This is a genomic window from Rhizobium phaseoli (assembly GCF_010668805.1).
In the GTDB taxonomy this organism is placed as follows: Bacteria; Pseudomonadota; Alphaproteobacteria; order Rhizobiales; family Rhizobiaceae; genus Rhizobium; species Rhizobium phaseoli_A.
In genome coordinates, this window is sequence record NZ_WUFT01000009.1 from 1 (window position 1) to 55,414 (window position 55,414).

The 55,414-nt window shown below is 61.9% G+C and carries 56 protein-coding genes (1 of these 56 cut by a window edge); 27 read left to right on the forward strand and 29 right to left on the reverse strand.

All coding sequences use genetic code 11. The features are described 5' to 3' along the window. The first annotated feature begins 529 nt into the window (after window positions 1-529). Together GR197_RS15140 and GR197_RS15145 are read left to right on the forward strand one after the other, a co-directional pair. Window positions 530-1,147 carry an outer membrane protein gene (locus GR197_RS15140; RefSeq protein WP_164010885.1) on the forward strand — a complete coding sequence of 206 codons (618 nt, stop codon included), beginning with the start codon at window positions 530-532 and terminating at the stop codon, window positions 1,145-1,147. A gap of 179 nt (window positions 1,148-1,326) precedes the next feature. Next, window positions 1,327-2,238, forward strand: a complete 912-nt coding sequence (locus tag GR197_RS15145; RefSeq protein WP_164010886.1) for an acetamidase/formamidase family protein — start codon at window positions 1,327-1,329, stop codon at window positions 2,236-2,238. Between the two features lie 47 nt (window positions 2,239-2,285). On the opposite strand, the gene GR197_RS15150 is transcribed toward GR197_RS15145, so the two are convergent. Continuing rightward, on the reverse strand, window positions 2,286-3,188 hold the full coding sequence (locus tag GR197_RS15150) for a proline iminopeptidase-family hydrolase (protein ID WP_164010888.1): 903 nt from the start codon (window positions 3,186-3,188) through the stop codon (window positions 2,286-2,288). A 64-nt stretch (window positions 3,189-3,252) separates the two neighbouring features. After that, the gene (locus tag GR197_RS15155; protein WP_164010890.1) at window positions 3,253-4,050 is read right to left on the reverse strand and encodes a helix-turn-helix transcriptional regulator; all 798 of its coding nucleotides are present in this window, start codon (window positions 4,048-4,050) and stop codon (window positions 3,253-3,255) included. A 128-nt stretch (window positions 4,051-4,178) separates the two neighbouring features. On the opposite strand from GR197_RS15155, the gene GR197_RS15160 reads away from it, so the two are divergent. The 5 genes from GR197_RS15160 to GR197_RS15180 are packed head-to-tail and all read left to right on the forward strand — an operon-like array spanning window position 4,179 to window position 10,147. Beyond that, the gene (locus GR197_RS15160) at window positions 4,179-5,069 is read left to right on the forward strand and encodes a proline iminopeptidase-family hydrolase (RefSeq protein WP_164010892.1); all 891 of its coding nucleotides are present in this window, start codon (window positions 4,179-4,181) and stop codon (window positions 5,067-5,069) included. Between the two features lie 51 nt (window positions 5,070-5,120). Beyond that, window positions 5,121-6,059 (forward strand): ABC transporter permease, encoded by a 939-nt coding sequence (locus GR197_RS15165; RefSeq protein WP_164010894.1) that lies wholly within the window; start codon window positions 5,121-5,123, stop codon window positions 6,057-6,059. Then, on the forward strand, window positions 6,056-6,907 hold the full coding sequence (locus GR197_RS15170) for an ABC transporter permease (protein ID WP_164010896.1): 852 nt from the start codon (window positions 6,056-6,058) through the stop codon (window positions 6,905-6,907). The genes GR197_RS15165 and GR197_RS15170 overlap by 4 nt, the downstream gene beginning before the upstream one ends. Continuing rightward, on the forward strand, window positions 6,904-8,613 hold the full coding sequence (locus tag GR197_RS15175) for a dipeptide ABC transporter ATP-binding protein (RefSeq protein ID WP_164010899.1): 1,710 nt from the start codon (window positions 6,904-6,906) through the stop codon (window positions 8,611-8,613). Before GR197_RS15170 ends, GR197_RS15175 begins: the two co-directional genes overlap by 4 nt. Window positions 8,614-8,632: 19 nt before the next feature. Continuing rightward, complete coding sequence (locus tag GR197_RS15180; RefSeq protein WP_164010901.1) at window positions 8,633-10,147, forward strand: ABC transporter substrate-binding protein; 1,515 nt, start codon at window positions 8,633-8,635, stop codon at window positions 10,145-10,147. Between the two features lie 84 nt (window positions 10,148-10,231). Here GR197_RS15180 and yghU read toward each other — a convergent pair whose 3' ends face one another. Further along, window positions 10,232-11,107: a glutathione-dependent disulfide-bond oxidoreductase gene (gene yghU, locus GR197_RS15185; RefSeq protein WP_164010903.1), complete on the reverse strand. Its 876-nt coding sequence runs from the start codon at window positions 11,105-11,107 to the stop codon at window positions 10,232-10,234. Between the two features lie 214 nt (window positions 11,108-11,321). Between yghU and GR197_RS15190 the strand changes: the two genes are divergently transcribed. Together GR197_RS15190 and GR197_RS15195 are read left to right on the forward strand one after the other, a co-directional pair. Continuing rightward, complete coding sequence (locus tag GR197_RS15190; protein WP_164010904.1) at window positions 11,322-11,570, forward strand: type II toxin-antitoxin system ParD family antitoxin; 249 nt, start codon at window positions 11,322-11,324, stop codon at window positions 11,568-11,570. After that, entirely contained in the window at window positions 11,567-11,857 is a 291-nt protein-coding gene (locus tag GR197_RS15195) for a type II toxin-antitoxin system RelE/ParE family toxin (RefSeq protein WP_164010906.1), read from the forward strand. The genes GR197_RS15190 and GR197_RS15195 overlap by 4 nt, the downstream gene beginning before the upstream one ends. Before the next feature lie 31 nt (window positions 11,858-11,888). Here GR197_RS15195 and GR197_RS15200 read toward each other — a convergent pair whose 3' ends face one another. Next, entirely contained in the window at window positions 11,889-12,740 is an 852-nt protein-coding gene (locus GR197_RS15200; protein WP_164010908.1) for an NAD(P)-dependent oxidoreductase, read from the reverse strand. A 211-nt stretch (window positions 12,741-12,951) separates the two neighbouring features. Between GR197_RS15200 and GR197_RS15205 the strand changes: the two genes are divergently transcribed. The 3 genes from GR197_RS15205 (at window position 12,952) to GR197_RS15215 (ending at window position 14,756) form a co-directional block, all read left to right on the forward strand. Beyond that, window positions 12,952-13,419 (forward strand): universal stress protein, encoded by a 468-nt coding sequence (locus tag GR197_RS15205; protein ID WP_164010910.1) that lies wholly within the window; start codon window positions 12,952-12,954, stop codon window positions 13,417-13,419. 93 nt (window positions 13,420-13,512) lie between these two features. Continuing rightward, complete coding sequence (locus GR197_RS15210; protein ID WP_164010912.1) at window positions 13,513-14,427, forward strand: DnaJ C-terminal domain-containing protein; 915 nt, start codon at window positions 13,513-13,515, stop codon at window positions 14,425-14,427. Between the two features lie 2 nt (window positions 14,428-14,429). Further along, a complete protein-coding gene (locus tag GR197_RS15215; protein WP_164010914.1) occupies window positions 14,430-14,756 on the forward strand; it encodes a chaperone modulator CbpM in 327 nt (108 codons plus the stop codon). 27 nt (window positions 14,757-14,783) lie between these two features. On the opposite strand, the gene GR197_RS15220 is transcribed toward GR197_RS15215, so the two are convergent. From GR197_RS15220 to GR197_RS15230, 3 genes are read right to left on the reverse strand one after another with little or no spacing between them, the layout of a single operon-like run. After that, a complete protein-coding gene (locus GR197_RS15220) occupies window positions 14,784-15,713 on the reverse strand; it encodes a phosphatidate cytidylyltransferase (protein ID WP_164010916.1) in 930 nt (309 codons plus the stop codon). Further along, complete coding sequence (locus tag GR197_RS15225) at window positions 15,710-16,330, reverse strand: lysophospholipid acyltransferase family protein (protein ID WP_164010918.1); 621 nt, start codon at window positions 16,328-16,330, stop codon at window positions 15,710-15,712. The genes GR197_RS15220 and GR197_RS15225 overlap by 4 nt, the downstream gene beginning before the upstream one ends. Continuing rightward, on the reverse strand, window positions 16,327-16,956 hold the full coding sequence (locus GR197_RS15230) for a CDP-alcohol phosphatidyltransferase family protein (RefSeq protein ID WP_164010928.1): 630 nt from the start codon (window positions 16,954-16,956) through the stop codon (window positions 16,327-16,329). Before GR197_RS15230 ends, GR197_RS15225 begins: the two co-directional genes overlap by 4 nt. A 254-nt stretch (window positions 16,957-17,210) precedes the next feature. On the opposite strand from GR197_RS15230, the gene GR197_RS15235 reads away from it, so the two are divergent. The 6 genes from GR197_RS15235 to GR197_RS15260 are packed head-to-tail and all read left to right on the forward strand — an operon-like array spanning window position 17,211 to window position 24,446. Then, entirely contained in the window at window positions 17,211-18,197 is a 987-nt protein-coding gene (locus GR197_RS15235) for a BMP family protein (protein ID WP_164010930.1), read from the forward strand. A gap of 8 nt (window positions 18,198-18,205) precedes the next feature. Continuing rightward, on the forward strand, window positions 18,206-19,621 hold the full coding sequence (locus tag GR197_RS15240) for an amidase (protein WP_164010932.1): 1,416 nt from the start codon (window positions 18,206-18,208) through the stop codon (window positions 19,619-19,621). After that, window positions 19,618-21,150, forward strand: coding sequence for an ABC transporter ATP-binding protein (locus GR197_RS15245; protein ID WP_164010934.1), 1,533 nt, complete (start codon window positions 19,618-19,620; stop codon window positions 21,148-21,150). Before GR197_RS15240 ends, GR197_RS15245 begins: the two co-directional genes overlap by 4 nt. Beyond that, window positions 21,140-22,189 (forward strand): ABC transporter permease, encoded by a 1,050-nt coding sequence (locus GR197_RS15250; protein ID WP_164010936.1) that lies wholly within the window; start codon window positions 21,140-21,142, stop codon window positions 22,187-22,189. The genes GR197_RS15245 and GR197_RS15250 overlap by 11 nt, the downstream gene beginning before the upstream one ends. After that, entirely contained in the window at window positions 22,186-23,130 is a 945-nt protein-coding gene (locus GR197_RS15255; RefSeq protein ID WP_164010938.1) for an ABC transporter permease, read from the forward strand. Before GR197_RS15250 ends, GR197_RS15255 begins: the two co-directional genes overlap by 4 nt. Window positions 23,131-23,156: 26 nt before the next feature. Further along, on the forward strand, window positions 23,157-24,446 hold the full coding sequence (locus GR197_RS15260) for an amidohydrolase family protein (RefSeq protein ID WP_164010940.1): 1,290 nt from the start codon (window positions 23,157-23,159) through the stop codon (window positions 24,444-24,446). Window positions 24,447-24,493: 47 nt separating this feature from the next. On the opposite strand, the gene GR197_RS15265 is transcribed toward GR197_RS15260, so the two are convergent. Further along, window positions 24,494-25,273, reverse strand: a complete 780-nt coding sequence (locus tag GR197_RS15265; RefSeq protein ID WP_164010942.1) for a class I SAM-dependent methyltransferase — start codon at window positions 25,271-25,273, stop codon at window positions 24,494-24,496. 242 nt (window positions 25,274-25,515) lie between these two features. Continuing rightward, complete coding sequence (msrA, locus tag GR197_RS15270; RefSeq protein ID WP_164010944.1) at window positions 25,516-26,025, reverse strand: peptide-methionine (S)-S-oxide reductase MsrA; 510 nt, start codon at window positions 26,023-26,025, stop codon at window positions 25,516-25,518. A 187-nt stretch (window positions 26,026-26,212) separates the two neighbouring features. Between msrA and GR197_RS15275 the strand changes: the two genes are divergently transcribed. Genes GR197_RS15275 through GR197_RS15290 form a run of 4 tightly spaced genes read left to right on the forward strand, consistent with a single transcriptional unit; the run spans window position 26,213 to window position 30,180 of the window. Next, on the forward strand, window positions 26,213-27,358 hold the full coding sequence (locus tag GR197_RS15275) for an extracellular solute-binding protein (protein WP_164010946.1): 1,146 nt from the start codon (window positions 26,213-26,215) through the stop codon (window positions 27,356-27,358). Further along, window positions 27,358-28,248, forward strand: coding sequence for an ABC transporter permease (locus GR197_RS15280; RefSeq protein ID WP_164010948.1), 891 nt, complete (start codon window positions 27,358-27,360; stop codon window positions 28,246-28,248). The genes GR197_RS15275 and GR197_RS15280 overlap by 1 nt, the downstream gene beginning before the upstream one ends. Beyond that, the gene (locus GR197_RS15285; protein WP_164010950.1) at window positions 28,245-29,072 is read left to right on the forward strand and encodes an ABC transporter permease; all 828 of its coding nucleotides are present in this window, start codon (window positions 28,245-28,247) and stop codon (window positions 29,070-29,072) included. The genes GR197_RS15280 and GR197_RS15285 overlap by 4 nt, the downstream gene beginning before the upstream one ends. A gap of 28 nt (window positions 29,073-29,100) precedes the next feature. After that, the gene (locus GR197_RS15290) at window positions 29,101-30,180 is read left to right on the forward strand and encodes an ABC transporter ATP-binding protein (protein ID WP_164010952.1); all 1,080 of its coding nucleotides are present in this window, start codon (window positions 29,101-29,103) and stop codon (window positions 30,178-30,180) included. A gap of 1 nt (window position 30,181) precedes the next feature. On the opposite strand, the gene GR197_RS15295 is transcribed toward GR197_RS15290, so the two are convergent. The 16 genes from GR197_RS15295 to GR197_RS15370 all read right to left on the reverse strand — a co-directional run bounded on the left by GR197_RS15295 (window position 30,182) and on the right by GR197_RS15370 (window position 45,843). Next, window positions 30,182-31,015: an inositol monophosphatase family protein gene (locus tag GR197_RS15295; RefSeq protein WP_164010953.1), complete on the reverse strand. Its 834-nt coding sequence runs from the start codon at window positions 31,013-31,015 to the stop codon at window positions 30,182-30,184. 177 nt (window positions 31,016-31,192) lie between these two features. After that, window positions 31,193-32,086 (reverse strand): ribokinase, encoded by an 894-nt coding sequence (locus GR197_RS15300; RefSeq protein ID WP_164010956.1) that lies wholly within the window; start codon window positions 32,084-32,086, stop codon window positions 31,193-31,195. A gap of 24 nt (window positions 32,087-32,110) precedes the next feature. Next, on the reverse strand, window positions 32,111-32,758 hold the full coding sequence (locus tag GR197_RS15305; protein WP_164010959.1) for a TenA family protein: 648 nt from the start codon (window positions 32,756-32,758) through the stop codon (window positions 32,111-32,113). A gap of 2 nt (window positions 32,759-32,760) precedes the next feature. Further along, window positions 32,761-33,603, reverse strand: a complete 843-nt coding sequence (locus GR197_RS15310; RefSeq protein WP_164010961.1) for a BtpA/SgcQ family protein — start codon at window positions 33,601-33,603, stop codon at window positions 32,761-32,763. A 33-nt stretch (window positions 33,604-33,636) separates the two neighbouring features. Then, window positions 33,637-34,410 carry a glutamine amidotransferase gene (locus tag GR197_RS15315; RefSeq protein ID WP_164010963.1) on the reverse strand — a complete coding sequence of 258 codons (774 nt, stop codon included), beginning with the start codon at window positions 34,408-34,410 and terminating at the stop codon, window positions 33,637-33,639. A gap of 32 nt (window positions 34,411-34,442) precedes the next feature. Next, entirely contained in the window at window positions 34,443-35,522 is a 1,080-nt protein-coding gene (locus GR197_RS15320) for a phosphotriesterase family protein (RefSeq protein WP_164010965.1), read from the reverse strand. A gap of 4 nt (window positions 35,523-35,526) precedes the next feature. After that, window positions 35,527-36,531 carry an ABC transporter permease gene (locus GR197_RS15325; RefSeq protein WP_164010967.1) on the reverse strand — a complete coding sequence of 335 codons (1,005 nt, stop codon included), beginning with the start codon at window positions 36,529-36,531 and terminating at the stop codon, window positions 35,527-35,529. Next, a complete protein-coding gene (locus tag GR197_RS15330; RefSeq protein ID WP_164010969.1) occupies window positions 36,528-37,349 on the reverse strand; it encodes an ATP-binding cassette domain-containing protein in 822 nt (273 codons plus the stop codon). Before GR197_RS15330 ends, GR197_RS15325 begins: the two co-directional genes overlap by 4 nt. Next, window positions 37,346-38,299, reverse strand: a complete 954-nt coding sequence (locus tag GR197_RS15335) for an ABC transporter substrate-binding protein (protein ID WP_164010972.1) — start codon at window positions 38,297-38,299, stop codon at window positions 37,346-37,348. The genes GR197_RS15330 and GR197_RS15335 overlap by 4 nt, the downstream gene beginning before the upstream one ends. A gap of 38 nt (window positions 38,300-38,337) precedes the next feature. Then, the gene (locus GR197_RS15340; RefSeq protein ID WP_164010974.1) at window positions 38,338-39,360 is read right to left on the reverse strand and encodes a LacI family DNA-binding transcriptional regulator; all 1,023 of its coding nucleotides are present in this window, start codon (window positions 39,358-39,360) and stop codon (window positions 38,338-38,340) included. A gap of 254 nt (window positions 39,361-39,614) precedes the next feature. After that, entirely contained in the window at window positions 39,615-40,685 is a 1,071-nt protein-coding gene (locus tag GR197_RS15345) for an ABC transporter ATP-binding protein (RefSeq protein ID WP_164010976.1), read from the reverse strand. Further along, window positions 40,682-41,509 (reverse strand): carbohydrate ABC transporter permease, encoded by an 828-nt coding sequence (locus tag GR197_RS15350; protein ID WP_164010978.1) that lies wholly within the window; start codon window positions 41,507-41,509, stop codon window positions 40,682-40,684. Before GR197_RS15350 ends, GR197_RS15345 begins: the two co-directional genes overlap by 4 nt. Then, window positions 41,506-42,408, reverse strand: coding sequence for a carbohydrate ABC transporter permease (locus GR197_RS15355; RefSeq protein ID WP_164010980.1), 903 nt, complete (start codon window positions 42,406-42,408; stop codon window positions 41,506-41,508). The genes GR197_RS15350 and GR197_RS15355 overlap by 4 nt, the downstream gene beginning before the upstream one ends. 191 nt (window positions 42,409-42,599) lie before the next feature. Next, on the reverse strand, window positions 42,600-43,832 hold the full coding sequence (locus tag GR197_RS15360) for an ABC transporter substrate-binding protein (protein WP_164010982.1): 1,233 nt from the start codon (window positions 43,830-43,832) through the stop codon (window positions 42,600-42,602). Between the two features lie 62 nt (window positions 43,833-43,894). After that, window positions 43,895-44,797 (reverse strand): TIM barrel protein, encoded by a 903-nt coding sequence (locus GR197_RS15365; RefSeq protein ID WP_164010984.1) that lies wholly within the window; start codon window positions 44,795-44,797, stop codon window positions 43,895-43,897. A gap of 11 nt (window positions 44,798-44,808) precedes the next feature. Continuing rightward, a complete protein-coding gene (locus tag GR197_RS15370; protein ID WP_164010986.1) occupies window positions 44,809-45,843 on the reverse strand; it encodes a Gfo/Idh/MocA family oxidoreductase in 1,035 nt (344 codons plus the stop codon). Window positions 45,844-46,057: 214 nt separating this feature from the next. On the opposite strand from GR197_RS15370, the gene GR197_RS15375 reads away from it, so the two are divergent. Further along, complete coding sequence (locus tag GR197_RS15375; RefSeq protein WP_164010988.1) at window positions 46,058-47,152, forward strand: substrate-binding domain-containing protein; 1,095 nt, start codon at window positions 46,058-46,060, stop codon at window positions 47,150-47,152. Window positions 47,153-47,215: 63 nt separating this feature from the next. Here the strand turns inward: GR197_RS15375 and GR197_RS15380 are convergent, their stop codons facing one another. Continuing rightward, window positions 47,216-48,553, reverse strand: a complete 1,338-nt coding sequence (locus GR197_RS15380; RefSeq protein WP_164010989.1) for an LLM class flavin-dependent oxidoreductase — start codon at window positions 48,551-48,553, stop codon at window positions 47,216-47,218. A gap of 8 nt (window positions 48,554-48,561) precedes the next feature. Further along, window positions 48,562-48,846: a hypothetical protein gene (locus GR197_RS15385; protein WP_164010881.1), complete on the reverse strand. Its 285-nt coding sequence runs from the start codon at window positions 48,844-48,846 to the stop codon at window positions 48,562-48,564. 29 nt (window positions 48,847-48,875) lie between these two features. On the opposite strand from GR197_RS15385, the gene GR197_RS15390 reads away from it, so the two are divergent. Further along, the gene (locus tag GR197_RS15390) at window positions 48,876-50,093 is read left to right on the forward strand and encodes an SfnB family sulfur acquisition oxidoreductase (RefSeq protein WP_164010991.1); all 1,218 of its coding nucleotides are present in this window, start codon (window positions 48,876-48,878) and stop codon (window positions 50,091-50,093) included. A gap of 80 nt (window positions 50,094-50,173) precedes the next feature. Here GR197_RS15390 and GR197_RS15395 read toward each other — a convergent pair whose 3' ends face one another. Both GR197_RS15395 and GR197_RS15400 read right to left on the reverse strand, forming a co-directional pair. After that, a complete protein-coding gene (locus GR197_RS15395) occupies window positions 50,174-51,382 on the reverse strand; it encodes an acyl-CoA dehydrogenase family protein (RefSeq protein ID WP_164010993.1) in 1,209 nt (402 codons plus the stop codon). 78 nt (window positions 51,383-51,460) lie between these two features. Continuing rightward, the gene (locus tag GR197_RS15400; protein WP_164010995.1) at window positions 51,461-52,507 is read right to left on the reverse strand and encodes a substrate-binding domain-containing protein; all 1,047 of its coding nucleotides are present in this window, start codon (window positions 52,505-52,507) and stop codon (window positions 51,461-51,463) included. Window positions 52,508-52,737: 230 nt separating this feature from the next. On the opposite strand from GR197_RS15400, the gene GR197_RS15405 reads away from it, so the two are divergent. The 3 genes in view from GR197_RS15405 to GR197_RS15415 are tightly spaced (each overlapping or abutting the next) and all read left to right on the forward strand, a layout consistent with a single transcriptional unit that may run on beyond the window. Beyond that, a complete protein-coding gene (locus tag GR197_RS15405; protein ID WP_164010997.1) occupies window positions 52,738-54,222 on the forward strand; it encodes a sugar ABC transporter ATP-binding protein in 1,485 nt (494 codons plus the stop codon). Continuing rightward, entirely contained in the window at window positions 54,219-55,298 is a 1,080-nt protein-coding gene (locus GR197_RS15410; protein ID WP_164011000.1) for an ABC transporter permease, read from the forward strand. The genes GR197_RS15405 and GR197_RS15410 overlap by 4 nt, the downstream gene beginning before the upstream one ends. Then, on the forward strand, window positions 55,295-55,414 hold the 5' end (the start) of the coding sequence (locus GR197_RS15415) for an LLM class flavin-dependent oxidoreductase (RefSeq protein ID WP_164011002.1). It continues 1,278 nt past the right edge of the window; only the first 120 of its 1,398 coding nucleotides appear in the window; it begins with the start codon at window positions 55,295-55,297; its stop codon lies beyond the right edge, outside the window. Before GR197_RS15410 ends, GR197_RS15415 begins: the two co-directional genes overlap by 4 nt.

Genomic DNA, 55,414 nt, shown 5'->3' on the forward strand with positions numbered 1-55,414 from the left:
TGATCCAACATCCTGGAAATCGATCGGCGTTCGTCAAAACTCAAATGCGAAAAGGTACGGATCAAACCACGGCTCCCGAAAAGCAGGCAGCTTAGCGCCTTTGTTGCAGTTCGAGATAGAATGTACCCCGGCTACACACAAGTGTGGCGTAACGCATGTTATGGAACATAAATAACGATTTGATTACAATGACTTAGTCTCAGTTTTGTATTTCTGCGGCCGCACGCTTGTGGTCGAAGTGTCGTGTTCTGCGAGTTGGAATTTTACACCTCTCGCGTTGGATTCTGCGGCCGACGATCGAACAATTTGATCGGGCGGCATCCCGAATATGCGCTGGCGCGCGTCTGGTATCGACACGCCCGGAGCGTCTTTGATGCGCGCATTCGGCGCCCGCGCCGTGTCCGAGTGCACAACATATCTCAACAATAAAGTGCAAACCGCAACTTCGAACCGCTGCATAATGCCTCGGTCCCAGCCGACTTGCCAGTTTGCTGAGCTTTCTCCAATAATCGAATGACGAGGCACCTTAATGTATTCAAAGATAATCGCGTTGGCCGCCGTGGCTTTATCGGCTGTGCCGGCTTTTGCCGCCGATCTCGTGGTTCCAGATCCCGCGTATGCTCAACAGGAACAGACACAGTCGGCCTTCGACTGGTCGGGATTCTATCTTGGACTTCAAGGCGGATATACTGCGACGCATGCAAGCTACCTCAACGGTTCCGAGCAGGATCTCGATGGCGGGTCCACGGGTATCTATGGCGGATATAATTTCCAGCACGGTCCTTTCATCTTCGGTATCGAGAATGACTTCAACTACAACTGGAAGGATGGGAGTGACGTTTCCCTAAAATGGGACGGCTCGGCGCGTGGCCGCGTTGGATATGCCTTGGACCGTACGTTGATCTACGGAACCGGGGGTTTGGCCGCAGCCGGTGGAGAAGTCGACGTCCCGGGCGTTGGCAAGAAGGACGACATTCTGATTGGCTGGACCGCCGGCGCAGGTGTGGAGCACGCCCTGGCCGACAATATATTGGTGCGCGCTGAATATCGCTATGACGATTTCGGGAGCAAGGATTTCGGTTCGGCGCTCGGCGATTTCGAGGTCAATCAGCAAAAGGTAACGATCGGCACCAGCTTCAAATTCTGACCCTGGATGTGATCGCGCCTCGACGTCCATCGAGGCGCGGAATTACGGCCGAACCGTATTTCGGGTGGTGCTGCGGATATTGGCATTGCAGGCAATCTCTGATCTAGTCTGCAACTCTCTCCGCCGGGCAGTTCCGCTGCAGGCTCACGACATTCCAGACGAGCGAGAGCTTTATTGCAATGACCACTCACCGCTTCATTCCGACGATCTTTCATAATGTTATCGGCTCATTTTCCCCGGCGCTCCATATCGCCAGCGGCGACACAGTGATCACTGAGACGCTTGATGCCGCCGGACATGACAAGGACGGCGTCAAGCGGGCACCTGGCGGCAATCCGATGAACGGCCCGATCTTCGTGGAAGGTGCCGAGCCCGGAGATGCGCTGAAGGTCGAGATCATCAGCATGGTCCCGACCAGGGACACGGGTTTTACCCGCAGCATCGTCGCCGCCAACGTGGTCGATCCCGAGACGGTTCGTGACCTGCCGCCGCGCGATATGGCCATCTGGGCCATCGACCGAGAGGCCTTGACCGTCCGGCTTTCCGAGCCGGTCGGCGGCCTCGAGAATTTCGTTCTGCCGCTCGCCCCGATGATCGGCTGTTTCGGCGTGGCGCCCAGCCTCGGCCAGGCGATATCGACGGCGACCAGCGGCGAATATGGCGGCAACATGGACTATCGGCTGTTCGGTCCCGGCACGACGGTTCGCTTTCCGGTATCGGCTCCCGGCGCCTTGTTCTTTCTCGGCGATTGCCATGCCGTGCAGGGAGATGGCGAGATCGTCGGCACCGGCATCGAAACGACGTTCGACGTCACGGTGCGGCTGACAGTGGAAAAGAAAGCCGGACTGGTCTGGCCGCGCGGGGAAACCGCCGAAGATATCTTCACCATCGGCAATGCTCGGCCTCTTGATCAGGCTCTCCAGCATGCAACCAGCGAAATGTTGACCTGGCTGGCGTCGGATTATGGCCTGGACCGGACAGCGGCCAGCCACCTGCTCGGCCAGGTGGTGCGCTACGACGTCGGCAACGTCTTTGATCCGGCCTATACGATGGCTTGCCGCGTCGCCAAGAAATGGCTGGTTCGTCGGTAGGCGCTCGCCGGCTTGTCGCGGGCTATCCTGGACCGGCAGCGTGTTTCTCAATCGTGCCGTGACAGGAAGCTGGAAACGGTCGCCAGGCAAAGCTGTTTTTCCTCGACATGCGGCATGTGGCTGGAGTTTTCGAAGAGCACCCATTCGCAGCCCGGGACATGTTCGAGATAGGGCCTGACCACCAGGGGCGTCGCCTCGTCGTATTTTCCCGAAATCAGCAGCGTCGGGGCTTCGATGCGGTCAAGCCTGTTCTCGATCGTCCAGTCCTTCATCGTGCCGATGACGTGAAATTCGGTTGGGCCGTTCATGTTGCGGTAGACGGTGTTGTCCTCGTCCATGATCGCGAAGGTGCGCGCCACTTCGGGCGGCCACGGCGCCACGCGGCAGACATGGCGGTCATAAAAGACGCGCGAGGCGACGATATAGTCCGGATCGGTGAGGCTTCCCGCCAGTTCATGCTTCAGCAGCGTGTCCTGCACTTCCCTCGGCAGTTCCTGCCGCAGCCGGTTCGCTTCCGAAACCCAGGTGTGCATGTTGGCCGGCGAGTTGGCGATGACAAGCGCCTTCAGGCCTTGCGGCCGGCGCACTGCATGTTCGGCGCCGAGCATCCCGCCCCAGGACTGGCCGAGGAAGGCATAACGATGCTGAATGCCGAGATGGGCAAGCAGCGCGTCCAGCTCTTCGAGGAACAGGCCAACCGTCCAGAAATCCGGGCCGTTATCCGGGAGCCGGGTGGAATTGCCATTGCCGAGCTGATCGTAATGGATGACCGGGCGGCCGTCGAGGGCGGCGATATCTTTGAAGGAATCGACGTAATCATGCGTGCAGCCAGGCCCGCCATGGGCGACGACGAGGGGCAATTTGCCGCTCTCGAGCGAGCCAGTGACGCGATACCAAGTGCGATAGTCGCGAAAGGGCAAATAGGCTTCGGTGGTCGTGACTTCGCCCACGGGCGTCTCCATCATTCAGCGCTGATGAAAAAGCATAACGTGGCGGCAACGGTGAAGGCAGCTATCACAAGTTATAGGGTGACCAGGTATGGGTCGGCCGGTCTTCGAGCAGGCGGTAATGGGTGGCGCGCACCACGGCCTGGGTGCGGTTGCGGGCGCCGAGTTTCTTTGTTGCGGCGTTCAGATGCATGACGACGGTCGGCACCGAACGGTCGATGATGCGGGAAATTTCCTTGGCGGAATATCCTTCCGCCGAATGACGCAGGCATTCACGTTCGCGTTCGGTCAAGCGGATCGTGCCGACGCTCTTCGCCCGCGTGTCGAACAGCGAATAGGCGGTCTCATGGAAGACGTGGGCCAGCAGGTTGAAGTCGGCGATATAGCGCAGGGCGTGCCGTTCGAAATCGCTATTGCGGCCGAAGCGGATACCGGTGACCGTCGCATAGTCGCCACGCGGCATATGAACCGGCACGGTGACTCCGGTCGACATGTCGCGTTCACTCAAATAGCGCGTCACCGGCGCGGTGGCCTCGCTCATGAAACGCCTGATCAACGTATCGGCGTCCGGGTCGTAGTTCCAGAAGAAGGGTGCGGAGGTGCGCAGCGCCACCTGCTGCACCGGATCGATACGGAAATAGCCGCGATCGAACCAGTAGTCGTGCATGTCGTCTGAGATATTCCGCAGCTTCAGCAGCGAGGGTATCATGATCGCGCCGTCGAGATCATAGGGCACCGGCGTATAGTCGTAGATCAGCGCCTCGAAGCCGATCTGCTGCATCACCTCGAAGGCCTGGTCGATCCGGCCGTCCAGCGTTTCATGCGCTGTAAACTGCCGTCTGATCGTTCCGATATCGTCAAGCATGATTTGCTCCCGGGTTCGGCGTGCTGCCCACCCTATCACTTCTTATAGCTGGCACAGAATGCGGTTTAAGGTAAAAATTTAGCCGTGCCCAATTATTGAGCAAGCGAAATCTTCTGCCGGAGCGATCAATGTGGCGTGAAATACGGCCGGACGAGCGATTCGAGATCGATGTCGATGGCTATCGCGTCGTTGCTTATAGTTTCGGGACCGGCACCGAGACGGTTTTCTGCCTGAACGGCGGGCCGGGCCTGCCCTGCGACTACCTGCGCGAGGCGCATTCCTGTCTCATCGACAAGGGCTATCGCATCGTTGCTTTCGACCAGCTCGGTACCGGCGCCTCCGACCGGCCGGACGATCTCTCGCTCTGGACGATCGGCCGCTATGTGGAGGAGACGGAGACGGTGCGCAAGGCGCTGGGGCTCGGCAAGGTTCACTTGCTCGGCCATTCCTGGGGCGGGTGGCTGGCGATCGAATATGCTCTGACCTATCCCGAAAACCTCAAGACGCTGATCCTCGAAGATACCGTCGCCGATATGCCGCACCTGATCTCGGAACTGGAACGGCTACGCGCAGCGCTCGGTCCCGAAACCGTATCGATGATGCAGAAGCACGAGGCGCAGGGCACCTACAATCATCCGGAATATCTCGCTGCCGTCACTATTCTCAACTACCGGCATGTCTGCCGTCTGCCGGAATGGCCGGCGCCGGTGCGCCGCTCGCTCGACGATTGGAACATGGCGCCCTACGAGACGATGCAGGGACCGAACGAGTTTCTCTATATCGGCAACCTCAAGGACTGGAACCGCATCCCCGATCTGCCGCGGCTGGCGCTGCCGGTGCTGATCACGACGGGAGAGCATGACGAGCTGACACCGGCCTGCGCGCTCAGGATGAAGCTTGCGCTGCCGAATGCCGAGCTCAAGGTATTTGCCAATGCCAGCCACATGCCGTTTTATGAGAACCCGCAGGATTATTATCCGGCGCTTCTTGATTTTCTCGCCCGGCACAAGGCAGCCTGATGCAAAGTAAAGCGGTTCAAACCCGACGAAGACAGAGGGGCGATCGCCTTCATGCATCGCTATAGATTCGTTCTGACCCGACCGCTGCAGTTCCTGCCGGTCATTTTCGGCATCAGCGTCATCACTTTTATTCTGGTCCGGTTGATCCCAGGCGATCCGGCCCGCAACATTCTCGGCACGCGCGCGACACCGGCAGCCCTGGCCAGCATCCGCGCCCAGTACGGCCTCGATCAGCCGATGTGGCTGCAATATGTTTATTTCCTTAAGAACCTTGCCAATGGCGAGATGGGCAAGTCGATCCTTTACAAGATCGACGTGCTGAAGCTGATCGTCACCCGCATCGAGCCGACGCTTGCGCTGGTCGTTTCCAGCGTCGTGCTTTCTGTCCTGATTGCGGTGCCGATGTCGGCGATCGCCGCCCGCAATGCCGGCCGGGCGCCCGATCATGCGGTGCGCATCGTCTCGACCTTCGGCATCGGCTTTCCGCCCTTCTGGCTGGGACTGATGCTGATCATCCTGTTTAGCGTCGAACTCGGCGTGCTACCGGTTTCGGGTTACGGCGCGACGATCGGCGAGAAGCTGTCGAATCTCGTGTTGCCGAGCCTGACGGTTGCTTTGTCGCTCTCGACCGTGCTGACGCGCAGCCTGCGGGCAGCGATGATCGAGCAGCTGAAATCGGATGTGGCGACGGCGGCGCGCGCCCGCGGCATGCCTGAAGGCATCGTCTTCTGGCGGCATGTGCTGCCGAATTCGCTGGTGCCGACGATCAACCTGCTTGCCGTCAACATCGGCTGGCTGATCGGCGGCACGGTGGTGGTCGAGACCGTCTTTGCGCTGCCCGGCATGGGGCAGCTGCTCGTCAGGGCGATCTTTTCACGCGATTACATGGTGGTCCAAGGTGTCGCCATGGTCTTTGCCTGCGCCACCGTGCTCATCAATTTCATCGCCGACATCGTGACCGTCACCGTCGATCCGAGGGTGAGGCTATGAGCATCGAAGCAATCGCTCCGGCATCCCTCGGTTGGCGCCGGTTCTTTAGACGGCGGCTGATGCTTGCTGTCGGTGCGGGCATATTGTTGTTCTTCGTCCTGCTGGCGATCGGCGCGCCTGTTATCGCGCCCTACGACCCGATCATGCAGAACGCCGAGGTGCGCCTGCAGGCGCCTTCCTTGCTGCATCCGTTCGGCACCGACAATTTCGGCCGCGATATCCTCTCGCGGGTTCTCTGGGGCGCCCGCCTCGATCTGCAGATGGCACTCATCGGCGTCATCTTCCCCTTCCTGATCGGCACGACGGTCGGCACCATCGCCGGCTTTTTCGGCGGCATCGTCGATGCGCTGTTCATGCGCCTCGTCGATATCATTCTCGCCTTCCCTTTCCTGGTGCTGATGCTGTCGATCATTGCAATCCTCGGCCCTGGCCTCGGCAGCTTCTACATCGCCATGGCACTGGTCGGCTGGGTTTCCTACGCGCGGCTGATCCGGGCGCAGATGCTGGTGCTGAAAAGCAGCGACTACGCCGTTGCCGCCGTCAGCCTCGGCTTCAGCCGCTCACGCATCATGTTCCGCCACCTGCTGCCGAACGCGATCGCCGGTTCGATCGTCTTTTCGATGTCCGATGCGACGCTGGTACTGCTCAGCGGCGCTGCCGTCAGTTATCTCGGCCTCGGTGTCCAGCCGCCGGTGGCCGAATGGGGTGTCATGGTCGCGGAAGGACAGAGCTTCCTCACCACCGCCTGGTGGATCACGCTGTTTCCCGGCCTCTCCATCGTCTGCCTCGCCTTCGGGTTCAGCATGCTGGGCGACGCCTTCGGCGAACTGCTGGGAGTGCACGAATGAGCGGCTCCGTGCTCTCCGTCCGCGATCTGACTGTACGAGCCCATCTCGATTCCGGCCCGCGCACCCTGCTCGATGCGGTCTCGCTCGATCTCGGCAAGGGCGAGATCCTCGGTCTGGTCGGTGAGAGCGGCTCGGGCAAGAGCCTGTTCTGCCGTTCGCTGGTGCGGCTGCTGCCTTCCTCGCTGTTGAAGATCGAAAGCGGCTCGGTGCTGCTTGAAGGGCGCGACCTCATGCGGGTCGACGACGGCGAGATGCTGAAGGTGCGCGGCGGCGAGATCGGCATGATCTTCCAGAACCCGACCAGCCATCTCGACCCGGTGATGCGGATCGGCGATCAGATCGCCGAGGGCATCCGCTATCATCAAAGCCTCGGCGCCCGCGAAGCCCGCGCTGCTGCGACGGAAATCCTCGCGCAGGTCGGCTTCCCCGATCCGGTGCGCCAGTATGACAGCTATCCGCACGAATTTTCCGGCGGCATGCGGCAGCGGGCGATGATCGGCGTGGCGCTGTCCTGCAACCCGAAGATCCTGATCGCCGACGAGCCGACGACGGCGCTCGACGTGACCATTCAGGCACAGATCCTGCGGTTGTTGATGGAGATTCGCGACCGGCGCGGGCTGTCGATCATTCTGATTACCCACGATCTCGGTATCGTCGCCCAAAGCTGCGACCGCATCGCCGTGCTGCGCGACGGCAAGCTCCTCGAAGAGGGGCCGAAGCGGACGATCCTGGCGCGGCCGCAGCATCCCTATACGATCAACCTGATCAACAGCCACCCTTCCCTGCCCGGCGCGGCGCCCGCGCCGCTGTTGGACATTGCCGCGGCCAACCCGCCGGCGCGGCCACTGCTTGAAATCGACGATCTGCATGTGCGGTTCAGAGCCGGCGGCGGCCTGTTCAAGGGCGGTGGCAAGACGGTCAGCGCCGTTGCCGGCGTCAGCCTGCAGATCATGCCGGGCGAGACGGTCGGCATCGTCGGTGAATCCGGCAGCGGCAAGAGCACGCTTGCCCGCGCCGTGCTCGGCCTCACACCGCTTTCCTCAGGCCACGTCACCTTCGACGGCGTCGATCTGGCCCTGCAGAAAAGCGCCGGCCTGGCAAAACTCCGGCGCGAGACGGCGATGGTCTTCCAGGATCCCTACAATGCGCTCAATCCGCGGCTGACGATCGGGCAGATGCTGTCCGAGGTGCTGAAGGTGCAGGGCAAGGTCGCCAGGGCCGATATCCCGGCGCGGATCGACGAGCTGCTCGATCTGGTTGGCCTCCAACGCGAATTCGCCGGCCGCAAACCGCGCAGCATGAGTGGCGGCCAATGCCAGCGCGCCGGCATCGCCCGGGCGCTCGCCGTCGACCCGAAGCTGATCATCGCCGACGAATGCGTCGCCGCCCTCGACGTTACCATCCAGGCGCAGATCATCGAGCTGTTCCGCGAACTCACCGCGAGGATGAACCTCACGCTGATCTTCATCGCCCATGATCTGGCGATCGTACGCAATCTCTGCGAACGCGTCGTCGTGATGTATCGCGGCGAGATCGTCGAGCAAGGCCGGTCCGAAGAGGTCTTCGCGCGGCCGAGCCATGCCTATACGGCGTCGCTGATCGCCGCCATTCCCGATATCGATCCCGATAAGCCGCTGCTGCAAGGCGCTGACGGCCGGGACGATCGGCAAGCAATACCGACCCAGCCCATCAAACGAATGCCATAACAACGAAGGGAACGAATTCATGAAAAACAGATGGAAATCAATCGGGCTTGCAGCCCTGCTCGCCGGCCTGACGCTCAGCGCCAGCTATGCCGAGTCCGCCGGTGTGCTGACCATCGGCCGCCGCGAGGACTCGACGACATTCGATCCGATCAAAACAGCTCAAAACATCGACAACTGGGTGTTCTCAAACGTCTACGACGTGCTGATTCGCGTCGACAAGACAGGTACCAAGCTGGAGCCGGGCCTTGCCGAAAGCTGGACGGCCTCGGACGATGGACTGACCTATACGTTCAAGATCCGCGACGCGAAATTCTCCGACGGTTCGCCGCTGACGGCTGAGGACGCCGCCTTTAGCCTGTTACGCATCCGCGACGATGCTGCCTCGCTCTGGAGCGATTCCTACAAGGTGATCGACACGGCGGTTGCGACCGACGCGCATACGCTGACGATCAAGCTGAAAAACCCGTCCGCGCCGTTCCTGTCGACGCTGGCGCTGCCGAATGCTTCGGTCATTTCCAAGAAGGGCATGGAATCGCTTGGTGCCGACGCCTATGGCGAAAAGCCGATCGCATCCGGCGCCTTCACCGTCGAGGAATGGCGCCGCGGCGACCGCATCATCTTGAAGAAGAACCCGAACTTCTGGCAGGCCGACCGGGTCAAGCTCGACGGCGTCGAATGGATCTCGGTGCCCGACGACAACACCCGCATGCTGAATGTCCAGGCCGGTGAGCTGGATGCTGCGCTTTTCGTTCCCTTCTCCCGTGTCGAGGAGCTGAAGAAGGATCCAAATCTCAACGTCGATATCGACGCCTCGACCCGCGAGGATCATCTGCTGATCAACCATGCGCATGGAGCGCTCGGCAAGAAGGAAGTGCGCCAGGCGCTGGATCTGGCGATCGACAAGAAGGCGATCGTCGATACCGTCACCTTCGGCCAGGGCACGGTCGCCAATTCCTACATTCCGAAAGGGGCGCTCTATTATTTCGCCGACAATCTGCAGCGGCCCCATGATCCGGCAAAGGCCAAGGAGATGCTGGCGGCCGCCGGTGCCTCCGACCTGACGCTGAATTACCTGGTCCGCGCCGGCGACGAAGTCGACGAACAGACCGCCGTACTGGTCCAGCAGCAGCTGCAGAAAGCCGGCATCACCGCCAATCTGCAGAAGGTCGATCCGAGCCAGGAATGGGACATGATCGTTGCCGGTGACTACGACGTCTCGGTCAATTACTGGACCAACGACATTCTTGATCCGGACCAGAAGACCACCTTCGTGCTCGGCCACGATTCCAACAACAACTATTCGACCAACTATAAGAACGAGGCGGTGAAGGAACTGGTCGCCAAGGCGCGCCTCGAGCTCGACCCGAAGAAACGCGAAGCGATGTATGTCGATCTGCAGAAGATGGCCAAGGACGACGTCAACTGGATCGACCTCTATTACAGCCCCTATATCAACGTCTCGCGCAAGAATATCGCGAACTTCTACCAGAACCCGCTCGGCCGGTTCTTCCTGGAGGATACGGTGAAGAACTAAGTTCCGGAAGCATACAAATGCTCCGTCGCCGTAAAGGCGGCGGAGCATCGTTCATGGCTGCAAAACGTGGCTGGGGCCGCCCGCTTACTCGGCGGCCGCGAGCTTGTCCTGCGTCCTGGTGTCGAAGTCGCTGGCGTCGTGGCGCTCGTGCAACTGGCTCGAGGGGTCGCCGGAGAGGCGGTTGACCATCCGGCCGCGCTGCACGGCCGGGCGGCTGAAGATCGCATCGGCCCAGCGCTGGAGGTTCTTATAGTCTTCGACCTGCAGGAATTCGGCCGCACCATAGGTCCAGCCCTTCACCAGGCCGCCATACCAGGGCCAGACGGCAATATCGGCGATCGTGTAGTCGCTGCCGGCCAGATATTCGCTCTCGGCAAGGCGACGATCGAGCACGTCGAGCTGGCGCTTCACCTCCATGGCGAAACGGTCGATGGCATATTCGATCTTTGTCGGCGCATAGGCATAGAAATGGCCGAAGCCGCCGCCGAGATAGGGTGCGCTTCCCATCTGCCAGAACAGCCATGACAGGCATTCGGCGCGGGCGGCCGGCTCGGTCGGCAGGAAGGCGCCGAATTTCTCGGCGAGATAGGTGAGGATGGCGCCGGATTCGAAGACGCGGATCGGCGTTTCGCCGCTGCGATCCATCAGCGCCGGGATCTTCGAGTTGGGATTGACGGCGACAAAGCCGCTCCCGAACTGGTCGCCGTCGCCGATCCGGATCAGCCATGCGTCGTACTCGGCGCCGCCATGGCCAAGCGCCAGCAACTCCTCGAGCATGATGGTGACCTTCTGGCCGTTCGGCGTTCCGAGCGAATAAAGCTGCAGCGGATGACGACCGATCGGCAGCTCCTTCTCATGCGTCGGGCCGGCTATCGGGCGGTTGATGCTGGCGAACTGGCCGCCATTCGCCTTATTCCAGGTCCAGACCTTCGGGGGGGTATACTCGGAAGAACCGCTCATCTTTCAAACTCCTGGCATTGATCGGATAGAGCGCGGCGGCAATCGGCTGGCCACCGCATTTATCCTGACATAGCAGAGGCGATGTGGTTTGTCAGAGGGGTCGGGTCGGCTTCACACAATCGTCAGAGCTGGCCCAGGGATCAGATTCACGTTGTGAAAACTGGGCTTTGTTATGTACCAAAAATTGGTATATTGGGCTTAAAGGAGATTCAGCATGGCCAGAAATACGTCCATATCGCTCAGCGACCATTTCGTCAGCTTCATCGATACGCAAGTTCAGGCTGGCCGCTATGGTTCAGCCACTGACGTGGTTCGGGCCGGCCTTCGCCTACTTGAAGAACACGAAGCCAAAGTGAAGGCATTACAGGACGCCTTGATAGAAGGCGAAGACTCCGGCCCTGCCACACCCTTCGATTTCGATGCGTTCAACGCTCGCAAACGGGCGACGTTCGAGGCGAAATGACAGGCGTCATATTTTCCCCCGCCGCGCAAACCGATATTGACAAGATTTGGGATTACACAGCGACGAGTTGGAATATCGATCAGGCAGAGCGTTACATTCAGGACATAAGGGACGCCTGTCACGAACTGGCGGAGGGAGCACGGATGAGCCGTCCCTCAGACGTTCGGAAAGGGTACAGAAAGGTCTCTGTTGGCTCTCATTTTCTGTATTTCAAAAGTAATGATGCGGGCCAGATCATCGTTGTACGCATCCTTCATCAAAGAATGGATGTAGCCAAACACTTGTAAGGCTGTTGCGGGGATTGCTTGACCATTGCGGTCAGTCGCCGCTTTCCGGCCGCGCAACAATCGCGTCCAGTCGCCCGACGAGGACACGGCTGCCCTCAACATCGCCAGCCATCCTGGCAAAGACCTCCGCCATGCCCCGAAAAATTCCCGCCGCCGGATCATCCTCTCCAAGGAAATCGGCGATCTCCTGCATTTCAGCAACCCATCGATAGGCTTTCGGATACATATCCGGAATGGATTTCGACAGCTTGCGGTCGATGTCCGGAAGGCTTTCGGCGAGTTCGGCCTTCAGGCTTTCGGCAGCCCCCGAGCGGGATGCGGCAAGCAGCATCGCCGCGCTGAGGCCGATAAAGCCCTTGTTGATGCCGGCATAACACATCTTCAGCGCCGAGGCCGCGCCGAGCGGTCCATCGAGCCTGCGGACCTTGAGGCCGTAATCTTCGAGCAGCCTGCTTCGCTCCGCGCTGTCGCCGCTGATATAGAGGGTCGGGCCTGGTTTGCCGGGAACCGGCGGCCCGCCGATGATGGCACCGTCCAACACTTCCACGGCGCTGCCGCCGAACCGTGCCGCCAATGCCTGCATGGTTTTCGGTGCAATTGCGTTAAGGTCGATGAAGGGTGGCGGCGCCTGCAGCTCCGACGATATCTCCGCGACGAGCCCGGCAACGCCGATCGCTTCCGCCGGCGGAACGATCGACAGGATGAGCGCGGCCTGCGCCAGTTCCTGCCGGCCGACCGGCGCCATGCCGGCAGCCTTAGCCCGCGCGATCGTCTGCTCGCTGCGGCCTTCGAGACAGGTCAGCACCGTGGCGCCATGGTCGATCAGCCGTTTGGCGACCGCGCTTCCCATTGCACCCGCGCCGATGATTGCAAAAGTCTGCATCTGAACCTCGATGAGTAACGATGTCACGATAGAGCTATTGCCGATGGCCATGCAGTCAATCGTGACGGCCCCCAAAATTCAATTTTTGAAGCGAACCGCTGCTTCCTGGACGCGATCATTGCGATACTCCGGCGTTTCTGTTTGATATCGGTCAAAATAGAAACGGTCGATGCCGGTATGATCGGTGCGACCATTTGCGTGCGAGGATTCAATGTATCGAACGATCATCTGCGGCATCGGCATGGGCTCCCGGCAAACGGCAGTCCGTCTCCTGCGCCGGGCGGCAGGGCTCGTGGACGAAGGCGGAAGCATCGTCGTCATCCATGCCATCGAGAACATCCCCCACCGTCATCTGACGGGGATTCCCGAGGAATTCGAGACGACCGCTATCGTCGATGCCGAGAGGAAACTTGTATCGCTCTGCAAGGAGCTCGCCATTCCGGCGACAGTCGAGGTTCGCATCGGCGTTGCCGCCTCCGTGCTCGTGTCGGCGGCCAGGGAGAGATCAGCCGATCTTATCCTGCTTTCATCCCATGTGGCGGATATCACCGACTACGTCTTCTCCTCGATCGTCGACAAGGTCGTGCATCACGCCGGATGCTCGGTTCTCATCGACCGGCGGCCCGATCAAGCTCATGACGGCTCGGTCCCTCAGGAAGAAGACGCGCTGGTGTTCTGACCTTCCGTGGCCTCCCCTCGCCGGAGACGGTCTGAGAACCTATATTTCCTCCAAGCCAATCGGCAGTATCGCCTGCCCTGACCGGAGATATGCATGAGCCAGGATCCATACGAGCTTCTGGGTGTGAAGCGGGATGCGTCGCAAAAGGACATTCAAAGCGCCTTTCGCAAGCTCGCCAAGAAACTTCACCCCGACCTTAATCCCGGCGACAGACATGCCGAGGAGCGGTTCAAGGAAATTTCGACCGCCTATGAGATCTTGAGCGACGAGGGAAAACGCGGGCGCTTCGATCGCGGCGAAATCGACATAACGGGCGCCGAGCGGGCGCAACGCAGTTATTACCGCGACTATGCCTCGGCGAGCGGTTCCGAAAGTCCCTACCACAACAGTGCCGGCTTTGCCGATTTCGGCGATGCCGACAATTCCTTTGCCAATTTCTTTTCGCGCCGCGCCAGCGGCAGCAGGATGCGCAGTCAAGGTCAGGACCGGCGGTTCTCCATGCAGGTGGACTTTCTTGAGGCCATCAACGGCACCCGAACCGAGATCAAGCTGCCCGACGGGCCGCAGCTCGACGTGCAGATCCCGCCTGGAACCCGCGACGGCCAGACCTTGCGGCTGCGCGGCAAGGGCGAGCCGGGTATTGCAGGCGGGCCACCGGGCGATGCCCTCATCGAGATCCGCGTGAACCCTCACCGCTTCTTCACCCGCGATGGCGACGACATCCGCCTGGAACTGCCGATTTCGCTTGGTGAAGCAGTTCTCGGCGGCAAGGTCCGCGTGCCGACGCCGTCGGGACCTGTCAACCTGACGCTGCCCCCGCACTCGAATACCGGCAAGGTCTTGCGTCTCAAGGGTAAGGGTGCTGCCACACGCGGCGGCGGGCATGGCGACGTCTATGTCTCCCTGAAGATTGTGCTGCCCGACAATCCCGACGAACGGCTGGCGTCCCTGATGAAGGAATGGGAAGCGGCGCATCCATACGATCCGAGGAAGAACATGGAGGCTTGATCATGGATGATCTCGAATTCCGTCTTTACCTGAAAATCGATGTCGTCCAGCTCGATTTCTGGGTCGAACAGGGCTGGTTAATCCCCGAGACGTCCGGCGAACGGCGATGGTTTCGCGACGCCGACGTTGCCCGCGCCAGGCTCATTCAGGATCTGATGGGTGACATGGGGGTTAACGAAGCCGGCGTCGATGTCGTCATCGACCTGATCGACCAGTTGTATGACCTGCGGGGAACGATGGGCAAGCTGATGACGGCTATCGGCAGGCAGGAACACGAGGTTCAGCGCCGGCTGTTCGATAGCCTCGAAGACATCGACCGGGTCGAATGATCGGCCGCATGCTTTCGGATATCCGCCTCAGGTGGTGAACCAATAGCGGACGATGTGGAAGAACAGCGGTGCGGCGAAAGTTATGGAGTCCAGGCGGTCGAGCACGCCGCCGTGGCCTTCGATCACATAGCCCCAGTCCTTGGCGTTGAGGTCGCGTTTGATCGCTGAGAGCACGAAGCCGCCGAAGAAGCCCGCGACGACAATGACGGTGCTGACGGCTGCCGCCTGCAGCGGCGAAAACGGCGTCAGGCGATAGAGCAGTGTTCCCACGAGGATGGCCGAGGCGCCGCCGCCGAACAGGCCTTCGAGCGTCTTCGACGGGCTGATATTCGGCGAGAAGCGATGCTTTCCCAAGAGCTTGCCCCAGACATACTGGAAGACGTCGCTGAGCTGCACGACGACGACAAGATAGACCAGCAGAAGTGCCGCCGGTGTGCCGGTCTGCAGCATCAGCAGCGCCGGGGCATGGCTGATCGAATAGACCGTCAGCATCAATCCCCATTGCACCCTGGCACTGCGCGCCAGGAATTCGTTGACGTCACCGGTCAGGGTCGCCACCGCCGGCAGGATCAGGAAGGCATAGACCGGGATGAAGATAGCAAAGAGGCCGTACCACTCGGTCCCGAGCAGCACGTAATGCACCGGCAGGACGACGAAGAAGGACAGGAAAAGCGCCAGGTGATCGCCGCGCCGCGACGGCGTCAGCGTCCAGAATTCGCGAAGCGCCATGAAGGAGAGGAATGCGAACAGGATGACCACCGCCGTCTCGCCAAGCAGGATCGCGCCGCCGAATATGGCGACCATGATCCACCAGGAGCGGATACGGGCGTTGAGGTTCTGGACGGTGGCGACGGAGCCGGGCTCGGTCGCTCGTCGCTGCAGGATGAAGCCGATGGCCGAGGCGACGGCAAGCAGGCCGAGGATGGCGGCAAGCACCAGGGAAAACAGGCTGGTCATCCGGCGGCCCCTCCGTCTGCGAGCTCGATGACCGCGGCTCTGGCGCGGGCCAGGAAGGCATTCTTTTCCTCACCGGGCTCAACGCGCAGCGGCTTGCCGAAGCGCGCCGTGCAGGTGATCGGCACGATCAGCATGCTTCCTTTCGGCAGGATGCGCTGCAGATTGTCGAGATGGATCGGTATGAGATCGACGTCGGGGAAACGGCAGGCCAGGCGATAGATACCGCTGCGGAAGGGGGCGATCTCTTCGGTGGCGCTTCTTGTCCCTTCCGGAAAAATCAGGATCGAACGACCCTCCTCGAGCAGGCGTTCAAGGGGCTCCAACGGGTTGCTGTCCGGCAGAGGCTTGCGGTCTATCAGGACGGCGCGCAAGCCTTTTTCGGCAATGAAACGCCGAAAGGCGCTGGTCCCCCAATAGTCGCGCGCCGCGATCGGATGGGTCAACCGCCGCACCTGATACGGCAGGGCTGCCATAACGGCGACCGTATCGACATGGCTGTTGTGATTGGCGAAATAGATGCGGCGGCGCGTGTCGGGCGCACAGCCTCGCCATTCGCTTCGGGCGCCGACCATGATACGGACGAACAGCACGAGAAGACGACGGATAATAGGGATCATAGTCTCTCCAGCGAACGGGCAAGCGTTATCGTGCGCGTGACGTCGGTGACGAGGCTGCCGGCCGCGATGATGGCGGAAGTGAGGATCAGCGACCGATGGCTGGCGGAGACCAGCGTCTCGATGCTCTGGGCGAGCAGGCCGGCCGTCAACACCGCCATGCGACGCTGCTTGGCCATGATGCCGCTGAAGTCCTGGACAAGACCGACCGCGCCGCCGAAGACCCTGATATAGGCGGTGAGTGCGGCGAGCAGCGCAGCAAGCCAGCCAACCCAGGCAAAGCCGCAGGCATAACCGGCCGCGACGAGCAGCAGGCTGTCGGCGATCCGGTCGGGGAATTCGTTATAGATCGGCCCGCTCTTGGTTTTCTTGCCGCCTTCGATCGCGACCATTCCGTCGAGCAGATTGCAGACGAGCCGCAGTTGCACCGAGATCGCAGCACAGATCATGGCGATCGGATGTGTCGTAAGCAGGATCAGCGCCGCGCCGATGCCGGCAAACAGGATCGACATCAGCGAAATGCCGTTCGGCGTGACGCCGGAGCGCGCCAGCCATGCGCTCATGCCGATCGCCCAGGACGACGACCGGCTCGCGATCGGTCGCCGTGCGGCGCCCTCTTCTTCACCCATTTCCATTTCCCCAACCCGATCACCCTGCATATCCTGCCGATGTCGTCGCGCCAAGCCGTCACGCCGGGTATATTCGGCGCAGGGTCACTCTCGCTGAGGCGGAAAGCCCGCGTTTTCACCATCGAGCCTTGACCGCTTAAGAAGCTGGCGGCTGAGCTGAACAGCCTGATTTTTAAGCCCATTCGATGCTTGACACATTTTTGGGCGCTACCTATGATTTTTGAACCAAACGGTAAAAAAAAGGGGAGCAGTCAATGACCAAAGACATCCTGATTTCACGCCGGGCAGTGATCGCGTCGGGCATTGCGCTTGGCGTCAGCGGCTTTGCGCCGCTGGCCAGAGCTGCCGCGCCGCTGAAGGTCGCCGGAATTCATGCGTCGCCGGTCGAAAATGCTTGGAACTCCTGTCTGCATAAGGCCCTGCAGGACGCAGCCAAGGAAGGTGCCATCGAATACGTTTTCTCCGAAGGCGTCTCCGGCACCGATTATCCGCGCGCCATGCGCGAATATGCCGAACAGGGCAACAAGCTGATCATTGGCGAAGCCTACGCGGTGGAGAAAGAGGCCAGACAGGTCGCAGCCGATTATCCCGATACCGCTTTCGTGCTGGGTTCGAGCGGCGAACAGGCCGGCGACAATTTTGGTGTCTTCGGCACCTGGAACCATGACGGCGCCTATCTTGCCGGCATGCTGGCGGGCAAGATGACCAAGTCGAATGTTGTCGGTTCCGTCGGCGCCATTCCGATCCCTGAGGTCAACATGCTGATCAATGCGTTCGCGGCAGGCGTCAAGGCGGTCAATCCCGACGCCAAGCACCTCGTCTCGTTCATCGGCACCTTCTTCGATCCGCCGAAGGCGCGAGAAGCCGGTCTTGCCCAGATCGATGCCGGCGCTGACATCCTGTTCGGCGAGCGCATCGGCACGGCCGATGCCGCCAAGGAGCGCGGCATCAAGTCTGTCGGTTCGCTGATCGACTACACGCCGCGCTACCCGGATACGGTGTTTGCCAATGCCATGTGGTACTTCCGCCCGATCCTGAATGCGGCGATTGCCGATGTCGCTGCCGGAAAGCCGGTCGGCAGGAACTACACCTCTTACGGCCTGATGAAGGAAGGCGGCAGTGATATCGTCTTCGTCAAGGGTGTGGCGCCCGCCGAAGCCGAGGCTGCGATGGAAGCCAAGCGGGCGGAGATCAAGGCCGGCACCTTCGAAGTCCCGAAGATGATGGACGAACCGAAGTAATTCGGCTCATGCAGGGCGATGCAACCGACCTGGCGGCAGCGATCAGGCATGGCAGCCTGAGCGCTGCAGAAGCGATGCAAGCCTCTCTTGCCGCAGTTGCGCGGCAGGAGCAGCTCGGCGCGATCGCCTATGTCGATGCCGCTATGGGCCTCGCTTCGTCAGACGCCCACGACCGGGAACGGCAGAGTGAGCCCGAACACTTTTCCATCAGGCCCTTTGCCGGCGTGCCGACCTTGGCGAAGGATCTTGGCGGCCCCTTCGCCGGCCTGCCGGTCGCGGCCGGGTCCCGCCTCTTCGACAGAAAAGCCGGCGAGGCGGATTCCGATCTCGCGTCCCGTTTCCGCGACGCCGGCTTCTGTCTGTTCGGCCTGACGACGGGCCCGGAATTCGGCCTGTCACTTGCCAGCGAACCGGCGATCGGGCCGCTCTGCCGCAATCCGCTCGATCCGGCCCGGACCGCAGGCGGTTCTTCCGGTGGTGCGGCGGCGGCGGTTGCCGCCGGGATCGTCGCCATTGCGCATGCCACCGATGCCGGCGGCTCGATCCGTGTGCCCGCAGCCTGCTGCGGCCTTGTGGGGATGAAGCCGACACGCGGCGCCATGCCGGCCGGACCATCCTTCGGCAACCACCTCGGCGGGATCGCCAGCGAACTCGCGGTTTGCCGCTCGGTGCGGGATACCGCGCGGATATTCAACAGGCTGAGCGGCAATTCACGAGGGCCCTTTCCGGATCCTTCTCCTGTCGCTATCGGCAACGGCCGTTTGCGGATCGGCCTGCTGGCCGATACCGGATCGGTCTATCCGACCGAGGGCACCCGGCTCGCAGCCGTTGAGGATGCGGCTCTTGCCCTCGAGAGCGATGGACACGAGATCGTTCCGCTGAGCTGGGCCGAGTTCGAACGGAGCGTCACGTCAAGCGGCCGCGCCTTCGCCGATATCGTCTCCGTCAACCTTGCGGCGCTGATCAAGGCGCTGGCTCTCGATGAAAGCAGGGCCGAGCCTCTGACGCAGGCTTTCGCGGCGCGCGGACGGGCGCTTCCCGCCACCAAGCTCTGGAATACGCTGAACGACGCCGTCCTGGTGAGCCATAACCTCTGGGCGCTGTTCGACCGGGTTGATTGCATCGTGATGCCGATGCTCTCGTCTGCGCCTCTTGCGATCGGCTCCTTTCCGTCCGATCATGGCGACACGGATCTGCATCTCGAGCGGATGACGGCATTTGCGCCGCTTGCCTGCCTCGGTAATATTTCGGGTTTTCCTGCTTTGACGCTGCCTTTCGGACAGGATGATGAGCATGGCATGCCGCTGCCGGTGCAGATCATGGCGCCGATGGGTCACGAGCCGCGCCTGCTGTCGCTTGCCGCACGCCTGGAGGCCGAGGCGCGATGGCAGCACCGTTTTCCGGTCGCAGGATTGCCGTCATGACCGGACCTGTGCTGGAAATCATCGGCGTCAGCAAGCGCTTCGGCGGCAATCTTGCCAATGACGATATTTCCATGACCCTTGCCCGGGGTGAAGTCGTCGCTCTGCTCGGCGAAAACGGCGCCGGCAAGACCACGCTGATGAGCATCCTTTTCGGCCATTACATGCCCGATGCCGGCCGGATTCTGATCGAGGGAATGGAGGTGCCCCAGGGCAAGCCGCGGGCGGCGATCCGCGCCGGCGTCGGCATGGTGCATCAGCACTTCTCGCTCGCACCCAATCTCACCGTTCTCGAAAATGTCATGACCGGCACCGAAAGCCTGTGGGCCTGGCGCTCGGGAACATCAGCGGCGCGGAAGAAGCTCCTGGCGATTTCCGAGCGCTTCGGCCTCAAGGTCGATCCGGATGCCCGTATTGGCGACTTATCGGTCGGCGAGCAGCAACGCGTCGAGATCCTCAAGGCGCTCTATAACGATGCCCGCATCCTGATCCTCGACGAGCCGACGGCGGTACTGACCAATATCGAGGCCGAACGGCTGTTCACGACCTTGAAGGAGATGGCCCGCCAGGGCCTGTCGCTGATCTTCATCTCCCACAAGCTCGACGAGGTGATGGCGGCAGCCGACCGCATCGTCGTGCTGCGCGGCGGCAAGATGGTCGCCGAACGCAAGGTGTCGGAAACCAGCAAGGCGGAACTCGCCGAACTGATGGTCGGGCGCCGCGTGACGCGGCCGGTGCGCGAGCCGTCGACGCCGGGCGCGGTTGCGCTCGAAGCTGCCGATATCACGGTGCGCATCGACGGCATCGATCGGTTGAAATCGATCCGCTTTCGGCTGCACCAGGGCGAGATCCTCGGCATCATCGGCGTTTCGGGCAATGGCCAGGCGGCGTTGGCGCACCTTCTCTCCGGCACGCTGGCGCGCAGCGGCGGCGACCTTTTTCTGTTCGGGGAAGCCGTCGGCGATCTCGGCGTCGCCGCTGTCGTCGACGCCGGTATCGGCCGCATTCCTGAAGACCGCAACGAGGAGGGCGTGATCGGCGAGATGGCGATCTGGGAAAATGCCGTGCTGGAACGCCTCGCCTCACCCAACTTTTCGCGCCACGGTCTTGTTAACCGCAAGGCCGGCATGGCCTTCGCCAGGGAGATCATCGACGGGTTCGATGTTCGCGGCGGCGGCCCGGCCATTCGCACTCGGTTGCTCTCCGGCGGCAATATGCAGAAGCTCATCCTCGGCCGCAACCTGCATCGGCGGCCGCGCATCCTGATCGCCGCGCAGCCCGCACGGGGGCTCGACGAAGGGGCCGTGGCGGCCGTGCACGCGCGCCTGCTCGAAGCCCGCCGGCAGGGTGCCGCCGTGCTGTTGATCTCCGAAGATCTCGACGAGGTGATCGCGCTCGCCGACCGCATCCAGGCAATCGTCGACGGCCGCCTGTCGCCGCCCGTCGAAGCGGACGACGCCGATGCCCGCAGGCTGGGGCTGATGATGGCCGGCGAATGGCAAGAGACCCGCGAGACCAGCCATGCGATTTGAGCGCCGCGAACACCGTCCGCTTTACCTGCTGATCGTCACGCCCGTCATCGCGGTGATCGCAGCGTTGGCGCTGGCGGGCATCTTGATCGCCATTGCCGGCGCGCCGGTGCTCGATGCCTATTGGCGTATTCTGACCGGTGCTTTCGGCTCGCGGCTGTCGGCAACCGAAACGCTGACGCGGGCAACGCCGCTGATGCTGACGGGGCTTGCCGCCGCGGTCGCCTTCCGGGCACGGCTCTGGAATATCGGCGCCGAGGGCCAATTTTATCTTGGCGCCATCGCTGTTGCCGCGGCGAGTTCGAAACTGCTGGGCAATCTTCCCGCCCCCGTTCTCATTCCGCTGCTGCTGCTGATCGGCGCCATTGCCGGCATGGTGCTCATTCTCATTCCCCTCTGGCTCAGGCTGCGCTTCTCGGTCGATGAGGTCGTCACCAGCCTGCTGCTGAACTTCATCGCCGTGCTCTTCGTCTCGATGCTGATCGACGGCGTTCTCAAGGACCCGCTCGCCTTCGGCTGGCCGCAGTCGCAATCCGTCAGCGATCATGCCATGCTGCCGAAGCTAATCGCCCGCTCACGCCTGCATATCGGCTTTACGATCGCGATCGGGCTTGCCGTCGTCGTCCATTTTATCCAGTCCCGCACTGTCTTCGGCATGCAGTCGCGCGCCGCCGGTCTCAATCCCACCGGTGCGATCTTCGCCGGTGTGCCGCTCGGCAATACCTTGGTCAAAGTCGCCTGCCTGTCGGGCGGGCTTGCGGGGCTTGCCGGAGCGATCGAGGTGATGGGGGTCAAGGGTTACGTGACGACCGATCTGTCGCCGGGTTTCGGCTATGCAGGCATTGTTGTCGCCATGCTCGCCAACCTCAATCCGCTGGGGGTCGTCTTCGCCGCCATTTTCACGGCCACCATGTTTGTGGGCGCGGACGGCATGAGCCGCGGCCTCGGCATCCCAACCTATATCGCCGATGTCACGGTGGCGTTGTCGCTGCTGACGATGCTGATCGCGTTGTTCTTCACCCAATACAGGATCCGGCGATGATGCAATTGTTCGACATCATCGGGTCCGCCGGGCTCTGGGCGGCAATCCTGCGCATCGCCACGCCGCTGATTTTCGGCACACTTGGCGCATTGCTCTGCGAACGGGCCGGCGTGCTCAATCTCGGCATCGAAGGCATCATGACTTTCGGCGCGATGATCGGCTGGCTTTCCGTCTATCACGGCGCCGATCTCTGGACCGGCCTGCTGATCGCCGGCATCGCCGGCGGCGTCTTCGGCCTGCTGCACGCGTCGCTGACGGTGACGCTCGGCCTCTCCCAGCATGTCTCCGGTCTCGGCGTCACGCTGTTTGCCTCCAGCTTCAGCTATTATCTCTTCCGGCTGATCGTGCCGCTTGCCAATACGCCACCCACCATCGTGCCGTTCCAGCCGATCGCCATTCCCGGGCTTTCGACCCTGCCTTTCCTCGGGCCGGCCTTTTTCACGCAGACGGCGCCAACCTATCTTGCGATCGTGATCGCCTTGCTGATGGCCTACATCATCTTCCGCACACCGGTGGGGCTTGCGATCCGCATGACCGGCGAAAATCCACATGCCGCGGAAGCCCAGGGCGTCAATCCGATGAAGGTGCGCTATGGCGCGGTGATCGCCGGAAGCGCGCTGATGGGAATGGGAGGGGCTTTCCTGACATTGTCGGCGTTCAACAGTTTTTTCCCGACGATGGTGCAGGGACGCGGCTGGATCTGCATCGCCCTCGTCGTGTTCTCCTCCTGGCGCCCCGGCCGCGCGCTTTTCGGCGCCCTGCTCTTTGCCTTTTTCGACGCCTTTCAGCTTCGTCTGCAAACTGCGCTCAGCGGGCTCGTGCCCTATCAGCTTTTCCTGATGACCCCCTACATCCTTTCCATCGCCGCCCTTGCCGTCATGGCCCGCCGCGCCCGCGTTCCGAAGGCGCTTATGCAACCCTATCGACGCGGCGAACGCTGAAACTGTCCACATCCAATGAGGTTCCGATGTTCGATTTGATCGTCAGAAATGCAAATCTCGCCGATGGCTCAGAGAGTATCGATATCGGCATTCAAGGCGGCAAGATCATCGTTGTCGAGCGCAATCTCCAGGCGCAGGCAGGGGAAGAAATCGACGCGACCGGCCGGCTGGTCAGTCCGCCCTTCGTCGATCCGCATTTTCATATGGACGCCACCCTGTCGCTCGGCTTACCGCGCATAAACGTGTCCGGCACCCTGCTTGAAGGGATCGCGCTCTGGGGAGAATTGCGGCCGATCGTGACGAAAGAGGAACTGGTCGATCGTGCGCTGCGTTATTGCGACCTGGCGGTCACGCAGGGACTGCTCTTCATTCGCAGCCATGTCGACACCAGCGACCCCAGACTGGTGACCGTCGAGGCGATGATCGAGGTTCGCGAGAAGGTCGCGCCCTATATCGATCTGCAATTGGTCGCTTTTCCTCAAGATGGCTATTACCGCTCGCCCGGCGCGATCGACACTCTCAACCGCGCCCTCGACATGGGCGTCGACATCGTTGGCGGCATTCCCCACTTCGAACGGACGATGGGCGAAGGCACGGCGTCGGTCGAGGCGCTCTGCCGCATCGCTGCCGACCGCGGCCTGCCGGTCGATATGCATTGCGACGAAACCGATGATCCGCACTCGCGCCATATCGAGACGCTGGCTGCGGAAACCATCCGCTTCGGGCTCAAGGGGCGCGTTGCCGGCTCGCATCTGACCTCGATGCATTCGATGGACAATTATTATGTCTCCAAGCTCATTCCGCTGATGGCGGAAGCTGAGATCAACGTCATCCCCAATCCGCTGATCAACATCATGCTGCAGGGCCGGCACGACACCTATCCGAAACGCCGCGGCATGACCCGCGTTCGGGAATTGATGGATGCGGGGCTTAATGTGTCCTTCGGGCACGATTGCGTCATGGACCCCTGGTACTCGATGGGATCGGGCGACATGCTGGAAGTCGGCCATATGGCGATCCATGTCGCGCAGATGGCCGGCATCGACGACAAGAAAAGGATCTTCGAGGCGTTGACCGTCAATTCGGCGAGGACGATGGGGCTTGCAGGCTATGGCCTGGAAAAGGGATGCAACGCCGACCTCGTCATCCTCCAGGCGAGCGACACGCTGGAAGCGCTGCGGCTGAAGCCGAACCGGCTGGCGGTGATCCGGCGCGGCAAGGTCATCGCCCGCTCGGCGCCGCGCATCGGCGAGCTTTTCCTGGACGGGCGCCCCGCCCGGATCGATGGCGGCCTGGACTATATCCCTCGCTATTGACAGGGGATGGCGCTGGCCGTCGGTAAGACTCGCGCTCCGCCTCTCCGTTACCCCGGCGCCCGGCGAGCGGTGATGATCCACGCCTGCGAGTCGAACAACACGCCCTCCGGAGTCATATGCGCCTCCATTAAATCGCGCAGCCGCTGCAGTGGCCTGCCAGGTTGTTTGTTCGTGCGGGTGAGCGGGTCCGTGACAATGTAGAGGCCGGCAAGTGCATTGGATGCGGCATCGGCGTCTGGTCCAAAGAAGACCGGCTCCCGCACCTCGATAAAGTCGATCGAGGTAAAGCCGGCCGTGTTTAGTAGGTCCGTGGCAACGCTGGGATCGCCGAGCGAATACGGATCGGGAGCATCTGCGGAAACGGCAGTTTCGGTCCCGAGGGCCTGCCGGATGTCGCCGGACCATGCGTTGCGCTCCCGGCTCTGCCACACCATCCACACAAGGCGCCCGCCCGGCCGCAGCGCCCCGCCGATATTGGCAAAGGCCGCCGCCGGATCGACAAAAAACATCACCCCGAACCGGCTGATGCAGAGGTCGAAACTGGTCGGCGGGAAGATGTGGGACTGCGCGTCTGCTTGCTCGAAAGCCACATTTCGCAAACCCTCCGCGGCACTCCGCCGCCTTGCGACCTCGAGCATCTCAGCCGAAACGTCCACACCGACCGCTTCTCCTTGCGCTGCGGCGCGGGCGGCCTCGCGCGTCGTTTGGCCTGCACCGCAGCCGATATCGAGCACGCGATCATCCGCGCCAACGCCGGCAGCAATCCGCAGGTGCCGATTGTGTCTTGCCAATTCCGCATCGTAAAAGTCGGCACGATCCAACGCCATAACACTCACTCTGCTTTGTTCGATGGGGCAGTCCGAGGACCCGTTACAAACAGGTTGCATGTTAGGATCAGTTTGGCAAGATGAAGGTCGCTTGCAATCTGTGATTGCAAGCGGAGGGCGCGAAATTCACGATCACGACATCGATAAGATGGCGCGTTTCGTGGCTAATCATACTGGGTTCTTACGCCGACGGGACGCGCCGTGCATGCCGGCGTCGCTTCCGGCATGCACGCATGATTGCGTCAGGCGATCTTCTGGCGGACCGGCAGCTTCCAGCCGGGCCGGACGAAGTGGCAGGTGTAGCCGTTTGGAATCCGCTCCAGATAATCCTGGTGCTCGGGCTCGGCCTCCCAGAAATCGCCAACCGGCACGACCTCGGTGACGACCCTGCCGGGCCAGAGGCCGGATGCGTCGACATCGGCGATCGTATCCCTGGCGACACGCTCCTGCTCGGGGCTGGCGTAGAAGATCGCCGAGCGGTAGCTCGCGCCCACGTCGTTGCCCTGGCGGTTGCGGGTGCTCGGATCGTGGATCTGGAAAAAGAATTCGAGGATTTCCCGATAGCTGATCCTTGCGGGATCGAAAATGATCTCGATCGCCTCGGCGTGGGTTCCGTGGTTGCGGTAGGTGGCGTTCGGCACGTCGCCGCCGGTATAGCCGACCCGGGTCGAAATCACGCCCTTGTAGCGGCGGATGAGGTCCTGCATGCCCCAGAAGCAGCCGCCGGCGAGCACTGCACGTTCTTCGGTCATTGGGTGTCTCCTTGTTTGCCCAGAGATAGTGTTTGCATCCGCCGATTTCCATATGGGCGGAAATAAGCACAGCTGTGCAATTCTCTCCGGATAGCGCCAATCCTGTCATGTCGATGTTACGCGCCGGCGCTAGCAAGGCCTCCGACAATCCGCGGAGGCAGAGCCTCGACACCTGATGGAGACAGTTATGAATAGGCGTGAACTTCTGATCACATCGTCGGCTGCGGCCGGTCTTCTGGCTCTCCCGCGCTTCGCATCGGCGGCAGTCGGCACGATCGACCTCTATAGCGGTTCGGATGCCAATATCGTCGACCTCTGGAACAACATCATCCGCCCTGCCTTCGAAAAGGCGCATCCCGAACTCCCGCTGAAGGTGACCGACGCCGGCGATAATAACGGCCTGCGCGCCATCGCCGACCGCGCGCTCGCAGCGCTGAAGACGAAGACCGATCCGCAGGCTGACCTTTTCGAGCAGTTCGATCCGCGTCTGCCGGCGGGCGGTATCGATGCCGGCCTCTGGGTGAAATTGTCGGCCGAAAACATCGAAGGCTACGACCACATCAATCCACTGGCCTTCGATACCCCCTACTCGCTTCCCTATCGCGGCTCGCAGGTCCTGCTCGCCTATGACAGGACCAAGCTCGACCCGAAGGATGCCCCAAAGAGCTGGGATCAGCTCACGACCTGGATCAACGCCCATCCGGGCCAGTTCATCTACAACAGACCCGACAAGGGCGGTTCGGGCAGCAACTTCGTTCGCCGCGCCATTCATGAGGTGAACGGACGCGATCCGAAGAAATTCAAAGTCGACAATTACACGGCGGATTACGGCACCGCGGCACTGACGCCAGCCTGGAAGCTGCTCAACGATCTCGCCCCTTCGCTCTACGACAAGGGCGCCTATACATCCGGCAACACCCAGTCGATCCAGCTGCTTGCCCAAGGTGTAGTCACCATGGTTCCTGTCTGGTCGGATCAGGTGCTGCAGGCGATCGTCCAGGGCGTTCTGCCCGAAACGACCGGCCTGGTGCAGCTTGGCGATCTCGCCCTTTGCGGCGGCTTCTCCAGCATCACCGTGTTCTCGAACGGCGCCAACAAGGATGCGGCGCTGAAGCTTGCCGCGTTCATGCTGACGAAGGAGATGCAGGAAGCGATCATTACCCAGATCGGCGGCTTCCCTGCCATCTCCTGGGGCCATATCTCCGACGATCTGCGCAAGAAATATGCCGACGTCATTCCATCGACCATCCCCACCTTCCCGAGCGGCGATTGGGAAAAGGCGATCAACGACGGCTGGTATCGCAACGTCGCGCCGGGCATCAGCCGCACCTGATGTCCGCCAATACCGCGCTGGCGGCACCGCGCCGTCACCAATCCATCGACAGGAGGAGCTTCCTCGGGCTCCTCCTCGTTGCGCTGCCGGTCTTCCTGGTTGGATGGCTGATCGTCTTCCCGATCTTTTCGGCGGTCGTAGGCACGATTTTGGTTCGAGGCCCTGAGGGCGCGACAGAGTTCTCGTTCGCCTCCTACCGCTTCTTCTTTTCCGATGGCTACAGCCTCGGCAATCTGTGGCTGACGCTCTGGACCACCGCCGTCTGCGGGATCCTGCTTCTGGCGATCGGTCTTCCGATCGCGCTTTACCTTCGCTTTTCGCAAGGGCGCCTTGCTGCCTACGTGCAGGCTCTTGCGATCTTCCCGATGTTCGTGCCGTCGATCATTCTTGCCTATGCGCTGATCAGGACCATCGGGCCGAACGGCACCGTCGACCTGTTGCTGAACGCCGTCGGCCTGCCCAAGCTGCGCACGCCCTATCTGACGCCGTGGGGACCGGTGATCGGCCTCGTCTGGGACAATCTTCCTTTGACGGTGCTGATGCTGACGGCCGGGCTCTCCTCGGTTTCGAACAGCGCCATCGAGGCCGCTCGCGACGTCGGCGCAGGGCCGCTTCGGGTCTTCGTCTCGATCATTCTGCCGCGCATGGGCAATTCCCTGCTGGCTACCGCTTCCTTTGCGGTGCTCGGCATCTTTTCCGCCTTCACCCTTCCCTATGTGCTCGGTCCGGCATCGCCTGAAATGATGGGGCCGTTCATGCAGCGCACCTTCGCCGGCATGAACGACCCGCTTGATGCCATGACCCAGGCCGTCATCACATTCGCCTTCTGCCTGGTCTTCGGCATCTTCTATATCCGGTCGATTGCCCGCAACCGGGAGGTCCGGCCATGAAAACAGCTAGACCGGGCATCGGCCTTCGCTTCGACTGGATCGGTATGCTCTTCGCATGCCTGCTGACGCTGTTCATCGCGCTGCCGCTGATCGTCGTCGGCACATGGGCCTTCACCGAGGTCTGGCGTTACCCGTCGGTAATCCCGCAGCAATTCGGCCTGCGTTTCTGGGGTCAGACGCTGGCGCGCTCGGATGTCTGGGATGCTCTCTTGCTCAGTCTGCGGCTGACCGCGACGGTGACCGTTCTTTCCGCCGTCATCTGCCTTCCCGCTGCCTATGCTTTCGCACGCATGCGCTTTCCCGGCAGAAATATCCTGTTCCTGTCGTTTCTCGCATCGCATGCCTTCCCGAAATTCGGCCTGCTTGTCGCCATTGCCGGCATCTTCCTGCAGCTCGGTCTTATCAGCACCTTCTGGGGCGTCGTGCTGATCCAGCTCGTCGGCACGCTGATGCTGATGATCTGGATTCCGGTCGCAGCCTTCCAGAACGTCGACCGGCGCATGGAAGAGGCAGCACGCGATGCCGGTGCTGCGCCGTTGCGCGTCTTCTGGTCGATCACGCTGCCGCAGGCCGCACCGACGATATCAGCCGCCCTGCTTCTGACCTTCGTCGGCACCTTCTACGAAACCGAAGGCGCCTGGCTGATTGGCACGCCTGAGATCCGCACCATGCCGGTGCTGATGATCAGCTTCATCAACAATCAGATCGTCGTGCAATACGGCGCCGTGCTCTCCGTCATGCTGTGGGTGCCGTCCTTCATCGCGCTGATGTTTGCGCGCCGCGTCATCGGCACCGGCGCGTTTGCGAGAGGTTTTGGCGCGTGAGAGGCGTCAATCGAGGAAAGGTTTGAGAATGGCACATCTAATGATCGAGGGCGTTTCGAAGCTGTTCGGGGCCACCTTTGCCGTTCGCGACTTTTCGCTCGAAGTGAGTGACGGCGAGCTCGTTTGCCTGCTCGGCCCCTCCGGCTCCGGCAAATCGACGCTCCTTAGAATGATCGGCGGCTTCGAGCGTCCGAGCGGCGGAACGATCCGCATCGACGGAAGGGATGTGACGAGCCTGCCGCCCGAGCGGCGCCCGACCGGCATGGTGTTTCAGAGCCATGCGCTCTGGACGCATATGGATGTCTTCAATAACATCGCCTTCGGTTTGAAGCTTCGCCGGCTGCCGAAATCCGAAATTCGTCAGCGTGTCGAGAATGCGCTCGATCTGGTCGGCCTTGCCGATTACGGGCGGCGGATGACGACGCAGCTGTCGGGCGGACAGCAGCAGCGCGTCGCCCTTGCCCGCTCGCTGGTGCTCGAGCCGAAGATCCTGCTGCTCGACGAACCCTTCGCCAGCCTTGACCAGCACCTGCGCGAAAGGCTGCGGGAAGAAGTGCGCGATATCCAGCAGCGCCTCGGCATCACGACGCTCTTCGTCACCCACGGCCAGGACGAGGCCTTGGCGCTGGCCGACCGCATCGTCGTCATGCGCGACGGACGCACCGAGCAGATCGCGCCGCCGAGCATCATCTACCGGCAGCCGCAGACGGCCTTCGTCGCCGGCTTCATCGGCTCGATGAATTTCGTCCAGAGCCACACCAGAAACGGCGCCTGCGAACATCCGCTCTTCCCGCTTGCGATCCCCATTGAGGATGGACCCGTGACGCTGGCCACCCGCCCGGAAGCGTTGACGATCCGGGCCTCGGACCGGTTGGATGCCGCGACGGTCCATCGCATCGTCGATTTCGGCACGCATAAGATGGTCGATGTCGATCTGGCCGACGGCAGCCGCTTGAAGGCGATGGTGACGCCGGACGATCGGCTTCGGACCGGAATGAAGGTCGAGCCGAGCTGCACCAGCTTTTTCGTCTACCGCAACAATGAACTCGTCCATCAATCGATGACGGCAAAGGGCGATGCGGAGCTTGGGCGGCTGTTGCCGGTCTAAATTACCCCTTCGTCGCGAAGCCTTCCTTGAGCCAGGGATACAATGACTTGCTGGCGGCGAGGATATCGCCCGGCCCGTCGACGGCGGCGCCGGAAAAACGGGTGACGATGCCGCCCGCCTCCTCGACCATCAGCGCCGAGGCGCCGAAATCATGGATCGACAGGCCGTCTTCGAAGAAACCGTCCAGCCGGCCGCAGGCGACATAGGCGATCGACAGCGCCGCCGAGCCGAGGCGGCGTACGCCTGCCGTATTGGCCATCAGCCGTTTGATGGCGTCGAAATAGGCTGCTTCGGCGACCGCCTTGACCTGACCCGGGATCGGCAGGCCGGCGCCGACAAGCACGTTCTCGATGTCGCCGACATCGGCGCAGCGGATGCGCTCACCGTCCAGATAGGCGCCGCCGCCGAGCTCGGCGCTGAACAACTCGTCCTGCATGGCGTCATAGACAACGCCGGCGACGAGCCTGCCGCCTTCGGCGATTGCGATCGTCATGCCGAAATGCGGGAGGCCCCAGGCATAATTGGTGGTGCCGTCGATCGGATCGATATAGATGATCGGCGTTTCCGGTCCTGCCGTGCGGTTGCCGACGGCTTCCTCGCCCTGAATGGCATAATCCGGAAAAGCTTTCGTCATCTCGTCGACGATGATCCGCTCGACGGCGACATCGATCTCGGTCTGATAGTCGCGCGGCGCCTTGGCAAGCATTTCGGCCGATGTTCGTCGCCGCAGCGAGCCGCGGGCGGTTTCCCCCGCCTTTATGACCGTTTCGGCAAGCACAACGAGGCGGGACGATGCGGTCGGGGAAAGACGCGCTGATATCGGGGAGGATGCCATGAGAAGGGTCCGGATTGCTGCTGAAATGACGGGGTGAACGACGAGGCTTCCATCCCTTCGCAGAGGCTGATGATGGTTTGATGAAGCTGTCCGCTGCCATTGCCGCCAAAACCTATGCAACGGTCGACGAGAACGCAGAGTTTGTTTGTGCGCGTCAGCATAATGGCGTCAAGCCGGTTATTTCAAGATCGTTTCAAGCTCGGAGACCGTAGGAAACGCCTTTCTGGTCCCGTGCCGAGAGACGGTGATGGCGGCAGCGGCAGCGGCATGCTCGATGGCCTGCCTGTCCAGCCGTCCCCCCCGCAGCCCACAGGATGCCAGCGCCACGGCCATAAACGTATCGCCCGCACCCGTCGTATCGGCCACATCGCAGGCTCGGGCGGGCACTTCGATGCTATCGTGCCGATTGACGAGCGTCGCGCCGTCGCTGCCGAGGGTCAGAACGATTTCGTGCAGGCCCCGGCTCAGAAGATATTCGGCCGCATCCCTGCCTGTCGTTCCCGTCAGGGCCTGTGCCTCACCCTTGTTGAGGAAGGCGATGTCGATCAACCCCCAAAGATCGGAGAAATAGGAACGCACCGGCGAGGGATTGAAGGCGGTGATCATGCCGATCGCTCTTGCCTGCTCCAGGATGTCGCGGGTTGCTTGATCGGACAGATTGCCCTGCAGCATCATCAGATCGCCTTGAGCCGCCGTCGACAGGCTTCGTGCGACATGGGACAGGGACAGGCTCTGTGCCGATTCCGTCGTCGTGACGATGGCATTTTCACCGCCCGGCAGCCGGAAGATGATCGAGACGTCGCTCGATGTATCTTCCATTTCGATCAGTTCGCTCTGAAGCGGTTCCTCGGCGAGGTAATGGCGGATCGTCTCGGCCCTCGCATCCCTGCCGACCGGCGCCACCAAGGTTGTCGGAACGCCGCAGCGGGCCATGACGACCGCCTGGTTCGTGCCCTTGCCACCGAGATCACTGCCACCGGCAATACCGAGGATGGAGGCGCCAATGACCGGCAGTTCGGAAACGGCGATGGTTTCGTCGATGGCGACATTACCGACTATGTAGGCGCGCATGCATCCGCTTTCGCAAGGCTGAAGCTAAAGATAAGGCGCATTGTGAAAATCGATCTCGAGCTGCATCGCCTGGCCGAAGATCGCGCTCAATCGCGCCATTTCATCCTCTTCCAGGGTTTTTCCTGCCATGTCGAGTTCATTTTTCAGCCATTGCGCCTGGGCGGCGAAATTAGGATCGACATGCAGGTCGACCCACTCCTTCAGCAGCGGATCGCTGATCGAGCGGGTAGCCGCTTCCTTCGACCAGGTCCAATACATCCACTCGGCCGCAAACATCGCCGCGACCGTGTCGAGGAAGCCGCCCTGGCGGGCGATCTCCAACATGCCGGCACGGAAGGCCTCGACCTCGGCGATGCCGGTGTCGAAGGATAAGGGATCAATGCCGCGGCTGGCGAAGGTGCGTTCGAAATAGGTGATCTGCTCGGTTGCCAGCGCGTCGAGAACTGCGATCAGCCAGCGCTTCTGCGGCATCGTCCTGGCGGTCGCCGCCGCATAAGCAAAGATCGAGATGGCGCTGTCGACGAAGGCGCCTTCGTAGACCAGATAGCGCTCGAAAGCCTCCTTGCTCAAGGCGTCGTTCTTCACGTCCTCGACGAAACGGTGGCCAAGCATCGTCCGGAAGACGGCGTCGTTCTCACGCAGAATGCGGTCGGAAAGGCTCTCCTCGCCCACGCTCAGCCCTCCAGTCCCGGTTCGGCCGCCGCCCGGAAGGCGCGCACCCGCTCGATATCGACGGGATTCCACCAGACGCCGCCATGTTTCAGCGATGAGGCGACGATGACGCCATTGGTGCGGCTTAGAATATCGACAATATTGTCCTTGTTGACGCCGGAGCCAACGAGCAGTGGCAGATGCGTCGCCGCGCCGATCTCCTCGATTTCCTCCATTGTTGCCGAATTGCCGGTTCGCTGGCCGGTGGCGATGACGCCGTCGGCATCGAAGAAGGCGAGGTCGCGCGTCAGTTCCTGGATCGAGCGGTCGGCGACGATGGCGTGGCTGCCGTGTTTGACGTGGCTGTCGGCAAAAACCTTGATGTGCTCGGCCCTGAGCAGCGAACGGTAGCGCATGGCTTCGGCGGCCCTGCCCTCCATGAAGCCTTCATTGGCAACATAGGCATTGGCCCACTGATTGACGCGGATGAATTTGGCGCCGCCGGCCATGGCGATGGCGAAGGCTGGAATCGGCGCATTGGCAAGGACGTTGACGCCGAGCGGGATACCGGCCGCGCGCGCGATCCGGTCGGTAACGACGGACATGAAACCCGTCGTCTCGGGGCCGATATCCTCCGGCTTCGAGAATGGTACGTCGCCGTGATTTTCGATGATCAGCCCATGCAGGCCGCCCTCCATACAGGCTTCGGCGTCGCGCATGCATGCGTCGTAGATCGCGTCCATCGCAGCAGCCCTGTAGCGGGGTGCGCCCGGGAAGGCCGGGCAATGGATCATGCCGATCAGAACCTTGTCCCTGCCGAAGATGTCCCTGACGGCGTTGGAGGGCCTGTCCGAAATTTCCTGCATGTCATTCCCTTCCAATTGCTGCCGCGTGCTGAATCACGCCTGGTTCTCGGTGAGCCAGCCGAGGATGTTTTTCCAGAGCCTGCCGTAGCCTTCCCATTCGCAGAAGGCAGGCGAGAGCCAGTGCGGGCCGATATCCGACGTCCAGGCCGCCGTCCGCCCAGTGCCGTGCGTCCCGACGACGAGCAGCGGATGACCGCCCTGATCTTCGGGCAGGCGCGCGATGACCTCGACATCCGTACGGTTGCGCACTTCGACCTCGTTGACGCCGAGCAGCACCGGCCAGGCGCCTTCGAGGCCCTGCATCGTCGGGTGCTCAGGCTTCACCACCTCGGCAACGGTTCCCTCGGGGATCTCGATGCGGTCGTCATAGGGCAGGCAGGTGACGGGCAGCGTGTCTTCGACAGGGGTGCGCCGCCAGCGCGCCTTGCCGTCGATGCCCTGGAAGGAGAAATAGCCGCCGACCATCAGCAGGCCGCCGCCCTTTTCCACCCACGCCTTCAGCAGCTTCAGCCGGTTCGGCACGGTGCGCGAATGCAGCCAGACATCCGGCGGCAGCAGCAGCGAATTGGCGCCGATATCGGAGAGAATGATGGCATCGTATGCGTCGAGCCCGGATATATCGAAGGGGAATTTCTCCACCGCCTCATGCGCCGGCATATAGGTGAGTTCGAAGGCGCTGCCGGCGAGCGCCTTGACCAGCGGTTCGGCGCCGAGATGGAAGGTGACGCTGCCGAACTGGTCGAAGCCTTTGTAATGCGTGGCGGAGCTGACCCAGCTCTCGCCGACAAGGAGGATTTTCTTTGTCATGACCATACCTGTGATCGATTGAATTGATGGAGCTAGGCTCCGGTTTGAAAGACGCGTCGCGGATTGCTGCGCATCATCTCGTCGAGAGTAGCCCCGTCGAGGCCGTGGCGCTGAAGACGGGGAAGGAAGTGGCGAAGGATATAGGCGTAGCCATTGCCGCCGTAATGCGTCAGCATCATCTTCAGAAAGACGTCGTGCGACAGAAGAATCCGGTCGAGATAACCGGCCTCGACGAGACGCACGATCGCACGCGCCGCCTCCTCGTCGCTTGGGCTCTGCACCTGCTGGTCGGCATAGAAGAAATCCATGCCGATCATGTCGTATTCGATAAAGGCGCCGCGCTCCGCCAGCTCGCTCTGATAGGCAATGTCGTCATGCGACGGGTTCATGTGGCAAAGGACGGTGTGGCTGAGATCCGCACCCTCTTCGGCCACCACGTCGAGCACGCGATGGCCAAGACGGAACCAGCCCGGCAGATGCACCATCAGGGGAAGTCCGGTCAGCACCTGCGCCTGGGCAGCACCGCGCAGCGATTTTTCTTCCTCGGAGGTGAAATCCGAGGAGACGCCGATCTCGCCGATCAGGCCGATCCTGACACCGGTGCCATCGACGCCTTCCCTCGCCTCGCGGACGATTTCGCGCGCGATGTCCTCGACGCTCATCGCCGCGACGCCTTCCGGGTGCGAGGAGCCGAGGTAATATCCCGCCCCCATCACGATGTTGAGGCCCGAAGCCTTCGAAATACGCTGGAGCGCCAGTGGATCGCGGCCGATGCCCTTGCAGGTCGGCTCCACCACCGTGCGGCCGCCGGCGCCGGCGAAATCCTTAAGTTCGGCCACCGCCAGATGTTCGTCGTCGAGGGTGATATTGTGTTTGTTGACGAAGGGATCCTGCCGGAGTTCGCCGAGGATCTCCATGCAGACGAAGCTTTCGGCCAGATATTGCCGCTCCGGCGTCTTCGGCGCGTGCCACCAGCAGCGGCAGTCGTTGAGGATGTGCTCGTGCATCAGCGTCACGCCGAGCGCATCCGCCGAAATCGGACCGGTGACGGTCATCACCTTGCCGGATCGGACATGCGCTTCCGACAAGCTCTCTGCTGGCTGTTTACTCATCGCCTCATCCTTTCCTGCCCATTCCGAAACGGAAATTGGCGGTGAAGATGCGGGTGTTCAGCCAGATGGCGACGAGAATGATGGCGCCGGTGACGATCTGGGTGAAGAACGGCGATATGTGCATCAGGATCAGGCCGTTGCCGATGACGGCGATGGTAAGCGTGCCGAGCACAGTGCCGAGGATGGTGCCGCGCCCGCCCATCAGCGACGTTCCGCCGAGAACGACGGCGGCAATCACCTGCAACTCGAAACCGACGGCGGCATTGGACGAGCCGGAGCCGAGCCGGGCGGCGATCAGCAGGCCGGCGACCGCGCAGGCGATGCCGGAGATGATGTAGACCGAGGCGATGATCCATTTGGCGGGCATGCCGACACGCCGCGCCGCTTCCATGTTGGAGCCGACCGCCACGACCTGCCGGCCGTATTTCGTCGCTGTGATGATCACATAGCCGAGAATGGCGATGATCAGGGCGATGATTGCGGGGATAGGGAAGCTCAGGATTTCGCCCCGGCCGAGCGCGAAGAAGCCCGGCGCATCCTTGATCGGGATGGAATAGCCCTGGGTCAGATAGAGCGCCAGGCCGCGCAGGATCGACAGGCCGGCAAGCGTGACGATGAAGGCCGGAATGCCCTGATAGGCGACAAACCAGCCCTGAACCAGCCCCATGAAGGCGCCGAGCAGCAGCATGCCGATGACCACGGACGGCCAGGGAATCCCCATCGCCATGACGATTGCCGCAACCGCATTGACGAGGGCGACCTGCGAGCCGACCGACAGATCGATACCGCCGGTGATGATGACGAAGGTCATGGCGATGGCGACGATCAGGATGGGGGCGGCCTGCCGCACAATGTTCAGGATGTTGCCGAGCGTGAAGAAGGTCTCGCTGCCGATCGAGAAGAAGATCATGCAAGCCAGGAAGAAGATGCCGATCGACAGCACCTGCGCATGTTCGCCGAAGAAATCGGCGGCCCGAGATCCGTGGCCGCGTTCCGTGTAAGCCGTCATTGCCTGGCTCCTTCACCGACGATCAAATGGACGAGATCCTCGAGGTTGGTGCTGCCGATCTGCCGCTCGGCCACCTTGGTGCCCTCATACATCACCGCAATGCGGTCGCAGACCCGGAAGAGATCCTGCAGCCGGTGGGTGATAAGGATCACCGAGACCCCGTTCGCCTTGACGCGGTTGATCAATGCGAGAACTGCTTCGACCTCGGCAACGGCAAGTGCCGATGTCGGTTCATCCATGATCAGCACCTTCGGCTTGAAGGAGGCCGCGCGCGCAATGGCGATCGCCTGACGCTGTCCGCCGGAGAGCTGGGCGACCTTGCCGGTCAGTCTCGGGATGCGGATTTCCAGCGAATCCAGCATCTTGCGAGCTTCGGACAGCATTGTCCTTGTGTCGAGAAATGGGCCGCGGCTGAGTTCGCGGCCGAGGAAGAGATTGCCGACGACATCGATGTGGTCGCAGAGGCTGAGATCCTGGAACACCATTTCGATGTTTCTACCGCGCGCATCCGCGGGGCCGGTGAAGCGGACCTCCTCGCCTTCCATGGTGATCGTGCCGGCATCGGGAATGTAGGTTCCCGAGATGATTTTCGTCAGCGTCGATTTGCCGGCGGCGTTATCGCCGACGAGGCCCAGGCATTCGCCGGGGAAGATGTCGAGGTCGACGCCGCGCAGCGCCTGATGCGAGCCGAAGGACTTGCGGATACCGCGCAGCGAGATGCGCGGATCGGATCGGGTGCCGCCGGATGTTCCGGTTCCGGAAGGCGCGAGCCCTCCGGAACCGGCGGCAGCGATGTGATGCTGTCCGCTTTCGATCATTTGAAGACGGCCCGGTACGGCTCGACATTCTCCTTGGTCACGATGGTGATCGGCACCGAGATCGTCTTGGTGACGGCCTCGCCGGCCGAGGCCTTCACCAGCGCGTCGACGGCGGCACCACCCATCGCGGCCGGATCCTGCTGGACAACGGCGACGACGAAGCCGGCATCGATGCCGGCAATGGCTTCGGCCGTCAGATCCCAGCCGAATACCTTGATCTTATCCTGCTTGCCCTGGCTCTGGACAGCGGCGATCGCCCCCATCAGCGCCGGCTCGCCGGTGGCGTAGATCGCCGTCAGGTCGGGATTGGCGGTGATCAGGTTCTCAGCCGCCGCAAGGGCGTTGTCCTGGATGTTCTGGCCATCGACGACACCGGCCATCTCGATGCCGTCGACGCCTTTTAGGGTCTTCTCGAAGCCGTCCTGGCGGATGTTCTGGATGAACGAGTTCAATGCGCCGACAACGCCGAGTTTGGCCTTGCCGCCCATGTTCGCCTTGACGTAGTCGAGAAAGTACTTGCCCATGTCGGCGCCGGCTGCGGCGTTGTCGACGCCGATCTGCGCCTTCTGCGGACCATCCGGCAGGATGGCGTCGATGGCAACGACAGGAATGCCGGCGTCGGCCGCCTGCTTGACCGCCGGCATGATGCCGTTGACGTCGATCGCCACGACGGCAAGACCGGAGACCTTTTCCTGGACGTAGGTTTCGATCGCGCTGTTTTGCGCAGTCGTCTCGTTGTTGGCGTTGAAGATTACCAGTTTGACACCGGCGGCGTCGGCCGCCTTCTGGGCGCCCTCATTCATCTGGTTGAAGAAAAGCGCCTGCTGGTTGATCTGCACCAGTGCGACGGTCTTCTTTTCCTGCGCCTGGGCGCCGGACAGGCCGATAAAGGTCAATGCGGTGAAGCCGGCGGCTGCGATCATCGTTCGTCTTGTCAAATTCAATGTCATGTTCTCATCCTCTTTTGGTTTTCTGACGTTGCTGTTTTTTATTTCGCGGGCGGCGCAACGGAGTTCCGCACCACGATTTCGACAGGCACCAGTTCCTCCGAAGCGGATGGTTTCCACTCGTGCCAATTGGTTTCCAGAAGCAACTCCAGCGACCGCCGGCCGATCTGGCGCACCGGCTGGCGGATCGCCGTCAGCGGCGGCGCAAAAAGATGAAGCGGACCGACATCATCGAAGCCGATGACCGAGATGTCAGCAGGGATCGAGACGCCCCGGCTTCCGAAGACCTCGACCAGGCCGATGGCGATCTCGTCGGAACTGGCGAAAATCGCCGTCGCCTTTCGCTCTCCCGAGAGATATTCGAGCGCGGCCGCACGGCCGTATTCGATCGTATATTCGCCGGCATAGCGATCGGCCCGGGCCTCGCTGCCATGCCGTTCCCTAAGTGCCTTTAACAGACCGTCATAACGCCTGCGGGCGCTGATCATGCGCTCGTCGCCGCCGATGAACAGGACATGCCGGTGGCCTTGTGCGGCCAAGTGCTGCCCAGCGAGATAACCGCCTTGCTCATTGTCGCAGAACAGCTTCGGCGCTTTCGAATCGGGGATATCCTCATCGACGATGATGACCTTGCCGGTGCCGTTGATGAGGGCGGCAAGCGCGCCGTCGTCGGGGTGGTTGGTGACGAAGATCAGGCCGTCGACGTGATTGCGCTCGATCAGCTGCAGATATTCGATCTCGCGCCCCGGCCGGTTGAGCGTGGCATGCAGCGAGACGGCGAGCTTCTTTTCGTCGGCTGCCTGCTCGACGGCGGCGACGAGGGTCGCGAAGAAAGGATTGGCGATGTCGGGAACGACGAGGCCGATCGTGTCAGAACGCCCCCTGCTTAGGCGGCGCGCATGCGGGTTCGGCCGGTAATTCAGCGTCTTGATCGCGTCTTCGATGCGCTTCTTGGTCTGAAAGGGCAGGTCGAGGCTGCCGTTGACGAAACGGGACACGGTGGTGACCGAGACGCCGGCGGCGGCCGCCACATCCTTCAAGCTCGGTGTCGTCCCCTTGGCCATTGATTAGACCCATTGTAAAGCGGTTTAGTAAAGCGCTTTACAAGACAATATCGATTGCTCGTCTTTGTCAACAGCGATGAATCTGCGGGACGTATTTTCTATGAGCCGATCGAAGCTCGATCGGACGGCTGAGGCACTCGTCGGGACGCGCTTGTGGCGCAGCCAGCCGCGGGGGATGTTTCCGAGACCTGGCTCGACGCCGTCGCCCCGGTGCGATTTATGACAAGTCCGACCGGCAGGTTGCTTGGCTGCCTCTATATGACGTGGTCTGTCGACGCATCGAAGAGATGGATCTGGGCCGGATCGATCGAAAGCCCGATCTTGTCTCCTGCTTTCACCCTGTCGCGGCGCGTCTCGACGATCGTCAGTTCCGGCTGGGTCTCCGCGACGATGAAGGTCGATGAGCCGGTCGATTCGACGAAGGCGATCGGCACATCGAAACTGCCATGCCCGGGCTCGACGACGCCGATATGTTCCGGCCGGATGCCGGCGACGAGTTTGCGTCCGGGCTCGATGGCGCGGGCGAGCGCAAGCGTCTGCTTCACGGCGCCGAAATCCAGGATCAGGCTCTTGCCGTCTTCGGCGCCGATCGCCGGAATGAAATTCATAGCCGGCGATCCGATAAATCCTGCGACGAACCGGTTCACAGGCCGGTCGTAGAGGTCCAGCGGCGCGCCTTGCTGTTCGATGATGCCGTCGCGCATCACCACCACATGGTCGGCCATCGTCATCGCTTCGACCTGGTCGTGCGTCACGTAGACGAAGGTTGCATTCAGCCGGTCGTGCAGCGCCCGGATTTCCTTGCGCATGTGGACGCGTAGCGCCGCATCGAGATTGGACAGCGGCTCGTCGAACAGGAAGGCCTTCGGATGGCGGATGATGGCGCGGCTCATGGCGACGCGCTGGCGCTGGCCGCCGGACAGTTCGCGCGGATAGCGCTTCAGCAGATGCGACAGACCTGTCGTTGCCGCCACGTCCTCGGCGGCCTTCTTGGCCTCGGCCTTGGCAATGCCGCGGATGCGCAGGCTGTAGGTCAGATTTTCTTCGACCGTCATATGCGGATAGAGCGCATAGGACTGGAACACCATGGCGACGTCTCGCTTGCGCGGCGGCACGCCGTTCATCAGCTCGCCGGCGATCCTCAAATCGCCGGTCGAGATGCTTTCGAGGCCGGCGAGCGAGCGCAGCAGCGTGGACTTGCCGCAGCCCGAAGGGCCGACGAGCGCGACGAAAGTTCCCTTGGCAATCGACAGGTCGATGTTCTTCAGGGCGTGGAAGGCGCCGTAATATTTATTGACGCCTCTGAGCTCGATCTGCGTGGTCATTTGAGGGCTCCAGAGGTGAGGCCGGATACGATGCGGCGCTGCAAGAGAACGAAGATGGCAAGGATCGGCGTCACATACATCGTGGCGTAGGCCATGATGTTGTTCCACTCGTTTGTGTTCGGCCCCATGAAGGAATTGAGACCGACGCTGGCCGGCTGAAGGTCTACCGCCTGAATCATCGACTTCGAATAGACGAATTCGCCGAAGGCCTGCATGAAGATCAGGATGGCGCTGACGAGAATGCCGTTGCGGGCGAGCGGCAGCACGATGTTGAAGAAGGCCCCGACGCGCGAATTGCCATCTACGAGGGCCGCCTCCTCCAGTTCCTGGGGAACGCCCATGAAGGTGGCGCGAACCAGGATGACGAAGAAGGGCATGCTCTTGGCCGCGACCGCGATGACGACGGCGAGCCGCGGATAAGACAGCATGCCGATCTGCGAGAAGCCGACGAAAATCGGCGTGATCATCAGCGATGCCGGCAGGACCTGCAGCATCAGGATCAGGAATAGGCCGATATCCACCCAGACGTTGCGGTATCTGGCGAGCACATAGGCGCAGCCGACGCCCAGCAGCGCGATGAGCGCCATGGAGCCGAGAGCGATGACCAGCGAGTTCCAGAGATAGCGGCCCATGTCGCGGCTTTCCCAGACAGTGGTATAGGTGCCCCATTGCGGGGCGGTCGGCCAGAAGCTCGGTGGCGTCGCAAACATCTCCGAGCCGCTTTTGAGCGCAGTGATGTACATCCAGTAGAGCGGGAAGAGATAGATCGCCGCCATGACGATCGAGATTGCCAGCATCAGCCGGTCGCGGTTCGTCGTCATCATCCGCGCACCTCGTGGCGTGTGGACCGGACGTAGACGACGGACGCGAACATGACGAAGACGATCATGATGACGGAGATCGTCGCGCCCTTGGCGAAGTCGTATTGCCGGAAGGAGAGATCCCAGGCCCAGTATTGCGTGACGTTCGACGAATTGTTCGGCCCGCCCGAGGTGATGGCGGCAAACAGATCGAACTGCTGCAGGGTGAAGATCAGACCGAGCGAGATGATGGCGCCGATGGTCGAGCGCATCATCGGCAGCGTGATCGTCCAGAACCGCTGCCAGACATTGGCGCCGTCGAGTTCGGCCGCTTCGAAGAGATCGGCCGGAATGCCGGCAAGGCCGACGGAAAGCAGGATCATGTTGAAGGAGGTGCCGAGCCAAACATTGGCGATGATCACCGCATAGAGCGAAAAATGCGGGTCCGAGCGCCAGAAGATGTTGCCGGAGATGATGCCGCTTTCTTTGAGGATGAAATTCAGCACGCCGAAATCACCGGAGAGAATCCAGTTCCAGATGGCGCCGACGACGAGGCCGGGCATCACCCAGGAGACGAGGAACAGGCCGCGCATCCATGAGGCGCCGGGAAAATTGACCCAGAAGAACAGCGCCAGGCCGAAGCCGATCAGGAATTGTCCGGCGATCGAGCCGGTGACGAAGATGACGGTGTTATAGAGGATCGGCAGCGTTTCCGGCTGCGCGAAGAGGTCGGTATAATTCTTGAAGCCGACGAAAGGACGCGAGAAGGTCCCGAGGCTGAACATGTCGACCTCCTGGAAACTCATCACCACATTGTAGATCAGCGGCAGGCCCGCCATCAGGAACAGAAAGCCGAGCGGGAAAGCGACGAGCACGATATCGAAACCGCGGCCGTCCCTGACGCTCATCAGGATCCTCTTCATGCGTCCTCCGATGTTCCGAACGGGGCCGCCTGGCGCATGATGCGGAAGACGGCCCCTGCCGGGAGGAAAGAGTTGGATGGCATTTGCCATCGGTGGATGATTTTGGTCTCCTCTTCTCTCCAGCGGAGAGAAGAGGGAGCAAGGAGCCAACCCGGCTCTTTGCTTTCGCTTCAGCTACGCCGAACCGCTCCTTAGCCCAGAACTGCCTTGATCTTGTCGGCTGCCTGGTCGAGTGCGTCCTTCGGGCTCATCTGGCCGGTCAACGCCGCCTGGATGGCGTCCTGGATCGCCTTGGAGATCTTCGGCCATTGCGGATGCGGGCCGCGCGGCTTGGCATATTTCAGCTGTTCGAGGAACACCTTGAGGGCGGCATCCTTCAGCGGCTGGCCGGTCTCCGGGATCGAGATGTCGGAACGGGCCGGAAGCTGGCCGAAATTCTTGAACATCTTGTCGTCCTGCGAGGCGAAATATTCGAGCGCCTTGAAGGCTTCTGCCGGATGTTTGCTGGTGGCAAAGATCGCCCAGTTGAAATCGCCCATGGCCGAGGAACGTTCAGCCCCTTCCTTTGGAACCGGAAGCAGGGTGACGCCCCAGTCGAATTTCGCTTCCTGCGTCATGCGGTCGAGTTCCCAGGGACCCGAGATCACCATTGCCGCATTGCCGGAGTTGAAGGTGCCTGTGGAATCCCACTGGCCGCGTGTCAGCGTGTCGGGAGAAGCGAGCTTCTCGTCCATGATCGTCTTCCAGATCCCGAGCGCCTTCACCGCGCCGTCGGCATTGATATGCTGGTAGCTGCCGCCGCCCATCTGGGCCCAGGGAAGGAACTGGAAGGTGCCCTCCTCATTGGCCTTGGCCGAGAAGGCCAGACCATAGACGTTCTTGGCTGGGTCGGTCAGCTTGCGCGCATCCTCGACCAGTTCGTCCCAGGTCTGCGGAGGCTTGCTCGGGTCGAGGCCCTTGGCCTTGAACATGTCCTTGTTGTAGTAGAGCGCGATCGTGTTCGTCGCCTTCGGCACGCCAAAATACTTGCCGTCCCATTCCACAGACTTCAGCGGTCCGGGGAAATAATTATCCGGCTTGATGACGGTCGACTTGGCGATCATGTCGGTCAGGTCGAGGAAGGCGCCGCGCGACGAGAACAGCGCATGCTCCGGATTGTCGACGGCGATGATATCGGGCGCCTGGCCGGTGGCGTAGGCGCGCATCGCCTCGGTGACGACGTCGTCGAACTGGATCAGCCGATACTCGATCTTGATGCCGTTGTTCTGGGCGTTGAACTCCTTGACGAGGTTCGGCGCCGGCTGGGTGTCCTTATCCAGCGACCAGAGCGTCAGGGTGACGTCCTCGGCCTTGGCCGAAAGGCCAAACAGCGAGACGCCTGCAAGCGCCAGAGCGCCGAGAATTGCATATTTACGGATAGCCATGGTTCTCCTCCTTTGTGGTTATCCCCGTTTCCGGCAATTCCTCCTTGCCGGCAACGATATCATCAGACCGGGTCGGCGACGAATTCGCCGCCCCGGGCATGCTTGAGGTGGTTCAGCGCAAAGACCTGGCCGGTCATTTCAAGCGCGTCGCGATAGACCGGGTCATGCCAGCCTTCGATATCGATCGAACCGGACCAGCCGGCCAGGCGCAGCTCGGAAATGATGTCGGTCCAGTTGCTGTCGCCGAAGCCCGGCGTGCGCATGAAGACGAATTTCTCCTTGCCGAATATCCCGTGTTCCTTGATGACCTCCCAGCGGATGGTCGCGTCCTTGCCATGGACGTGGAAGAACTTGTGCGCCCATTTGCGGATCTGCGGCAACGGGTCGATCAGATAGACCATCTGATGGCACGGTTCCCATTCCAGCCCGATATTGTCGTCCGGGGTCTCGTTGAACATCAATTCCCAGGCATCGGGATTGTGGGCGATGTTCCAGTCGCCGCTTGCCCAGTTGCCGTCCATGGCGCAATTCTCGAAGGCGATCTTGATGCCCTTGTCGGCGGCGCGTTTGGCGAGTTCGCTCCAGATCTGCTTGTAGCGAGCCAGGCTGTCGGTCAGCGGCTTGCCGCGGATGCGGCCGGTGAAGCCGGCAACGCAAGATGCGCCGAAATGATGGGCATTGTCGATGCAGTCTTTCCAGCCCTGCAGTGTCTCCAGGTCGATTGCGGTCTCTTCCAGCGGATTGCCGAACATGCCGAGCGTCGAGATGGTGATGTCGCGGTCGCCGATCGCATCGAGGCAGCGTTTGCCGAGCTCGGAAAGGTCCTGACCTTTGGTCGTCTGCCAGAAGAAGGGTTCGAAGCTTTCAAAGCCCATGTCGGCGATCTCGCCGATGCGCTGGGCGGTATCGCCCTTGTTGCCGCTGACCATGGTGCCGATGCGAATGGATTTTGCAGGGTTGCTCACGTCACTTGATCCTATGCTGAAATTTCGATGCGCTTGCCCGTCTTGGCGCTTTCTATCGCACCGAAGACCATGGCGAGGCTTCTGATATTGTCGGAATTGACCGTTTCGGGCTGTTTGCCGGTGCGGATCGCCGCGATGAAGTCGGCGATGACGCTGGCGTGGCCATGGGTTTCCTCGTCATGCTCCGGACCGGGAACGTTTACGGAAACAGCGCCATGCAAAAGGCCGGGCTCCTGCCCAGCAACAGTCGCCTTGAAGTTCTCCTCGCCGTCCCAAGTGAGCATGCCCTTCGAGCCGACGAGACGCCACTGGCTTTCCCAGCTGGTGCGCTCACCCTCGGCGCACCAGGAGCCGCGATAGGTGAAGACGATGTCGTCGGAAAATTCGAAGATGGCATTGGCCGAGGCGCCGTGCCGGTACCACGAACCCTTCGGATTGCGCTCGACGCAATAGACGGCGAGCGGCTTCCTGTCGGCGACGTAACGAGCGGCATCGAAGGTGTGGATCGCCATGTCGAGAAGCAGGACATTGTCCATTTCCTCGCGGAAGCCGCCGAAATGCGGCGCCAGGAAGAAGTCGCAATGGATGCCGGTGAGCTCGCCGAGCGCGCCGCTGTCGACGAAGCGACGCAGGCGCCTGATGCCCGAGATGAAACGGCGGTTTTGGATGACCGCATGAATGCGGCCGCTCTCCGCGGCGAGATCGATTAGCGCAGCCCCCTCGGCGAGCGAGGCGGCCATCGGCTTTTCGCTGAGCACATGGCAGCCGGCCTTGAGCGCCGTCGAAACGACATCGTAACGCGCAGCTGGAATGACAATGTCGAAGACCAGATCGGCCTTGGTGGCGGCGATGACCTCAGACAGGTCCGAGCCGATCACAGCGCCCTTAAGGCCGAACTCGGCGGCGAGCTTTTCCGCCGTCTCCCGGTTGAGGTCGACGAGGCCGACGATGGTGACGGATTCGGCCAGCTGAGGGTTGGAAGCGATGGCGCGCAACCAACCTTTGGACATAGCTCCGCACCCGCACAGAATGGCACTAAATTTCACGATATCCTCCAGGGAATGGTGCCAACTCTCCGCGTGACACGCACTCCGTAAACGTTTACGAATGTTGGCGGAAACACTTTGCGATGTCAATAGACGTCAAATGCGAAATTTCGGACCCGGATCCGAATGGATCTAAATCAGAGAAGGAGAGCAGGATGTCTTCCGAAAACCGCGCACAGTTTTCGGCATCACGCGTCCGGGGAAATCAACGGCCATGAAGGGCATTCGCCAGCTTGCCGAACACTTGGATATTTCGATCGGCACGGTCTCCCGGGCGCTGAATGGCAAGCCCGACGTCAACGATGAAACGCGGCGGCGCGTGCTGGCGGCAGCCGAGGAATTCGGCTACGTCGCCAACCAGTCGGGACGGAGTCTCAGACAGGGAGAGACGAAGGTGATCGGGCTGATGATCGAATCCAGCATGGAGACGGTCGAAAATGCCGACAACTTCTTCCTCGGCGTCACCAGCGGCTTACAGAGCGTCTTTGCCCGCCACAAGCTCGACCTTATCATGCTGCCCTGCCCCAGTGATGAGGATCCGCATGAATATCTGCAGCGCATGGTGGCGCGGCGCATCGTCGACGCGATGATCATCTCGGAAACCCACCGCATCGACCGGCGCATCGACCTTCTCTCGCGCGCGAAGATCCCCTTTGTCGCGCTCGGACGCAGCCTTTCGGCAAGCAATTCCGCATGGATCGATCTCGATTTCGAAGGTGTCGCCAACCGTGCCGTCGAACGGCTGATCGCGCGCGGCCATCGCCGGATAGCGATCACCGCGCCGTCGAGTGAGGTCAATCTCGGATATATCTTTCTCGATGGTTATCGCCGCGCGCTCGAACGGCACGATATTCCTTTCGATCCGTCGCTCGTCATTCGTGTCAAATCGAGCGAACAGGGGGGCTATCAGGCAGCCAACGAACTGCTTCTGCTCGAAGAGCGGCCGACGGCCGTCATCCTGATTTATGAGTTGATGGCGATCGGTCTTTACCGCCGCTTGATGGAATCGGGCGTCATGCCGGGCCGCGACCTGGCGGTGATCGGCTTCCGTGACGCCCCGCGCGCCAGGTTCCTGCAGCCGTCGCTCAGCTGTTTCCGCATGTCGCTTTACGATCTCGGCGTCGAACTCGGCCGGATGCTTCTCGCCAACATGCCAGCCTATCAAGATTTCTATCCAGGCGACGGTCGCAACATCATCTGGCCCCTGGAACTGATAGTGGGCGAAAGTGACCTGTTCGATCCCAGAACAGGCGAAAAGGAATTCGAGCCCGAGCGGTTGATCTTCGACAACAAGACCGTCGAGTCCTGATGGCATTCGTTCTTGATACCGTATCGGTTCCGCCGCGCGAGCTGAGTGGCCGCCAGCGACGCCTCATGCGCTGGCCGTGAAGAACCGGTTCTTCGGCCGCGGCAAGCCGAGATGCTCGCGCAGGGTCGTGCCATCGTATTCGCTGCGGAACAAGCCTCGGCGCTGAAGTTCCGGAACCAGTTGTTCTGTGACGTCAAGGAGACCCTGCGGCAAATAGGGGAAGACGATATTGAAACCGTCCGAGCCTTCCTCCTCCAACCAGCGTTCCATCTCGTCGGCGATGCTTGCCGGTGTGCCGACGAAGGCAAGGCCGGCATAGCCGCCATGTCGCTGCGCCAACTGGCGCACGGTCAGCTTCTCCTCGGCGGCAAGCTTCAATACCTGGGCACGGCCGGTCTTGCTGGCATTGGTGTCGGGAATATCGGCCGGTAGCGGCGCATCCGGATCGAAGCCGGAAGCGTCATGGCCGAGCGCGATAGAAAGCGAGGCGATGGCGCTGTCGTAATGCACCAGACTGTCGAGGGTGGCGCGTTTGGCACGGGCCTCCTCGATACTGTCACCGACGATGACGAAGGCGGCGGGCAGGATCTTCAGATGGTCGCGGTTGCGGCCGATCGTTTCCATGCGTCCCTTGATATCGGCATAGAGCGCCTTGCCGGCGGCAAGATCGCGCGGCGAACAGAAGACCATCTCGGCGGTCTCGGCGGCGAGCTGGCGGCCGGGATCGGACTGGCCGGCCTGGACGATGACAGGCCAGCCCTGCGGCGGGCGGGCAATATTAAGCGGCCCGCGGACGCTGAGCTCCTCCCCCTTGTGGTCGAGCACATGCATCTTCTCCGGATCGAAGAACAGGCCGCTTTCCCGGTCGCGGATGAAAGCATCGTCGGCGAAGCTGTCCCAGAGCCCGGTGACGACATCATAGAATTCGCGGGCACGATGATAACGCTCGCCATGCTCCATATGTTCGTCGAGGCCGAAATTGAGAGCGGCATCGGGGTTCGACGTCGTAACGATGTTCCAGCCGGCACGGCCGCCACTGATATGATCGAGCGAGGCGAAACGCCGGGCGATATGATAAGGCTCGTCGAAGGTGGTGGAGGCAGTAGCAACGAGGCCGATGCGCTCCGTCACCGCCGCCAGCGCGGACAACAGCGTGAAGGGCTCGAAAGAGGTGACGGTGTGGCTGCGCCTGAGCGCCTCGACCGGCATATTGAGTACGGCAAGATGATCGGCCATGAAGAAGGCGTCGAATTTCGCCCGTTCCAGCGCCTGCGCGAATGACTTCAGATGGGCGAAATTGAAGTTGGCGTCAGGATAGGAGCCGGGATAGCGCCACGCGCCGGTATGCAGGCTGACGGGGCGCATGAAGGCGCCGAGGCGCAACTGCCGTGAACGGGTCATGATTTTCCTCATGGATCGGGCAAGGCGGCCGCCTGCCCCGCTTTGGGCGTTCTTTGTGGCACCGCTGCGGCGACGCATCGGATATCGGTTACGTAGGAGGTCGACGAGTTCAAATCGAGGCCGGCCGGCGTAATTTCCTGCCGGAATTTCAGTGCTTTCATGGCCGCGTTTTCGCGCAACCGCCGCATTCGAAACACTAATCGCGGCGGCCGGAAGCTGATAAGCAAACACTTTTTATTTTTGATTGCTTCTATAGAATTTGTGCTCTTATCTCGACGCGCGATTTCTTTCACCGATAGGCTCGTCAGAATTGGAGACATCGATGAACACCGTCCTGAGGAAAGCAGACCAGATCCGGCCCGTGGCCGCCCGTATCGGCAGCGACGAGGAAGCGATCGCCACCGCCCGCAAGCTGGCGGCGCAATTTGCCGCGCGCGCCGCCGAGCGCGATAGCGACCGGCTCCTGCCATTCGCCGAACTCGATCTCCTCGCGCAGTCCGGCCTCCTGGCGATCACCGTGCCGGCGCAATATGGCGGGCTCGACGTCTCCAACGCCGTGCTTGCCGAGATCACCGCGATCCTGTCGGAGGCGGACAGTTCGATCGGCCAGATCCCGCAGAACCATTTCTATATTCTCGAGGCGCTCAGAACCGACGGCGGCGAGGAGCAGCAGCGTTATTTCTTCGGCCGGGTACTGGCCGGCGACCGTTTCGGCAATGCGCTTTCCGAGCGCGGCACCAAGACGGTAGGCCATTACAACACGCGCATCACCCGCGACGGTCCGGGTTACCGGATCAACGGCCGCAAATTCTATTCCACAGGCGTCCTTTTCGCCGACTGGATCACCGTCTTTGCGCTCGATGCGAAGGATCGGCTGACCATGGCCTTCGTGCCGAAGGGCACTGAAGGCATCGAGATCGTCGATGATTGGGACGGCTTTGGCCAACGCACCACCGGCAGCGGCACGACGATCCTCGACAATGTCTATGTCAACGCCGATTCCGTCGTGTTCCATCACAAGGGCTTCGAGCGGCCGACGACCATCGGCTCCGTCGGTCAGATCATCCATGCCGGCGTCGATCTCGGCATTGCAAGGGCGGCCTTTGCCGAAACGCTGGAGTTCGTCAGGACGAAATCGCGCCCCTGGATGGATAGTGGTCTCGATCGCGCTTCCGACGATCCGCTGACGATCGCCAGGGTCGGCCAGATTGCCATCCGGCTCGAAGCCGCGACCGCCCTTGTCGAACGTGCGGGCCACAAGGTCGATGCCGCACAGGTCGAGACGACGGAGAAAAACGTGGTCGAGGCGACGCTTGCGGTTGCCGCCGCCAAGGTGCTGACGACCGAGGTGGCGATCGAGGCTTCGAATACGCTCTTCGAACTTGCCGGAACCTCGTCTGTGCAGGCAGGCCTCAATCTCGACCGCCACTGGCGCAATGCCCGCACTCATACGCTGCATGATCCCGTGCGCTGGAAATACCATGTCGTCGGCAACTACCATCTGAACGGCGTGACGCCGCCGAAGAACGGCGCGCTCTGAAATTTTCGTTGCTGCCAAACGAAACCCCACCGCCGGTGCCGGCAGTGGGGTTTTTCATTTTCGAGGACAGCGTAGCCGCCTCAGCTATAGAGGCTGACTTCGGGTATCCGGTCGTTCAGCACGAATTCACCAACTTCCTTGGCCTTGTAGAAGACCGGGTCGTGCAGCGTATGGGTGCGGACATTGCGCCAGAACCGGTCGAAGCGGTATTTGTCCGCCGTCGAGCGCGCGCCCGTAAGTTCGAAGACGCGTGAGGTGATGTCGAGCGAGACATGGGTGGCATGGACCTTGGCAGCATAGGCTTCCGCGGCCGCCTCGCCGCGCTGGCGCGCCGTCACATCGCGGCCGCGGGCAAGACCTGCCTGCACGGCTGATGCAGCGCTATCGGCAAGGGCCGCCGAGGCCTTCAGCGCCGCGGTGAATTCGCCGACACGTTCGAGGATATAGGGATCGTCTGCTGCCCGCTCGACGCCTGAGGTGATCCACGGCCGGGTCGTGGTTCTGACGTAGTCGACCGCCGCCTGCAGCGCGCCTTCGGCGGTGCCGAGATAAAAGTTGACGAAGACCAACTGAATGAGCGGCGTATTGAAGGTCGACAGCACCGGCGGCACCACATCGGCTGCAGCGGGCGCACCGACGAAATCCTCTTCGTTGACGGGGAAGTCTTGAAACTCGACGCTGCCGCTGTCGGACAGGCGTTGACCAATATTGTCCCAGTCGTCATTGGCGACATAGCCTGGGCGGTTGGTCGGCACGGCGAAACCGGCGATCTTGTCATCGAGCGTCGCGTTGGCGTTGATATAGTCGGAGACCCGCGCCGCCGTGGAGAAGGATTTGCGGCCGTTCAGCACATAGCCGTTGCCGCGGCGGGTCAGCACCAGCCCGGGGTCGCGCGGGTTGACGGCCGCGCCCCAATAGAGGTTCTTCGCCACCGTCTCGCTGCCGAGCGCCTGGGCGCGCGCCGCATCGAGTGCCCAGTAGATATACTGGCTATTGACATAGTGGTAGCCGAGCAACTGGCCGATCGAGCTCTCGCCACGGGCGATAATGCGTACCAGCCTCAGCCCGTCGACCCAATCGAGGCCGCCGCCGCCGATCTCTATCGGATGCAGCGCGTTGAGCAGGCCGGCATTCTTCAACTTGACGATCTCGGCAAGCGGCGGACGGCCGTCGCGGTCGAGTTCGGCGGCACGCTGGGAAAGATCGGCCGAGATCGTCTCGGCACGGGCAAAGAGGTCTTCTCGCGTCGGGTTGCGGGGCGCCGCGAAGACGACATTGGACAGGCTCATGGGCAGAACTCCAATTTTCCAAAGGGATGTTCCGGCGGGAGCCGTAAGCTCTCCGCCGGAAGGATCAAGTGAAACGCCTCAGAACAGCTTGTCCGGGATCCAGCTGGCGGTTGCCGCATCGCTGGTGCTGAAGGCGGGCACCTTTTCGGCCAGCTCTTCGATCGTCTTGACGCCGGCGGCGCGCAGGCTCTCCTGGGTCAGCAGCGTCGGCTTCACGGTAATCTGGTGGGGAACCGTCTGGCCGGCGATTTCGAGAGCGGCGGCGCGGATCGAGACGGCGCCGACCACGGCCGGATTGGTGGCGACGGTGGCAATCCACGGGCTGCCTTCCTCGGTGATTTCCTGAATATCGGCCGTCGACACATCGGCCGAATAGATCTTGAGCTTGCTTGATATGCCGAGGTCGTTGGCGGCGAGTTTTACGCCGCGGGCGAATTCGTCATAGGGGGCAAAGACCACCGATATATCGGGATTGGCGGTGAGCGCGGCCTTCGCCTGGTCGGCGGTCGAGGTTGCCGTCGTGTCGCTGACATTGCCGAATCGGGCCTTTTCGACCACGCCTTTGTTGTCCGACTTGAACTTGTCCCAGACTTCGTTGCGGCGGTCGAGCGGCGCAAAGCCCGCGACATAGACGTAACCGGCGTTGAAACTGTTGCCGTTATCCTTGACCACCTGCGCAAGCGCCAGCGAGGCAAGCTCGTGGTCGCTTTGCTCCACCTGCGGGATTTTGGGGTTGTTGAGGTTGACGTCGAAGGCGACGACCTTGATGCCCTTGTCGAGCGCCTGCTGCACGACGTCGCCAAGCGATTCCGGCAGGCCGTGGTCGATGACGATGCCGGAGACGCCGAGATTGATCGCCTGCAGGATCTGCTCGCGCTGCTCGGCGGCATCCTGGCGCCCGGGGAAGATGCGCAGGTCGATATCCAGGGCCTTGGCCTGGGCCTCGGCGCCCGCCTGATAGGCCTGGAAGAAATCGCCGGCCGAGATGTAGCTGATCAACGCTATCCTGACGCCACCCTTGTCGAAGGGAGCCGGTGCACCGGACAAGCCGTCTGCCTTTGCGCCTTGAATGAAAATGAACGGAATGACGGCGGCAGACAGTGCGAGCCGTGCGAGGGATTTCATCGTCGCGTTCCTTTTAACAAAAAGAGGCGTCGTCTGACAGGCAGCACCCCGCGACGCGTGAAGTTATTAGATATAATCTCTATGTTTTTAGTAGATTAAATGATCCGATTTTGCGGGCTACGAGAGATTCTTTGTTTCCCGGGCAGTGTCCGCCGGGGAAAGGCGTGCCTGGAATTCGACCGCCCGAACGAGGCACACTCCTGATACAAACGCAGCCCCGGATCTTGTCGATGCCGCTTCTTCACATTGAAAATATCAGCCGCAGCTTTGGCTCGACGCGAGCGCTTGCCGGCGCCGATCTTGTGATCGAGCGCGGCGAGATTGTGGCACTCATGGGCGCAAACGGTGCAGGTAAGTCGACGCTGGTCAAAATCCTTTCCGGCGTACTGCCGGCCGATGGCGGCACTGTCCGTCTCGATGGCCGCCCCTTCGCGCCGCGCAGCCCGGCGGAAGCGGCAAGGGCCGGTATCGTCACCGTGCATCAGTCGACGGATCTGGTCGGCGCGGCCGGCCTGACCGTTGCCGACGCCCTGCTTCTCAACCGTTTCGCCGATCGCAGCACGCCCTTCTTCGTCACGCGCGCCGGCATTCGCCGCGCGGCGCAGGCGATGCTCGATGCTGCCGGCTTCACCTTGCCGCTCGACCGTGATTTCGGCGAACTCGCCGGCGCCGATCGGCAACTGGTGGCAATCGCACGGGCGCTCGCCAACCGCGCCGATCTCCTCATTCTCGATGAGCCGACGGCGAGCCTTTCCGGAGAGGAAAGCCGCCGTCTCTTTGACATTCTGCTGAGGCTTCGCCAAAGGGGACTGGCAATCCTTTATATATCGCATCGCACCGCCGATCTCGAAGCGATCGCCGACCGCGCGCTCGTCATGCGCGGCGGCCGTGTCGTCGGCACCTTCTCGCGGCCGATCGATTTTTCGAGCGCCATCGAGACGATGATCGGCCGAAGACTCGATGCGGCGCGGCCGGATGCGCGGCCCGCGACCGGCCCGGTGATTTTCGAGATGCGCGATGCCTGCCTGCTGCCGACAGGCGCGTCCTTCGATCTGTCGCTGCATGAGGGCGAGGTGGTTGCGGTGACCGGCGTGCTCGGCGCCGGCAAGAGCCGGCTGCTCCAGGCGATCTTCGGCGTGACGGCGCTTGAGGGTGGCACGATGTTTCTCGACGGTCGGCCTTATCGGCCGAAAAGCCCGACCGAAGCGATTGCCTCAGGCGTTGCGATGGCCGCCGAAGACCGTCATCGTTCCTCGCTGATGCCGGCGGCATGGCCCGGCCATTCGCTGGCGGCGACGATCAGCCTACCACATCTTGCCAAATGGTATCCGCGCGGTTTTCTCCTCGGTGGACGCGAACGACGCGAGGCCGAGCAGGCGATCGCCGGTTTCGGCATCAAGGCATCCGGTCCGCTTGCCTCCGTCTGGTCGCTGTCCGGCGGCAATCAGCAGAAAGCGGTTATCGCCCGCTGGGAAGCGGAACCGAGCCGGCTTCTGCTGCTCGACGAACCGTTCCAGGGTGTCGATGTCGGTGCCCGCCGCGACATCATCCAGGCAATCCGTGCCCGCACCGACCGGGCGACGCTGATTGCGACCTCCGATCCCGAGGAGGCCCATGAGGTGGCCGACCGCATCCTGGTCATCGACCGCCACGTGCTGGCACCCGCTGCAATCGGGATTGCCGCTCCTTTCGCCATTCAGGGAATATTCGCATGACGACGATCGACGACGACGCTCTTTCGCGGGCAGGCACTCGGCCAAAGGCACCGCACGCCAATAGCGGCCGCCTTGCGGCTTTCGGGGCGTTTCTCCGCGCTGGCGCGGTGTTCATCCTGCTTGCGCTGCTGATCGTCGGGTTTTCGATCGCCGAGCCCGCCTTCATCAATATCGCCAATCTGATGAGCATCCTGCAGGCGGTGTCGGTGGTCGCCATTCTCGGCGCCGGCGTCACCGTCACGCTTGCCGTCGGCGGCTTCGACCTGTCGATCGGCGCCGTCGCCGCATCGAGTGTGATGGCGGCGAGCTACGCGATGATCGTCTGGGGCCTCGACGCCTATGCGACAGTGCCGCTGGTGCTTGCCTTCGGCGCTCTGGTCGGGCTCGTCAACGCCTTGCTGATCGTGCGCCTGAAGGTGCCGGATCTGCTGGCGACGCTGGCGATGATGTTCCTGCTGTCCGGCCTGCAACTCATCCCCACAGCCGGCCGGTCGATTTCATCAGGTCTCACTTTGCCCGATGGTTCGAAGGCGACCGGCGCCTACGATCCGGCCTTTCTGCTGATCGGCCGCTACAGCATCCTCGGCACCCTGCCCGTTTCCGTCGTGCTGATGGCGACGGTCGCCGTCCTGCTCTTCGTTCTGACCGAACGCACCCGCATCGGCCGGCTGCTGTTTGCGACCGGCGGCAACGAGGTCGCCACCCGGCTTGCCGGGGCCTCGACCGTCAGGCTGAAGACGCTCGCCTATGTCTTGTCGGGCACCCTGGCCTCGCTTGGCGGCATCGTGATCGCCGCCCGCGTCGGGCGTGGCGACATCTCTTCCGGCGGTTCGCTGCTGATGGATTCGGTTGCCGCCGCGCTGATCGGTTTTGCGGTTCTCAATTTGCGGCGTCCGAACGTGCTCGGCACCATCGCCGGCGCCGTCTTCGTCGGCGTGCTGCTGAACGGCCTCACCATGCTGAACGCCGCCTATTACACCCAGGATTTCGTCAAGGGCGCCGTGCTCGTCGGATCCTTGGCGCTGACCTACGGCCTCGGCCGCAGCAATCCCCTAATTCCAAGGAAGATAAAATGACTCGCGAGATCAGGCTGAACGCCTTCGACATGAATTGCGTCGGACACCAGTCGCCGGGGCTCTGGCGCCATCCGCGCGACAGATCCTGGACATACAAGGATCTCGACTATTGGGTG

What these genes read in the sequence shown, in the direction of transcription:
- GR197_RS15410 (WP_164011000.1), top strand. Translation starts at nt 54,219, where the DNA reads ATGACGACGATCGACGACGACGCTCTTTCGCGGGCAGGCACTCGGCCA.
- GR197_RS15395 (WP_164010993.1), bottom strand. Translation starts at nt 51,382, where the DNA reads ATGAGCCTGTCCAATGTCGTCTTCGCGGCGCCCCGCAACCCGACGCGA.
- yghU (WP_164010903.1), bottom strand. Translation starts at nt 11,107, where the DNA reads ATGAGCGGTTCTTCCGAGTATACCCCCCCGAAGGTCTGGACCTGGAAT.
- GR197_RS15200 (WP_164010908.1), bottom strand. Translation starts at nt 12,740, where the DNA reads ATGCAGACTTTTGCAATCATCGGCGCGGGTGCAATGGGAAGCGCGGTC.
- GR197_RS15160 (WP_164010892.1), top strand. Translation starts at nt 4,179, where the DNA reads ATGTGGCGTGAAATACGGCCGGACGAGCGATTCGAGATCGATGTCGAT.
- GR197_RS15140 (WP_164010885.1), top strand. Translation starts at nt 530, where the DNA reads ATGTATTCAAAGATAATCGCGTTGGCCGCCGTGGCTTTATCGGCTGTG.
- GR197_RS15235 (WP_164010930.1), top strand. Translation starts at nt 17,211, where the DNA reads ATGACCAAAGACATCCTGATTTCACGCCGGGCAGTGATCGCGTCGGGC.
- GR197_RS15245 (WP_164010934.1), top strand. Translation starts at nt 19,618, where the DNA reads ATGACCGGACCTGTGCTGGAAATCATCGGCGTCAGCAAGCGCTTCGGC.
- GR197_RS15350 (WP_164010978.1), bottom strand. Translation starts at nt 41,509, where the DNA reads ATGATGACGACGAACCGCGACCGGCTGATGCTGGCAATCTCGATCGTC.
- GR197_RS15320 (WP_164010965.1), bottom strand. Translation starts at nt 35,522, where the DNA reads ATGAGTAAACAGCCAGCAGAGAGCTTGTCGGAAGCGCATGTCCGATCC.
- GR197_RS15175 (WP_164010899.1), top strand. Translation starts at nt 6,904, where the DNA reads ATGAGCGGCTCCGTGCTCTCCGTCCGCGATCTGACTGTACGAGCCCAT.
- GR197_RS15190 (WP_164010904.1), top strand. Translation starts at nt 11,322, where the DNA reads ATGGCCAGAAATACGTCCATATCGCTCAGCGACCATTTCGTCAGCTTC.
- GR197_RS15330 (WP_164010969.1), bottom strand. Translation starts at nt 37,349, where the DNA reads ATGATCGAAAGCGGACAGCATCACATCGCTGCCGCCGGTTCCGGAGGG.
- GR197_RS15165 (WP_164010894.1), top strand. Translation starts at nt 5,121, where the DNA reads ATGCATCGCTATAGATTCGTTCTGACCCGACCGCTGCAGTTCCTGCCG.
- GR197_RS15390 (WP_164010991.1), top strand. Translation starts at nt 48,876, where the DNA reads ATGAACACCGTCCTGAGGAAAGCAGACCAGATCCGGCCCGTGGCCGCC.
- GR197_RS15155 (WP_164010890.1), bottom strand. Translation starts at nt 4,050, where the DNA reads ATGCTTGACGATATCGGAACGATCAGACGGCAGTTTACAGCGCATGAA.
- GR197_RS15255 (WP_164010938.1), top strand. Translation starts at nt 22,186, where the DNA reads ATGATGCAATTGTTCGACATCATCGGGTCCGCCGGGCTCTGGGCGGCA.
- GR197_RS15300 (WP_164010956.1), bottom strand. Translation starts at nt 32,086, where the DNA reads ATGCGCGCCTACATAGTCGGTAATGTCGCCATCGACGAAACCATCGCC.
- GR197_RS15180 (WP_164010901.1), top strand. Translation starts at nt 8,633, where the DNA reads ATGAAAAACAGATGGAAATCAATCGGGCTTGCAGCCCTGCTCGCCGGC.
- GR197_RS15265 (WP_164010942.1), bottom strand. Translation starts at nt 25,273, where the DNA reads ATGGCGTTGGATCGTGCCGACTTTTACGATGCGGAATTGGCAAGACAC.
- msrA (WP_164010944.1), bottom strand. Translation starts at nt 26,025, where the DNA reads ATGACCGAAGAACGTGCAGTGCTCGCCGGCGGCTGCTTCTGGGGCATG.
- GR197_RS15335 (WP_164010972.1), bottom strand. Translation starts at nt 38,299, where the DNA reads ATGACATTGAATTTGACAAGACGAACGATGATCGCAGCCGCCGGCTTC.
- GR197_RS15230 (WP_164010928.1), bottom strand. Translation starts at nt 16,956, where the DNA reads ATGGGTGAAGAAGAGGGCGCCGCACGGCGACCGATCGCGAGCCGGTCG.
- GR197_RS15170 (WP_164010896.1), top strand. Translation starts at nt 6,056, where the DNA reads ATGAGCATCGAAGCAATCGCTCCGGCATCCCTCGGTTGGCGCCGGTTC.
- GR197_RS15360 (WP_164010982.1), bottom strand. Translation starts at nt 43,832, where the DNA reads ATGGCTATCCGTAAATATGCAATTCTCGGCGCTCTGGCGCTTGCAGGC.
- GR197_RS15295 (WP_164010953.1), bottom strand. Translation starts at nt 31,015, where the DNA reads ATGGCATCCTCCCCGATATCAGCGCGTCTTTCCCCGACCGCATCGTCC.
- GR197_RS15145 (WP_164010886.1), top strand. Translation starts at nt 1,327, where the DNA reads ATGACCACTCACCGCTTCATTCCGACGATCTTTCATAATGTTATCGGC.
- GR197_RS15345 (WP_164010976.1), bottom strand. Translation starts at nt 40,685, where the DNA reads ATGACCACGCAGATCGAGCTCAGAGGCGTCAATAAATATTACGGCGCC.
- GR197_RS15375 (WP_164010988.1), top strand. Translation starts at nt 46,058, where the DNA reads ATGAAGGGCATTCGCCAGCTTGCCGAACACTTGGATATTTCGATCGGC.
- GR197_RS15285 (WP_164010950.1), top strand. Translation starts at nt 28,245, where the DNA reads ATGAAAACAGCTAGACCGGGCATCGGCCTTCGCTTCGACTGGATCGGT.
- GR197_RS15400 (WP_164010995.1), bottom strand. Translation starts at nt 52,507, where the DNA reads ATGAAATCCCTCGCACGGCTCGCACTGTCTGCCGCCGTCATTCCGTTC.
- GR197_RS15225 (WP_164010918.1), bottom strand. Translation starts at nt 16,330, where the DNA reads ATGATCCCTATTATCCGTCGTCTTCTCGTGCTGTTCGTCCGTATCATG.
- GR197_RS15315 (WP_164010963.1), bottom strand. Translation starts at nt 34,410, where the DNA reads ATGACAAAGAAAATCCTCCTTGTCGGCGAGAGCTGGGTCAGCTCCGCC.
- GR197_RS15195 (WP_164010906.1), top strand. Translation starts at nt 11,567, where the DNA reads ATGACAGGCGTCATATTTTCCCCCGCCGCGCAAACCGATATTGACAAG.
- GR197_RS15355 (WP_164010980.1), bottom strand. Translation starts at nt 42,408, where the DNA reads ATGAAGAGGATCCTGATGAGCGTCAGGGACGGCCGCGGTTTCGATATC.
- GR197_RS15215 (WP_164010914.1), top strand. Translation starts at nt 14,430, where the DNA reads ATGGATGATCTCGAATTCCGTCTTTACCTGAAAATCGATGTCGTCCAG.
- GR197_RS15240 (WP_164010932.1), top strand. Translation starts at nt 18,206, where the DNA reads ATGCAGGGCGATGCAACCGACCTGGCGGCAGCGATCAGGCATGGCAGC.
- GR197_RS15210 (WP_164010912.1), top strand. Translation starts at nt 13,513, where the DNA reads ATGAGCCAGGATCCATACGAGCTTCTGGGTGTGAAGCGGGATGCGTCG.
- GR197_RS15290 (WP_164010952.1), top strand. Translation starts at nt 29,101, where the DNA reads ATGGCACATCTAATGATCGAGGGCGTTTCGAAGCTGTTCGGGGCCACC.
- GR197_RS15380 (WP_164010989.1), bottom strand. Translation starts at nt 48,553, where the DNA reads ATGACCCGTTCACGGCAGTTGCGCCTCGGCGCCTTCATGCGCCCCGTC.
- GR197_RS15405 (WP_164010997.1), top strand. Translation starts at nt 52,738, where the DNA reads ATGCCGCTTCTTCACATTGAAAATATCAGCCGCAGCTTTGGCTCGACG.
- GR197_RS15250 (WP_164010936.1), top strand. Translation starts at nt 21,140, where the DNA reads ATGCGATTTGAGCGCCGCGAACACCGTCCGCTTTACCTGCTGATCGTC.
- GR197_RS15340 (WP_164010974.1), bottom strand. Translation starts at nt 39,360, where the DNA reads ATGGCCAAGGGGACGACACCGAGCTTGAAGGATGTGGCGGCCGCCGCC.
- GR197_RS15280 (WP_164010948.1), top strand. Translation starts at nt 27,358, where the DNA reads ATGTCCGCCAATACCGCGCTGGCGGCACCGCGCCGTCACCAATCCATC.
- GR197_RS15325 (WP_164010967.1), bottom strand. Translation starts at nt 36,531, where the DNA reads ATGACGGCTTACACGGAACGCGGCCACGGATCTCGGGCCGCCGATTTC.
- GR197_RS15275 (WP_164010946.1), top strand. Translation starts at nt 26,213, where the DNA reads ATGAATAGGCGTGAACTTCTGATCACATCGTCGGCTGCGGCCGGTCTT.
- GR197_RS15205 (WP_164010910.1), top strand. Translation starts at nt 12,952, where the DNA reads ATGTATCGAACGATCATCTGCGGCATCGGCATGGGCTCCCGGCAAACG.
- GR197_RS15310 (WP_164010961.1), bottom strand. Translation starts at nt 33,603, where the DNA reads ATGCAGGAAATTTCGGACAGGCCCTCCAACGCCGTCAGGGACATCTTC.
- GR197_RS15260 (WP_164010940.1), top strand. Translation starts at nt 23,157, where the DNA reads ATGTTCGATTTGATCGTCAGAAATGCAAATCTCGCCGATGGCTCAGAG.
- GR197_RS15220 (WP_164010916.1), bottom strand. Translation starts at nt 15,713, where the DNA reads ATGACCAGCCTGTTTTCCCTGGTGCTTGCCGCCATCCTCGGCCTGCTT.